Below are 56,104 nucleotides of genomic sequence, written 5' to 3'. Positions count from 1 at the left end.
GTCGTAGCGGGTCTCGTACGAGACGATGGCGCCCTCGGCACCCGGCGCGGCGTAACGGGTCATCTCTGTGGCCTCCCGGATCCGGTGCCGCCCGCCATTGGACGGCCCTCGGCGCGAGCGTAGGAAGCGATACGTTGCAACCCCGTTGCACGGCCGCGCGGCTACCGCTGCTCGGCGTCCAGTGCCCGGACCCTGGCGAGCAGCGCGGGCCGCTGCCCGGCGGGAACGGCCCCGGCGAGCGCCTCCCAGACCGGGAGGTCGTCCTCGCCCCAGGAGCTGTACGCCCAGTCGGCCAGCAGCCCCGGATCGCCGCGGGCGATGAGTGCCGCCCGCAGCTGCTCGTCGAGCCGACGCCGCAGCCGGACGACGGAGGGTGCCCGCGAGCCCGGCAGCAGCGGGCCCGCGTAGGCAGCGAGCGCCGCGGCCACCGCCCCCGACGCCAGTCGGCGCGCCACCGTGTCGAAATCGGCGTCGACGGGAGCGGAGAGCCGGTAGGGGCGGGACAGGAGGAGCTCCGGGCCGAGCAGCCTGCGCAGCCTGGAGAGTTCGGCCCGCAGGGTCACCGGGGTCACCGACTCGTCCTCGTACAGCTCGACGAGGAGTTCGTCGCCGCCGAGGCCCTCGGGACGGCGGGCCAGCGTAGCCAGGATCTCGCTGTGCCGCCTGCTGAGCCGGATCCTGCGGCCTCCCGTCACCAGCAGCGCCTCGTCCCGGCCCAGTGCGCTGAACCGTACGGCCCCGGCGGCCGGTGACGGGCGGAGCAGCGCGAGGTGCGACTCGGCGGCGCGGGCCACCGCCTGCACGAACGCCAGGCTGTGCGGATGCGCGAGCCGGTCCCCGCCGGTGATGTCGACGGCACCCAGGACCCGTCCGCTGTGCGGGTCGTGCAGCGGCGCGGCCGCGCAGGTCCACTGCTGGACCGGCCGCAGGAAGTGCTCGGCGGCGAAGACCTGCACCGGGCGGTCAACGGCGATGGCCGTCCCCGGCGCGTTCGTCCCCGCCGCTGCCTCGGACCAGCGGGCACCCTCCACGAAGTTCATCCGGCCCGCGGCCCGGCGGGTCACCGCGGGGCCTTCGACCCACAGCAGTCTGCCGTGCGCGTCGCACACCGCGAGGAGATGCTCCCCGTCCGTCGCGTAGGCGCCCATCAGCTCACGGATCACCGGCATGGCGGGGGCCAGCGGATGCCCGTCCCGGTACGGGCCGAGTTCGTCCGGGCCCAGCTCGACCAGGGCGGCGCCGTCCGGGCTGACCCTGGCCCGCGCCGAGCGCCGCCACGACTCACCGACGACCGGACGCACCGGACGCTCCAGCCTGCCCGCCGTGGTGAACACCTCGTGTGCGCGGCGCAGTTGGCCGATCCGTGCACCGGGGTCCGTATCGGCTGCCAGCGCCACCCAGGAATCCGTCAACTCACCCTCCCGTCCAGGGGATACCGCACATCCCATCGTCGTCGCGGCAGGCCGCCGCGACAACCGGGGTGAGGAGAGTGACCGGCCCCGGTGGCGAAGGCGGGTCAGCCGGCCGAGTACAGATTGACGAGCCGGATGTACCGCACCCAGTCCCAGTTCGGGCCGGGGTCGGTGTGGTCGGTGCCGGGGACCTGCGCGTGGGCGAGGATGTGCGCACGGTCCTTGGGGATGCCGTAGCGGTCGCACACCGAAGCGGTCAGCAGCGCCGACTTCTCGTACATCGCGTCGGTGAAGTACGAAGGCTTGTCCACCCAGCCCTCGTGCTCGATACCGATGCTGCGCGTGTTGTAGTCCCAATTGCCCGCGTGCCAGGCGACGTTCTTCTCCCGGACGCACTGCGCGACATAGCCGTCGGCCGAGCGCACCAGATAGTGCGCGGAGACCTGCTTCGCCGGATTCTGGAAGATCCCGATCGTGTCCGGGTACGTCTCCTGAGTCACGTGGATGATCACGTACTGGACCGGATAGGCCGAAGGACGGCTCGAAGCCGTGTAGTTGGAGGTGGAGGCAGGCGTCCAGTGCGCGAGCGGGTAGTCCGTGTCGCCCGCGGTCGTGGCGGCCATGGCGCGGGTGGAGGCCGGGATCAGAGCGGCGGCCGCCGTCGCGGCGGCGCCCTGGAGAATCCTTCTGCGGTGCATGAACACTCCTGTGGGGGGAGGGGCGGGGATGGCAGGGGACAGGGGGAAGAAGCGGTCAGGGGCTGGACAGCAGGGTCGCGGGCTCCCGCGGATGGCGGTGGAGGCCGCGGCGCGGGGGCGAACACCGCGATCCCGGGCACCGGGAACAGGAGGAGAAGGAGATACGAGAGGCATCACCCGACAGCCCGCTGCCCGATTCCCCCGACATCCCGCGACTCCCTTTATGCCCGATGACCGGAAGATGCTGTCCGATGCGCGGCCGAGTGTCTCGCGCGCCCTACCGTACGGGCGCCGCGCGGGCGGCGGAAGACTGCAGGGGCGGAAATGGTGTCTGTGGAAAGGGGGAACGCCGCAATGTACGTCGATCTCGGTACGGGCGTGGGGACTTGGGTTCGACGGCTGTGCGGAACGCCGTGGTGTGTGCGGTGAAGTTCCTTACGGGTGATCCGGGTTGACGAAACCGGCCCTCCACAGCGATCGCTGCGGAGGGCCGGACACGATGGATACGCCCGTGTGCGGGCGCGCGGGTCAGTCGCGCAGCGGGCGGGCCAGCTTCAGCTCCGTCACCGACGTCTCGATGCCGCTGTCGACCAGGCGGCCGTTCGCGTCGAATGCCTCGGCGCCGTCGGTCATCCCGAAGTCGTTGTCGTTGATGAGGGCGAGCGTGTTCCGGCCCGTCACCGCGACGCCCTCGATCTTTCCGGGCACGCCCGCGACCTTGCCCAGGTCGACGACCAGGCTCTTGCGCAGCACCGGGACGCCCGACGCCGAGGGGTCGGTGAGTTCCTCGTACGAGGGGGACGCAGCCGGGTCGTCCCAGGCGGATCCCAGGATTCCGGAGCCGTGCGGGAGCGTCACCCGGTGCAGCCGGGCCGCCTTGTCCGTGCGCTCCTCGACCAGCAGCTCGTGCCGGCCGAGCGCGACGACCGAGGAGATCTTCAGCTCGGAGGTGTCGTCCTCGTTCGGGTCCACGACGTCCACCGCGTCGAACCGGTAGGCGTACTCTGCGGTGACCGCGCGCTTCTTCGTCGAGAAGCGCAGCAGCCGCACATTGCGCGAGGCCTCGCCCGCGTCCTGGTCCGGCTGCGAGAGAGGGCTCTGTACCGCGAGCACCAGATCGCCGCCCGGGAGGAGTGCCAGCCCCTCGAAGCCGCGGTTGATCTTGCGGTGCAGGAGTACGGCCGGCAGCGACTCCACCACCGGATAGTCGGCGCCCGTCAGCCCGAGCCCCTTCGGTACATGGCGGGCGAGAACCCGGCCGTGGGCGGAGACGTGCACCAGGGAGGGGCCGTACTCGTCGGCGAGCCAGAAACTGCCGTCGGCGGCGCGGACGATGCCCTCGGTGTCCAGACCGTTCGGGTTGTACGTGAGCGGGGTCTTCGCGTCGTAGGTGTACGGGGCCTCGTCGCGGCCCGGCTGGTTCGACAGACCGGTGACCGGGGCTCCGGACCGAGTGGTGATCGGTATGGCCCTGAGTACCTTGATGTGCTTCCCGCCGGCCCGCACCTTGACGATCGCCGGGTCGAAACCGGGGACCGGGAAGGTGCGTCGCTTCTTCCCGTCGATCTTGATCTGACCGTTGGGCCCCCGGTCGGTGACGGTCCAGAACTCGCCCCGGCGGCCCGCGGGAAAGATGTCGCTGCCGATGCCGCCGAGCTGCACCCCGCGGTCGTCCGTCACTGTCCCCGGCAGCAGCCCGTCACTGAAGCCGGCCAGCGGAATGTCGCCGAGCACTGCGGTGCCGGTGACCCGCGCCGTGCGCTCCGGCCGCTGGTGCCGGTCGGTCTGCGCGCCGGTTGCCGTCCCGGTCGCGACCACCGTACCGAGCAGGGCGAGCGGCAGACCGGCGGCAAGGGAACGACGGACAACGCGCGCGGACATGGGGCCTCCTGGGGCATGAACAGCTCTGACGGCCGCCAGGCTCTGCCCTTGTCGTCAACGCGTGGTGACATCCGATTGAACACACGGGCAGAACGCGGCGACGGGCGGGGGTGGACGGCTCGGCCGCCCCGCCCGTCGTGGTCGGCCCTGCCTGCCGTACGGGCGGGGCCTCAGTCCTCCGGCACGCCCGAGGCGCCCAGCGCGGCCGCCGGATCATCGTCCGCCGGACCCGCCGGAACCCAGCGACCACTCTCCTTGCGGTAGGGCCACCAACGCCCGTCCCGTCCGTACCGCAGCTGTACGCCGCTGTCCACCGCGGTCCAGCGGTTGCCCGCCGCCCGCAGCCGGGGCCGCTCGGCCTCCTCCCACGCCTCGGTGAGCTGTGCCCGTGCCCTGGCCAGGTGCTCCGGACCGGGAGTCCACTCCTCTTCGAGCACGGCCAGCGCGGCCACGCCGCCGTACCGCCAGGCCCGTACCGCCGTGTCGAACTCAGCCCCCCGCCGCCCCGAACCGGCGGCCAGCCGCTTCGTGATCCAGTGCTCGGGCCGGGCCTCCGCTGCCAGCCGCACGGCATCCTGCTGCGGGGTCAGCGCGGCCGGCGGAGGCTGTTTCTCATGGCCGGGCGAGAGCGCCTCGGCCAGCATCCGGTGGGCGCGCGCCGCACCGTCCGTCGCCAGCATCTCCAGCGCCGCCGGATCGACGCCGGCCTGCGGTTCGGTCTCCGTGTCCAGGGACGGCGCCGGGCCGGGCTCGGCGGGCAGTGGCGGAGGATCGGGCAGCGGGGGCAGGATGTCCCGGGCCGCGAACGCCTCGTCCGCCCGTATACCCCGATCGTCGGCCCTCGCCGCCACGGCCTCGGAACCGTCGGCCGGACCGGACGGCGCGTGCCCCTCAGCGCGGGCCGCGATCCGGACCTGGAGCTCGTCCAGCAGCCGCCGCTCGCCACGTCCCCGCATCAGCAGCAGTACGAACGGGTCCTGGTCCAGCAGCCGCGCCACCTGGTAGCACAGGGCGGCGGTGTGCGGGCAGTGGTCCCATGCCTCACAGGTGCACTCCGGATCCAGATCGCCGATCCCGGGCAGCAACTCCACTCCGGCGGCCACAGCGTCCTCCACCAGGTGCGGGGGCATCTCCCGGTCCAGCAGCGCCGCGATGTGCCCGGCCCGCTCGACGGCCATGCCGAGGAATCGCTCCCAGTCCCCTTCGCTCAGCTCCTGGAGCAGCACATCGCTGCGGTACGTGGACGAGTCCCCGTCCCGGACCACCGCGGTGATCCGTCCGGGCCGCACCGAGACCGCACCGACCCGGCCCTCGCGGGCGAACCTGCGCCCCTTCTTGAGCTGCCGGCCGTCCAGCGCGGTGTCCTCCAGGGCCTTCAGCCACGCCTGGCCCCACCAGGACCGGGCGAAGCCGTGGCCGTGCGCGGGCGGCAGCGCGGCGAAGGTCCGCTCCTGTCCCGGAGCGGCGTCGTTCCGGTCATCGCTCCCGTGCTCGCCGCCGTCGTAACCGTCGTAGCGGTCGCCGTCGTGTCCGTCGCTCATCGCGTGCCCCCTCGCAGCTCCACCAGATCGGCCAGTTCCGCATCGGTCAGTTCGGTCAGCGCCGCCTCGCCGGAGCCGAGCACCGCGTCCGCGAGCCCCTGCTTGCGGGCCAGCATGTCGGCGATCCGGTCCTCGATGGTGCCCTCGGCGATCAGCCGGTGCACCTGCACCGGCTGGGTCTGGCCGATCCGGTACGCGCGGTCGGTGGCCTGTGCCTCGACCGCCGGATTCCACCAGCGGTCGAAGTGCACGACATGACCGGCCCGGGTGAGGTTGAGGCCCGTACCGGCCGCCTTCAACGACAGCAGGAAGACCGGGGCCTCGCCCGCCTGGAAGCGGTTGACCATCGCTTCGCGCTCCGCGACAGGCGTGCCGCCGTGCAGGAACTGCGTACGCACCCCGCGCGCCGCCAGATGCTCTTCGAGCAGCCGGGCCATCTGCACGTACTGGGTGAAGACGAGCACGCTCGCCTCCTCCGCCAGAATCGTGTCGAGCAACTCGTCCAGCAGCTCCACCTTCCCCGAACGGTCCGCGATCCGGGGCTCGTTCTCCTTGAGGTACTGCGCCGGGTGGTTGCAGATCTGTTTCAGCGCCGTCAGCAGCTTGACGACGAGACCGCGACGGGCGAAGCCGTCGGCGCCGGAGATCGCGTCCAGCGTCTCGCGCACCACCGCCTCGTACAGCCCCGTCTGTTCCGCCGTGAGCGACACCGTGCGGTCCGTCTCGGTCTTCGGCGGCAGCTCCGGCGCGATACCCGGATCGGATTTGCGCCGTCGCAGCAGGAACGGCCGGACCAGCGCCGCGAGCCGCTCGGCAGCCGCCGGGTCACCGCCCTCCGCGGTCCGCGCGTAACGGGTACGGAAGGTGCCGAGCCGGCCCAGCAGACCGGGCGTCGTCCAGTCGAGGATCGCCCACAGCTCGGAGAGGTTGTTCTCCACCGGAGTGCCGGTGAGTGCCACCCGGGCCTGCGCGCCGATCGTCCGCAGCTGCTTGGCCGTCGCCGAGTACGGGTTCTTCACGTGCTGCGCCTCGTCGGCGACCACCATGCCCCACCTGACCTCCGCGAGCTTCGCCGCGTCGAGCCGCATGGTGCCGTACGTGGTGAGGACGAACTCGCCGTCCGCCAGGTCGGCGAGGCTGCGCGATCCGCCGTGGAAGCGGCGTACCGGCGTACCCGGCGCGAACTTCTCGATCTCCCGCTGCCAGTTGCCCATCAGCGAGGTCGGGCAGACCACCAGCGTCGGACCGGTGGCCGATTCGATGCTCTGGCGGTGCAGATGCAGCGCGATCAGAGTGATGGTCTTGCCGAGCCCCATGTCGTCGGCGAGACAGCCTCCGAGACCGAGCGAGGTCATGGTGTGCAGCCAGTTCAGACCGCGCAGCTGATAGTCGCGCAAGGTGGCGGCGAGGGCCTCGGGCGGGCCGACCGGCTGCGGATCGCCCTGCCGCCCGGCCGTCTCCGGATCGGCCAGCCTGCGGCGCAACCGCTCCAGCCAGCCGGTGGCCCGGACCTCGACCCGCTGCCCGTCGACCTCGGTGGAACCGGTGAGGACCGCGCCCAGTGCATCGATCGGTGTGACCTTGCGGTCCCGGGTCTCGCGGGCCCTCCGGGCCTCCTCGGGGTCGATCAGCACCCACTGGTCCCGCAGCCGTACCACCGGCCGGTTGGCCTCGGCCAGGCGGCTCAGTTCGGCGCGGCTCAGCTTCTGATCACCCAGCGCGAACCGCCAGTCGAACGCCAGCAGCGCGTCGGCCGACAGGAGCGGCGGAGCCTCGGAGCCGCTGCGTGCGACCCCCTCGCGCTCCTCGTCCTCCTCGTCGTAGGGCGGCCCGATCACGGCGCGGGCGGTGAGCTTGCGGGCCAGTTCCTTGGGCCAGTGCACCTGGACCCCGGTGGCTGCCAGGGCGCGTCCGGCGGGGCCGAGGAGTTCGGCGAGCTCGTCGTCGTCCGGCTCCACGGAGTCGGGCACCGCGGCGGACAGCAGCGGGGACAGCGGCGGCCAGGCACGGGCTGCCCGGCGCAGCGCAGGCAGGACGTCCATCCGGGTACGCGGTCCGAAGGCCGCTGCGGTGTTCGTACCGCCCGCCCAGACCTCGGCCGCATCGGTGACCAGCGTCGGATCGCTGACGCTGTGGATCTGCAGAACCACCCGGAAGGAGGGCCCGGCGGACCGCTCGCCGTCCTCGTCGGGCGCAGTGAGCCCCGACACCTCCACCCGGAGCGAGAGCCGGACGCCCGCGTCGTGCCCGGCCGCCACATCGGTGGCCCAGGCCCGATGGCCGGGCAGATGCTGCGGTTCATCGACGGTGAAGGCCCGGCCACCGCCGGCCGACGAGGCGGCGGGGGTGCGGGGGAGACCGTCCGCCACCGCGTCGAGGAACGCGCGCAGCAGCCGCTCGGGCTCGGGCAGCAGAACGGGCTCCGCGGACCCGTCGAGCGGAACCGCGTGGGCCAGGGGCGGCATCGAGGCGGAGAGCGTCCGGATCCGCGACTGGTCGTCCGCGGTCAGCGGACCGGCCCGCCAGGCGTCATGGTCCGTGGCGGTGAGCCCCGGTAGCAGCAGGCCCCGGGCGGCGAGTTGGAGAGCGAGGAGAGCGGCCGCACCCCAGAAAGCGGCCGCGTCGGAGGCACGCTGCGAGACCCGGGCACGCGTCAGCACGGGCAGCGCGTCGCGGACCGGAAGCAGTCGTGCCGGTACGGCGTACACCAGTGCGTCGGTGCCGACGACGGCCAGCTCCTCCACGCATCCGGGACCGTCGGGCGGGCCGCTGCCGTCCGGATGCCAGAAGGCGATGCGGCCGGTGCGGGCGGGATCCCCGGGCAGGAAGACCACGGAGCAGGCGGAGAGTGCGGAGATCTCGGGGAGCGTTGCCGCAGGGAGTCTTTGCACAGTGATGCCGAATTCCTCAAATTTGACTAGTGGGGTCGGGTCGCCGAGGGTACCCCACCGAAATCCTCCACCGTGAGTCGAATTGCCGTGATCCGGACCACATTCCGATCCGCAGGGATGCCGGACCGCGCGTCGGACAGGGGGCAAGGCGCACCCCCGGGTGTGGCCAGCACCCCCATCGTGGGCGGGGGTATACCCCCGGAGATCCCGGGTGGTGGCGCCATGGTTCCCGCGTGCCCGGTTCCCCTACGTTTCTACAGGTCAGCGCAGCTTTCCAGAGACCGGAGACGTCATGCCCCAGGCCATAGCCACCGCAGCGGAAGGAACCCGTGACGGTGCGGGAAGTGCCGGAGCGATCGGTGGCGGAGAGACGAGCGCGGCAGGTGCCGCCTGCGCCGACGCCGGAACCGCTTCGGCACAGGGCAGCGACTTCGCACCGCTGCTGCGGGCCGTGAAGGGGCAGGGCCTCCTGGAACGGCGAACCGGGTGGTACGCCGCGGGCATCGCCGTCAATCTGATCGCCCTGGGCGCCGTGATCACCGGCATGGTCCTGCTCGGCAACACCTGGTGGACCCTGCTTCTCGCGCTGCCGCTGGCGATCTTCTGGTCGCGCACCGCGTTCGTCGGACACGACGCCGGGCACGCCCAGATCGCCGGCGGTCGAAGGGCGGGACGCGCGATCGGCCTTGTGCACGCCAACCTGCTGCTCGGGATGAACGAGGCATGGTGGAACGACAAACACGTACGCCACCACGCCAATCCCAACCACATCGACAAGGACCCGGACGTCGGCGTCGGCGCCCTCGTGTGGACACAGAAACAGGCGGCCCAACGTGAGGGCTTCGCCCGCTGGCTCACCCGCAACCAGGCCCGGCTCTTCTTCCCGATGCTGCTCCTGGAAGGCATCGCGCTGAAGATCTCCGGTTTCCAGTACCTGCGCCGGCAGCCCGCCCGGGAACGAGCTCTCTCGGCACTGCTCCTGGTCGCCCACCTGGGCCTTTACGCGACACTGCTGCTCACCGTGCTGTCCCCGGGGAAGGCCGTCGTCTTCGCCCTTGTGCACCATGCGCTGTTCGGCCTCCACCTGGGCATGGCCTTCGCGCCGAACCACAAGGGCATGGAAATGCCGGACCCCGACGGCGAACGCTGGGGCCACCTCCAGCGCCAGGTCCTCACCTCGCGCAACGTACGCGGCGGCATCCTCACCGACTGGTTCCTCGGCGGGCTCAATTACCAGATCGAGCACCACCTCTTCCCGAGCATGCCCCGACCGCACCTGCGCCTGGCGCAGCCCATGGTGCGCGCCCACTGCAAGTCGCTGGGCATGCCGTACGCGGAGACCGGACTGATCGAGTCCTACCGGCAGGCGCTGCAGCACATGCACGAGGTCGGCGAACCGCTGAGGTGAGTCATCGGGCGGCTGGAACCGATGGGCAGGCACATGCGTTCTCACAGCAGGAGCGGCTCCGGGCCGCGAAGGAGGCGTGGACGATGTCGAACAGCGCGAAGATCGCCATCGGGGGAGTGGTCGTAGCGGTCATCCTGATGCCGTTCATCGGTTTCTGGCTGTCGTTGCTTGTCCTGATCGGAGTTCCGGCCGTTGCGTATCTGCTGCTGGACCCGAGCCAGCGGCGCAGGCTCCGCAGGATCACCCGCAAGGAGATAGGCCGCTGACGGGGCTCAGGCCGGCCGTACCGCGAGTGCGTCCAGAGCCTTCAGGAGCCGCGGCAGTTCGCTTCCGCGCCCGACCGGCAGTACCTCGCCGGGCTCCTCGTCCAGCAGGATGAACGCGATGTCGTCGGTCCGGGCGACCAGTGACCAGCCGGGGCCGTCGGCACGCAGCATCCTGGCGTCGCCCGAGGCGAAGGAGGACCGGACGCGGCCGGGTGGCGGCGGGGCATCGACGTAGCCGCGTGCCTGGGCCAGCGCCCGCCGTACACCGGGGTGTACTCCGGTGGGCGCGTCCGTGGCGGGGTTCGCGGGGGCGATGTCGTCCGGCGGGTCGTCCCTGGATCCGGTCTCGGCGTCGCCCTCACCCTGAACCTCTACTTCAGGGTGAGGGTCACGCTCAGGCACAGGTCCAGACCCGGGCTCGGATCCGGACGCAGGCCCGGGTGCTGATCCAGGCGCAGATTCAGAATCGGATCCGGCTTCGGCTTCGGCTTCGGAGGCCGCTCCGGCGACGGCCTCGGCTCCGGGCCCGTCCTCCGAATCCGCTCCGGGCCCGTTCTCCGGCTCGGCTCCGGGCCCGTCCTCGGCCTCGGTGCTGTCCGCGCCCGGCGGGTTGGCGAAGGCTGTCTCGTCATCGATCTGCTCGCGCCACGCGGCCCACTGGTGCGCTATCTCGTCCGCGCCCATGCGCCGCTGGGCCGGTCCCCATGACTCCGTGTCGGGCGGTGTCAGCGGCGCCGGTTCGGTGCCCTCGGCCTCCGGGTCCGGCAGCGGATCGTGCGGCGCGGCAACGCCCGGGGCGGCGACCGCCACCGGGAGCGGCCAGCCGGGCAGCGCGCAGACCACCGACCGGTCGTCGGGAGAGAGGTCGTAGTCCATGCCGCAGTCCCAGGCCGCGATCGCGACGGCGACCAGCGACACGTCATCGACGATGACGGTCCACCGTGCGCCGCTCCCGTCCTGGCCGAGGACCAGCCCGTACCCCTCGGCGTACGGTTCGAGCGCGAGCGCCGCACACGCGGCCGGGTAGTCGTCACCGAGGACGCTCGGGAACTGCGCCGGTGTCAGCAGCACCGCGGTCAGCACATACAGCGCGTCGTCGTCGGTGACCGTGTCGTTCGGCGCAGCCACGGCACTCTCCTCGTCCGTCGTCGTTTCCGTCGGCGCACCTTAACGAGTGAGTAACCCACTCGTCGAGGCCCTGACAAGGCAGGATGTCGGTTACGCGCGAGGCAGGACGGCGTCCGTCATTCGGCGGGGAGCCCGAGCAGGGTGCGTGCCACTGTCTGCGGGGATTCGCCGCGCTCGCGGGCCAGCGCGATGACGGCCCGGCAGGCCAGCTCGCTGACGCCGAAGGAGAGGGCCTCGGGCGACACCCAGCCGCTCGCCTCGTCGATCCGCGCCTGATCCTCCTCCACGGATGCCGAGACGAAGGTGGCAGCCGCCTCGAAGAGGTTGTGCTGCTTGCGCCGGTCCTCCTTGGCAGGCGCTGGGGGGCGATCCGACTTCCGGTCGGAGGCGACGACCTTCCGCAGGCTGCCGATTATGTCGATCATGGGGACCGCCTTCCCGAAGAGCTGTGAGTGCGTGACGCGCCGTTCCTGCTTGCGGTGTTCCCCACCGAAGTACAGTTGGACCTCCGGCCGGAACGAGGGGGTCAGTGCGGTGAAGCGGTACGACTGGCTGAAGGAGATTCAGCGTCTCCATCCGGAGCGGGACTTCCTTCGAATCTACCGGATCATGGCAAGCCACGAGTTTCCCTGGGACATCGCCCGAGCGCTCGAACTGGCCCTCTACCGGACCTATGCCGTACCCAGCATCGGTCAACTCCTGGCGCAGACCGCAGAACTGACGGATCGCTCGCAGAAGCGCTATGACGACACCGCGCTGCTTCTGGACACTGTCGTGGAGCACGGCTTCGACAGTGATCCGGGGCGTACGGCACTCCGCCGGATCAACGGGATGCACCGCAGCTACGACATCAGCAACGACGACATGCGCTATGTCCTGTGCACCTTCGTCGTCACCCCGAAACGCTGGCTCGACTCCTACGGCTGGCGCCGGCTCTCCGACCACGAACTGCGGGCGTCCGCCGCCTACTACCGGGTCCTGGGCGCGCACATGGGCATCAAGGAGCTGCCGCGGACGTACGAGGACTTCGAGCGCGTCCTCGACACCTATGAGGCAGAGCACTTCGGCTGGCACGAAGGGGGACGCCGTGTCGCCGACGCCACCCTGGACCTGATGAGCTCCTGGTACCCGCGCCCGTTGGCTCCTGCCGCGCGGAAGTTCGCCCTCGCTCTGCTCGACGATTCCCTGCTGCGCGCATTCCGGTACGAACGCCCCGGCGCCGCGGCCCGTAACCTCACGCATGGCGCACTGCGGCTGCGGGCGCGCGCGGTGCGACTCCTGCCACCGCGCTCCACCCCGCACTACGCCCGGCAGAACCCGGAGATCAAGGGCTACCCGGACGGCTATGAGGTCTCCGGGCTGGGGACGTTCCCGGTACCGGGGGTCGGCGGCTGTCCGATCCCGCACAACCTGCGCTCCGAAACACCTGCGGAGTGAGCCCGACGGGCACGGGGCGGTCGGGTCAGGACGTCCGTACGGCGAGGGCGAGGAAGCGGTCGTCCTCATCGGTGTACGCATCCAGTCGCCATCCCGAACGTGCCAGCAGCGGCCGGAGATTGGGCTCGGCGCGCAGATCGTCGTCCGTGATCCGGCGGCCGTGGCGTGCCGCAAGTGCCGCCCGCCCAATGGGGTGGAAGAGTGCCAGCCGCCCGCCCGGCCGCACCACCCGTGCCAGCTCCGCCAGGTCCGGACCGGGGCGCGACAGGTGGGAGATCAGTCCCGCCGCGAACACCGCGTCCAGCGACGACGACCTCAGCGGCAATCGGGCGACATCGGCGAGCAGCAGCGTCCCGTCCCGATCCCGCCCGGCCCGTACCGCCGCCTCCAGCATCGCCGCTGTCAGGTCCACGCCCACGACCGTGCCTTGTGGCCCGACCGCCGTCCGCAGCGCGGGAAGCGCCCGACCCGTGCCGCAGCCGGCGTCGAGCACCGCGTCCCCCGGACCCAGCGAGAGTGAGCCGGCAGCCGTCTCGTAGGCGGGCCCGTCGTCCGGGAAGCGGGTGTCCCAGTCCGCCGCGCGCGCCGTGAAGAACTCCTGGACATGTGCGTGGTCATCGGTCATACGGACATGATCGCTTAGTTGCCGACGGAGTGACACGAAGCGAAACGTCGGGAAATGAGGCGAGCGTTCGAGCGCTGGACGATCGCTGCCGCCCCGACCCATGGGACACCTGCACCACGCGCCACCTTCGGCGGCTGACATCCGCGCGGTCGTATCCGTGGGCCTGCATCGGCGCTGCCGCGCCGAGTGCCGCAGGCCAATCCCGTCCCGCAGCTCCGCCGGGAGCCGCGCCCCGACGAACCACCGCCCGCCGACGGACCGGACGGCATCGGCAACCCACCACAACTCACCCCCGGGCGGGCCGGCGACCGGATGACCGCCCCACCGCAACGGCCGGCTGCGCGGCGGTGAACCGACGCCGGGCACGCCCGGTCCCCGGCCCGGAACGCGGTCGTGCGTTCAAACGGCGGCCTGGCCGTGGGCTCCTCCGGCGGACTCGGCCACGAGCACGCGTCGGAGAGCAGTTCCCTGTCCCCGCCCCGGTTCGCTCTGTGGAGGCGCGCCGATCCGATGGGCCGCACGGGCCCCGCTCCCCGCTCCGGCGGAAGGGGGATCGGGGAGCGGGGCCCGTGATACGCGGGATCCGTCCCGGTCAGACGTTCACACCGTAGTCGGACGCGATTCCGGCCAGGCCGGAGGCATAACCCTGGCCGACCGCGCGGAACTTCCACTCCGCGCCGTGCCGGTACAGCTCGCCGAAGACCATGGCGGTCTCCGTCGACGCGTCCTCGCTGAGGTCGTAACGGGCCAGCTCGACGCCGTTCGCCCGGTTCACCACACGGATGAACGCGTTGCGGACCTGGCCGAAGCTCTGCCCGCGGCTCTGCGCGTCGTGAATGGAGACCGGAAAGACGATCTTGGCCACATCCGGCGGGACGGTCGACAGCTCCACATTGATGGACTCGTCGTCGCCCTCGCCCTCACCGGTCAGGTTGTCGCCGGTGTGCTGGACCGAACCGTCCGGGCTCGTGAGGTTGTTGTAGAAGACGAAGTGCAGATCGGAGAGGACCTTGCCCGCGTCCGAGCACAGCAGCGCGCTCGCGTCCAGGTCGTGGTCCGCGCCCGTCGTCGTCCGTACGTCCCAGCCCAGGCCGACCGTCACTGCGGTCAGGCCGGGTGCCTCCTTCGACAAGGAGACGTTGCCGCCCTTGGCCAGGGTCACACCCATGAACATCCTCCATTGATCCAGTGGTCCAGCGATTCGGTGAACGGCGCCGCTTCGGCCGTCACCCGGTCAACGACGGTGTCGTGACCATGGTTCCCTCGCTTGCGCAAGCCTTGAAGTGAACGTCCGTGAGACGTGCCGTACGTTGGTGGGCCGGCGTCCTAGGCGGGTGGGTCGGCACGGGGCGCCTGCACATCGGTCTCCTTCATGGCCTTCGCCTCACTCTTCAGGATCCGCATGGATTTGCCCAGGGCTCGGGCCGTGTCCGGCAGCTTCTTCGAGCCGAACAGCACGATCACCACGATCGCCAGGATCAACAGGTGCCAGGGTGCGAGGCCGTTGCGCAACATGTGCGTCCCGCCCTTCCTTTCGGTGCTTTGGCCGGAGTTTCCGTTCGGCAGTCGCGGACAGTGCTTCAAGCTGTCTGTAGGCAGGTCCGATGATCGGTTCGAACATCAATACTTGCTACATTGCGCAACTGTACAACCATGGGGCGGTGGAGCACGTCTTCCCCCATGGGAACCGGACGGACGGGGTGGCCGATGACGGGAAGTCGCAAAGCGGGAGCGGGCAGTGGAAGGGCCGGCCGCCTGCGCCGGACAGCCATGTTCGGGCTGTCGTTCCTCGTGCTGCTGGTCGCCGGAGTCGGCTGGGGCTACCTCAAACTCGGCGGCAGCATCGACACCTTCAGCGCGGACGGCATCTCGGGCGACCGGCCGCCCGGCTCCTCGGAGGGGCAGAACGTCCTCGTCATCGGATCGGACTCGCGCTCGGGCGACAACAGCAGGCTCGGCGGCGGCACGGGAGCGGTGGGACGCTCCGACACCGCGTTCCTCCTCCATGTCTACGGCGATCACAAGCACGCGGTCGCCGTGTCCATTCCGCGTGACGCGCTGGTCGACATCCCGGCCTGCAAGGGGCCCGACGGCAAGTGGACCGCCCCGCAGCACAACGTCATGTTCAACGGGGCGTTCTCCGTGGGGGAGACGGCAGAGGGGAACCCGGCCTGCACCCAGAACACCGTCGAACACCTCACCGGCCTGCGCGTGGACCACACCGTCGTCATCGACTTCGCCGGATTCTCCTCACTGACCTCGGCCGTCGGCGGCGTCCCGGTGTGCCTGCCCCAGGACATCTACCAGCGCGACCTCAGCCCGAAGCGGACGACCCGAGGGGCCAAGATCTTCACGAAGGGCCCCCAGACCGTTTCGGGTCAGCAGGCGCTCGACTACGTCCGGCTGCGGCACGGCATCGGCGACGGCTCGGACATAGGGCGTATCAAGCGGCAGCAGGCCTTCGTCGCCTCCCTCATCAAGAAGGTCAAGTCCCAGGGACTGGACCCCACCACCCTGCTGCCGCTGGCCAACGCGGCAACCGACGCGATGACCGTGGACCCCGGACTGGGATCGGCCGACCGGCTGCTGTCCTTCGCCATGTCGATGAAGAAGATCGACCTGCACAACACCAAGTTCGTGACCGTCCCCTGGCGTTACGAGGGGGCCCGCGTCGCCATCGTCGAACCGGACGCCGACGCGCTCTGGGCCGCACTGAAGGCCGACCGTACGGTCGACGGCAAGGACGCCAGCGGCAAGGAATCGGGCAAGTCGTCGGACAAGGGCGATGGAAAGGGTGGACACCCGACGTCCTCCACGGCGGACACCCCGGTCTCCGGCAAGGGAATCAGCGTCGCCGTCTACAACGGAACCACGGTCAGGGGGCTCGCCGCCCAGGCGGCCGAGCTCCTGCGCTCCCGGGACTTCACCATCACCACCACGGCCACGGCGAGCAGCCAGGACCGGACCTCGACCGTCATCGAGTACGGGCCGGGCCTGAAGGACCAGGCGGAAACCACCGCGCGGCTCTTCTCGGGTGCACGGACGTCGGAGTCCGGCACCTCCGGAATCCAGGTGATTCTGGGCAGCGACTACGCACAGAACCCGACAGCCTCCCCCGGAGCACCGACCCCCTCCACCGTGCCGTCCACCGTCGCCGACGAGGCCCGGTCGGCCGACGACGACCCGTGCGCGGACCTCAGCTACGGCTGATCGGCCATCAGGAGCGCGACGACTGCGCGCGGCGCGGCGTCCCTGCCGTCCGGAACCGCAACACCGGGTGACAGGGAGCCGCGTAGCCGCATGACACGTACAGCGCGGCCCCGTCCTCGCTGCGAGTCTCCGGGCGTTCGGGCGGTGACGGATCATGACCGGATCAAGGCCGGCTCCACTTCCGCTCGTAGCGGGTCCGGGCCGTCCGCAGGCCGTATGCGTACAGGGCCAGCACCGTTGCCAGCAACAGGTAGTAGAGCGGCGGCAGCGCGCTCATGCCCAGCAGCCCACCGAGCGGGGTGATCGGCAGTAGCAGGCCGACCACGGCGAGGCCGCAGGCGGCCACCCGCAGCGGCCCGCCCCCGCGACCGCCGGCGACTCGTCCGCCCGTACGGAGCAGCAGCATCACCAGGGCCTGAGTCAGCAGATTCTCGGTGAACCAACCGGAGTGGAAGGCATCCTGCCCGCCCGACGTGGCCGAACCGTGCAGGGCGACGGCCAGCACGGCGAACGTCGCCAGGTCGGCGGTGGCGTTCAGCAGTCCGAAGCCCGTGATGAAGTGCAGGAAGTCGCGCGGACGCAGCACGGTGGGCCACCGCAGCACCTCGGACGCGGGCCGGTCGAAGGCGAAGGCGAGCTGCGCCACGTCGAAGCACAGGTTCTGCACCAGGACCTGCGCCGGGAGCATCGGCAGGAACGGCAGCATCAGGCCCGCGGCGAGCATCGCGATGACATTGCCGAGGTTCGACGAGAGCGTGATGCGCAGATACGTGGCGATGTTCCCGCTGGAGTACCGGCCCGCGGTGATCGCGTGATCGATGGCCGCGAGGTCCTTCTCGGCAAGAACCACGTCCGCGGTCTCCCGCGCCACGTCGACCGCGTTGCGCGGACAGATGCCGACGTCCGCCGCGTGCATCGCGGGCAGATCATTGACCCCGTCACCGAGGAACCCGGTGGTCCGCCCGGCCGTGCGCAGCGCGGACACGATCCGTGCCTTGTGCTCAGGCGTACAGCGGGCGAAGACCGTGACCCGGTCGGTGGCCTCGGCCAGCGCCTCGTCCGACAGCGCGTCGATCCGGTCCGCGGACATGACCTGGCCCGGGTCGAGGCCGAGATCACGGCAGGTACGTGCGACGGTGCCGGGATCGTCGCCGGTGAGGACCTTGACGGCGATACCCCGGTCCTTCAGTGCGTCCAGGGCGTCCGCCGCGCTCGGCGTGAGCGCGTCCCGCAGAGTGACGAAGCCGAGGAAGGTCAGCCCTCTCTCGTCGGCCGTCGTGTACGGGCGCGGCCGGGCCGGGCGCTCGGCGCGGGCCACGGCGAGCAGCCGCAGACCGTTCGCGGTCTCGCGGGCGGCGAGTTCGCCCAGCCGGGTTCGTTCGGCCTCGTCCAGTGCGCACCGTTCGAGCACCGCCTCGACGGCTCCCTTGGTCACGAGCGTGTGCACACCGAGCCTCCCGGGGCTGCGGACCACCGCGGTGGCGAGGCGGCGCACCGGATCGAACGGCAACGCGGCGACGCCGTCGTACGCGTACAGTGGCTCCTCCCGCTCCTCGGCTGCGTCCAGCACCGCCTCGTCGAGTGCGTCCGGGGCGGGTAGATCGGCCAGTTGCAGCGTCCACAGCGCGTTGACCGCCGCCCAGTGGAGCGCCTCGGGATCAGGCAGGCCCGACGCGCTCAAGGAACTCTCGACGACGGGCCGGTCCTGGGTGAGGGTTCCGGTCTTGTCCACGCACAGCACGTCGATCGCACCGAGGTCGTGCAGCGCGGGCAGCCGCTTGACGATCACCCCGTGGTTCCCGGCGAGCAGCGAAGCGCCCCTGGCCAGGGCCGTCGTCACGATCACCGGCAGCATTTCCGGAGTGAGCCCGACAGCCACCGCGACGGCGAACGGCAGCGTCTCCAGGCCCCGGCCCCGCAGCGCCGCATTGGCCATCAGCACCAGGGGCGGGGTGAGCAGCATGAAGCGGATCAGCGTCCAGGAGATACCGTGCACCGAACGGTCGAACGCACTGGTGCCGCGGCGACGCGCCGAACCGTCGTACGCGGCCGCGAACCTGGTCTCCGCCCCCGTCGCCATCACCACCGCCGTACCGCTGCCGGACGCCACACTGCTGCCCTGGAAACACAGCTCCGGGCGGGCGAACGGCCCTTCCCCGTCGCCGGCGGCGTGGAGCCCCGCCGGCGGCGTGTCCATGGGATGCTTCGCGACCGGCACCGATTCGCCGGTGAGCGCCGACTGGTGAACGGTCAGTCCACCGGCACGCAACAGCCGCACATCGGCGGGCACGAGATCACCCGGGCCGAGCCGGATCACATCACCGGGCACCAGCTCCCCGACCGGCAGTTCACGGGCGTGCGGCGCGGCATCCGGCCCCGCGCGGCGCAGTACGGTCGCGGTGGTCGCCACCAGCTCCCGCAGCGCGGCCGTGGACCGGTCGGCCCGGTGCTCCTCCCCGGAACGCAGCAGACAGCTGACGACCACGAGCACCAGCGTCACGCACGCCGTGCCCCAAGAGGCCACCGCCGCCGAGACCAGGCCCAGACACAGCAGGACCGAGGTGAACGGATCGCGCAGACTACGAAGGAAACGGCGGGGCCAGGAGACCGGAAGCCAGGCCGGCAGCGTGTTCTCGCCGTACCGCGCCAGCCGCTCGCCGGCCTGTTCCTCCAGCAGTCCTCTCGGTCCGCTGTCCAGCGAGCGCAGTACCTGGAGGGAGGTCGGTGCGGCAGCTGCGGAAGCGGCGGCCGGGGCGTCGTGGGCGGCGCCCCGCCTGGCTGCCGTGCCCGCCATCGGCACGATGACGGCGGACGGGCCGTCGGGGTCGTCGGTGCTGCCGGGACCTGCGGCGGCACTGCTCTCAGGCACCGAGCCCACGGAGGCGTGAGGACTGTGCGGGTGCGTGTCCGGCACGCTCCGTGAGCTGGCCGACCATCAGCCGGACGACGGTCACCACATCGGGATCGTCGACCAGGTACACCTGGCGGCGGCCCTCGCGTCGGGAACGTACGAGCCCCGCCAGTTTGAGCTTCGTCAGGTGCTGGCTCACCGAAGGAAGAGTGCCACCCACCCGGTCCGCGAGTCCGGTCACATCGCTCTCGCCCTGGGACAGGGCCCATACGATGTGCAGCCGCGCGGGCGTCGCGAGCAGGCCGAAGGCTGCTGCGGCCTCTGCCAGTACCTCCGCGGGCGGATCCTCGAAACCGCCGTCGGCAGCTCTCGACACTCTTGCTCTCCCTGTCCGCGTGGCCCGAATCCTCGCACCCGAAGTCTTCAGTGTAGGCGCCGGAAAGAGGCGGTCCCTTGTGCGGACGAGCGGAGCGCAGACCGATCCGGGCCGCGAATGAGCTGAACCTGTCACGTCACCAAGGAATTGGACTCGTCCTGCGGCGCGGTCCTTCTTTGCCGTGCCGTCGGCCTGCGCAGGCGGGAAGCCGGTCGACACAAATGGGTCGACGGCAAGGGAGGCCGCGGAGAGTGAGGCTCTCGCGCTGAAGGTATTGGTCGCCGGAGGCTTCGGCGTCGGAAAGGCGACGCTCGTCGGCGCCTTGATCCCGACTTCGGCACTCCGTCGTCACGTGCGATGCGCGCGACCGGGAATCCGGCAGGGAAGCCCCGATCCGCATGGTCGAGTACATCGGCCGGATGCACACCGCCAGGCTTCTCGATTCGGTGAGTCGACCCTCCAGGATGCTCCTCCACCACTCGATATGGGGCCCGGACCAAGCCACATGACGAAGGAGTGCTTGCCCCCGAGTGACCAGTGCGCAAGGCTTACGGCAACGGGGCACGGGGAACGCATGAGCGGGGAGGAGCGGGGAATGGCGCTGGACAGGGGACTCGACTGGCTCCTTGACGACCTCACGAACAGGGTCGAGTACATACGGCACGCATTGGTGCTTTCGAACGACGGACTGGTGACGGGCGCGAGTACGGGACTGGCCCGCGAGGACGCCGAGCATCTCGCCGCGGTCTCGTCCGGGCTGCACAGCCTGGCTCGCGGTTCCGGACGCCACTTCCGGGCCGGAAAAGCCCGGCAGACCATGGTGGAGTTCGACGAGGCGCTGCTTTTCGTGACGGCGGCGGGGGACGGCAGCTGTCTGTGCGTGCTGAGCGAGGCCGAGGCCGACGTCGGCCAGGTCGCCTACGAGATGACGTTGTTGGTCAACAGGGTCGGTGAGCATCTGGGCGTCGCCGCGCGGCAGTCGGCGGATGACGAAACCGATCGCCTCTGACTCGGCGATCCGGTCGCGGAGTTATCCACAGGCCGGGCGGGCGCATTCTCTTCCGGGTTACGGTACTCACAGAGAGTGACTGAATCTCACGGGGGAGAGTGTCATGACTGTTGCTGAAGGCGTGTGCGCGGAGAGCACCGGTGCGATGGCGTTGGGCGCGCCCGCCGCAAGCGCGATGGCGGTGGGCGCGGCGGCCCAGGCACTCCGGCTGAAGCGCGGTGAGTTCGCGATCGCCGTGCATCTGGGGCTGATTCGCCTGATGGTGCCGCACGACGGCGGACGGCCGAGGGTCGGCTGCGAGGAAGTCGAGCGGATCCGGTCGCAGGACGGATTCCCGGAGGTGCTGAGGGAGAGAGTGCGCACGGTCGGGACGGCGGAGGGCGCTCGGCAGCTCGGGATCAGCCCGGACCGCTTCACCAAGCTCGCCCGCGCGGGATGTCTCACGCCGATCACCTTCTACCTCAACCGGTACCGGGCGATCGTCTGGCTCTATCTCGCCGACGAACTCACGGGGTTCGCCGCCCGGGAATCGCAGCTTCTGACCGGCAGGAGTCCGGGCTGGCTGCGCGACCGGTTGGAGGGAGGTGCCGACTGCCGGGCGAACAACTGGCGCTCGCGCCGGGTCGAACGGCTGCTGAGTCTCACGGAGGACCCTTGGGCCCGAGTGGCCGTGCTCGCGGACACGCTGGACCCGGTGCAGTTGGCGGAGGTAGTCGACGATCCGTACGAACGCGCGTACCTCGCCAGGCTCCGACCCGAGCCCGCCTTCGGGCCGACCGGTCCGGTGTGGGCACGGGAGACCATGGCACACCTGATGCGGGCCGATGAACCGGACGAGCTGTTGTGGCGGAGGGTCAACCTGATCATGGAGCTGGACAACGCCCGAGAGGTACGGTCGGCGCCGCGTCCTGGTGGCGATCGGCGTGCCTTCGCGTCTCCGGCAAGCGAGCGCGCGCCCGCGCCTGACTTTCGCGCCGATGCCGATGCCGATGCCGGGGCCGGTCCGGTACCTGCCCTCGCTCCCGCGTCCCCTCCTGCTGTCCCACCGAGCCCCTGCCCGGAGACGGGCCCCGTCCAGGCGCCGCCGGGTTCGGCGGAACCAGCGATTGGCCTGCTTGCCCGCATTGGTCTGCGCAGGCGTACGGACAGGGACGCGGACCGTCGGCAATCCCCGCGGGGGCGCGTGCCGTTCGGCGGACGACGAGGAAAGTGCCCCTGAACGCAACTGATGGGAAGTCACCCGAGGGAGGAAAAGAGCTCGCGGAGGCGGAACGCCACCGGCATTCTGTCTCCCATGCTGATCAGGGAAGCAACCACCGAGGACTGGCCCGCCATCTGGCCGTTCTTCCACGAAATCGTTGCCGCGGGCGAGACCTACACCTACCCACTCGATCTCGGCGAGGGAGAGGCCCGCTCCTGGTGGCTCCTCAAGTCCCCCAACCGCACGGTTGTCGCGGTCGACGACGACGGGACGATCCTCGGCACGGCCAAGATGAACACCAACCACATGGGCAATGGCTCACACATCGCCAGTGCCAGCTACATGGTCGACCCCGAGCATTCGGGGCAGGGCGTCGGCCGGGCCCTGTGCGAGTACACCCTGGACTGGGCTCGCACGTCGGGTTTCAGGGCCATGCAGTTCAACGCGGTGGTGGAGACGAACGTCCACGCCGTCAGGCTCTACCGCTCGCTCGGATTCGAGATTCTCGGAACGCTTCCGGAGGGCTTCAACCACCCGGAACAGGGTTTCGTCGGGCTGCACATCATGCACTGCCGCCTCTGACATCGGCATCGCCCCTCACCCTTTACTCCGCCCTGTGTCCGTCATGTCCGAAGCCGTGGTGATGTGTGGGCAGTTGATGCCGCAGGTGCTTCGTGGGGCGGGTGTGGCGGATGCCGGCGGGGGCAGTACTCTGCGCCCCACCGCCATTCGGGCGATGAAACACATGCGGAGGAAGAATCCATGACCATACCCAGGAGATCGTTGCGCGCTGCGGGAACGCTGGCAGCCGCCGCGGTCGTCGGCCTGACCGGCGCGGTGCTCACCGCCGGCCCGGCCGCAGCTCACACCCCCACCTGGGCCGTGACCTGTTCCGAGGTGAGCCTTGACCTGACCGCCTACAACGGCAAGGTCACCAACCAGGTGACCGTCACTGTCGACGGCAAGGACCTCCTGCCCACCGAGACCTTCGGCAGGGAGTTCCACAAGAAGCTGGAGCTGCCCAAGCACGACAAGGAGCTCACGGTCCACCTCGTCGTCAAGGCCGGCGACGGTGACAACTTCTCGCGCGACGAGACCAAGTCGGCACCCGTGTGCGAGGACGCCACCACCCCGCCGCCCGCGCCGTCCGAGGGCACGCCGTCCCCGGTACCCTCCACCGAGGCGCCGACCGAGAGTGCCAAGCCCAGCAAGGCGCCCTCGACGTCCGCGCCCGCCGTGGCCACCCCGAGCCCGAGTTCGCCGGACCTGGCCGAGACGGGTTCCTCGTCCGCCACCCCGGTCATCGCCGGAGCGGCCGTGGCCGTACTCCTGGCGGGTGGCGGCATCATGTGGTCCGTGCGCAAGCGTCGTACCGCACAGCACTGACGAATGAGCCGGTGGTCCTGACACGGACTGTGCCGGGACCACCGGTCGAAGCCGCGCCACCGCGCGCCCCGGCGCGTTGGGCGGCGCGGCCTTCGAGACATCGTCAGACTTGCTGCGCGGGTGGCCGGGCGGTGGCGACGGGCGACGCCGAGGGCCCGATCTCGCACCAGACCGCCTTGCCCTCACCACGAGGCTCGATGCCCCAGCGGTTGGCGACGGCGTCCAGGAGCAGCAGACCCCGGCCCGATGTCGCGGTTTCCCCCGGACTGCGCCTCCTCGGCCAGGCGCTGGAGCGGTCCTGGACGGACAGGCGGACCCGCCGGACCGGTTCCGGCAGCACCTCCAGAGTGAGGACCGCGCCGCCCTCCGTGTGCAGCAGGACGTTCACCAGCAGTTCGCCGGTCACCAGCTCGGCATCGTCGGCGAGTTCGGCCATGTCCCAGTCCGTCAGGGCCTGACGCACGATGTTCCGGGCGTCGGACAGTCCCTCCGGGTCCGCCTGGTGGATGTACTGGTGCAGGCGCGGGGCCCTCGGCGACCCGGGGTCCGGGCTGCGCCGCAGGACCAGCAGAGCGACATCGTCCCCCGAACCCCATCGCTCCCAGAGCCGGTCGGAGAGATGGTCGGCCAGCGCCTGGGCGCTCGCCGGCCCCGCGCTCACCTCATTGATCAGCGCCTGCAACCCCGTGTCGATGTCCGCGCCCGGCTCTTCCACCAACCCGTCGGTGTACAGGACCAGCGTTTCGCCCGGCACCAGGTCGAGCCGGGTCTCCGGGAACTCCTCGTCCTCGAAGTGGGTCGAGATGCCCAGCGGCAGACCGCCCCGTACCTGAGGGCTGCCTACCCGGCCGTCCATGTGCCGGATCAGCGGACCCAAATGTCCGGCCCGAACCACGCGCACGGTCCCCGACGCGAGATCGACCTGGGCATACGTACAGGTCGCGAAGCGGTCCGTGTCCAGCTCGGCGAGGAAGCGCGAGGCCCGGGCCAGCACCGTCGAAGGAGGGTGTCCCTCGCCGGCGTACGCGCGCAGGGCGATGCGCAACTGGCCCATGATGGCAGCGGCGTGCGTGTCATGCCCCTGCACATCACCGACCACGATCCCGAACCGGCCCTTGGGCAACGCGATCACGTCGTACCAGTCACCGCCGACCTGGCGCCCGCTCCATGCGGCGTGGTAGCGCACGGCGATCTCGCCGCCCTCGATCTCCTGGATCCGCCGCGGCAGCATCGCCGCCTGGAGCCCGGTGGCGAATTCGCGCTCCTCGTCGAAGAGCTTCGCACGCTGGAGGGACTGCGCCACGATCGCGGCCAGCCCCAGACACAGATTGCGCTCGTCCGCGTTGAAGGACGTGTTCTCGCGGTAGAAGAGGGCCAGTGTGCCGAGGGAACGGGCCTGGGCCACGAGGGGCAGATAGGCGGCGGCCCGGAATTTCAGCCCGTCGGCGATGGGGGCCAGCACCGGGTAGCGATGGGTGAGGGCCGAGACCGAGGTCAGGAACCGGGGCCGGCCACTGAGCACGGTGTCCGCCAGAGGGAACCGCCGGTCCAGCCCGGCGTCCCCGAGCCCGTCGATCGCCTCCACCGAGTCGCCGCTCAGGGCGATGACGCTGAGAGTGGTGTTCTCGACCAGGCCCAGCGAGAGACCGTCCGCCCCGAGCCGGGCGAGCCCGCCTGGTCCGGTGAGCGCCGCGGTGACGTCGTCGACGGTCACCGCACGCGACAGCGCGCTCGTTGTGCGTTCAACGATGCTGGTCTGTCGCTGCCGCCGCTTTTCCAGATCGAGCACGAAGGCCGAATGGGTGACTTCCGCGGTGGCGTCCTGCACCACCCCGACGATCCGGTGCGCCCGGCCGTCGTCGCTGCGCAATATTCGTGCCTGGATGCGGGTCCACTGCTCCCTGCCGTCGTCCATCGGCACTCGGAAATGAACACTGTACGAACTGTGTCCGCTCTTGATCGCCCCGTCGATCGCCACATCGAGACGGGTCCGTTCCGACTGTTCGAGGCGGTCCAGCACGGTCTCGGGCCGTGAATCGAAGGTCTGCGGATCCAGACCGAACACCAGCAGCCCGGCATCGTCCATGTCCAGCGTTCCAGCCTCCACGTCCCACTCGAAGCTGCCCATCCGATTCATGGCAAGGCGCTGAGCCGTCGCGATCTCGCCGTTGTGCGTCTTCTCGATCAGCGGGCGAGGCGGGACGGTAGTGCTCGGTTGCTGGTCGTGATCGGTCATTCCTGCTCCGGAGGTCGCCGGGCGGGGCTGCCGGGCGGCGCGGCCCGTACTGGGTGACTCAATTGTCGAACCGCTTCCGGCAGGTTGCCACAGCGGAAACCCGGCGAAATTTGGCCGGAAGACAGGGCTGGGCGGACCCTGGACCCCTGCTGTTCCGGCACTGACCCCGCCCCGCAGAATGGCAGCGGAAGATCGTCCGTGATCGGCGGTCGATACCGTACAGGGGCTGACCGGAGCGCATTCATGAACCACGAAGATCCAGTTCTGCTGCACACCGAAGGACGCGTCCGGCACATCACGCTCAACCGCCCACGTGCCCTCAACGCGCTGAATCACGCCATGGTGGCCCGCGTCACCGAAGCACTCGCCGAGGTCGAGCACGACGACTCCGTCACCGCGGTCCTCATCACCGGGGCCGGCGAGCGGGGCCTCTGCGCGGGCGGCGACATCCGTTCCATCTACGAGGACGCCCGGGCCGGCGGCAACGAGTCGATGGACTTCTGGCGCGACGAGTACCGGCTCAACGCCCGCATCGCCCGATTCCCCAAGCCGTACGTCGCGATCATGGACGGCATCGTGATGGGCGGCGGTGTCGGAGTCTCGGCCCACGGCGACGTCCGTATCGTCACCGAGCGCTCGCGCATCGCCATGCCGGAGACCGGCATCGGGTTCGTCCCCGATGTCGGCGGCACCCATCTGCTCAGTACGGCGCCCGGTGAGCTGGGCACCCACCTGGCGCTCACCGCGGAAGCGGTCGGTGCGGGCGATGCGCTGCTGTGCGGCCTCGCCGACCACTTCGTACCGTCGCAGCGGCTCGCCGAGCTCACCGCCGACCTCGCCGGCTGCGGCACGGCCGCCGAGATCGAGGAGACGGTGCGGCGGTACGCCACACCCGCTCCGGACGGCGAACTGGCCACGCACCGTGAGTGGATCGACTCCTGCTACGGCGCGGCCTCGGTGGGGGAGATCGTCGACCGGCTCGACAACAGTGGCGTCCCCGCCGCCAAGGAGGCAGCCGAAACCATCCTGACCAAGTCGCCCACCTCGCTCAAGGTGACCCTCTCCGCACTTCGCAGGGCTCGCCGGCTCGGCAGCCTGGAGGCGGTGCTCGACCAGGAGTACCGGACTTCGTGCACCGCCTTCGCCAGGCCCGACTTCGTGGAGGGCGTGCGCGCCCAGATCATCGACAAGGACCGCGACCCGCAGTGGCGCCCGGCGGCTCTCGCCGAGGTCACCGACGCCGATGTCGAACTCTTCTTCGCCCCGCTCGGCGACCGCGAACTCGGCCTGGCCGCCACTTCCGGAACGACGAACTGAGACGTACCGGGGCGGAGGGCCGCATCCGGGAAGTCAGAGGTCGTTCGGCCCGTCGACCGTACGGAACGGGACGCCGAGCAGATCGGCCGCGGCCTTGAGGTCCTTGGCACGATGACCGGTGCACAGCGTCCAGTGATGACCGATGCCGGTCGCGGACCAGGCATCGGTCCACTCGCCCGGGTCGAAGCCGAAGTCGACCCGGGAGGTGGTGTTGCCGATCTCCAGCAGCGGCCCGGGTACCACCTCGCCCTCGGACGCGATGAAGGTGAAGGTCCCGTCGGCCTCCTGCCCGACGCCGAACGTGGTGACCGGCCCGTGCCTGACGTCGAATTCCACGCTCACCCCCCAGCCACGCTTGCCGTGGTAGAGACCCAGCCCGCGCAACAGCGGGTCCTTGGCGCTGATGGCGAGGTGGGCCGGTCCGTCGTGGCCCATCTCCACCACCCGGTCCCGGAAATTCAGGGCCTGGAGTTCGGTGAAGGAGCCTCCGGCACCGAGCGTGTCGGCGATCAGCATGGCGAGGCTGGTGCGCAGCTCGTACTCACCTGCCATCGGGATGCCGCGCGCGGTCAGCAGCGACGCGCCGAGGATCATGCCGGCGCCGAGCCGCTCGTGGATCTCGCCCTCCAGACCGCGGTGGTAGTAGGCGAGACTGTCGAGTGCGAAGTCCTCCACGAGCCGGTCCAGTCCGACCGAGACGCGCGCGGCCCACGCGAGATCGTTCTCGTCCACGGAGTCGTCGAGGGTGAAGACCTTACGCGCGAGCGCGACCCGTTCGACGGCCTCCTCGTCCGTCACGCCGGCGACCCGGACCCGCAGATCGTCGAATTCGAGGACTTCGACATGCCCGCCGAACTGGGTGGAGACCAGCGTCATGTCGGTGGAGACATCGAGCATGCCGGGGTAGAGATGGCCCATCAGACCATGCCGGCCGTGGCGCAGCGCGGCGCGGACCTGAGCGGCACGGATCCAGCGGCGGATCCGGTTCCACGCGTTCTCGTCGTGCAGATGTCCCGAGACCGAGCGGAAGGGGATGCCGCCGCGCCGGAACACATTGGCGACCTCCGGCAGCGGGCACTGCCCGCAGTACGCCAGCCACTTGCCCGTATCGGTGTCCGGGTGATCCATCGCCTCGGTCGGCTGGAGATCGATGACCAGCACCGGAGCGTGCACGCGCTGGGCGATCGGCAGCACCATCGAGGCGGTCAGATACGTCGTCAGAAACGTCACGACGATGTCGCAGTCTGCCGAGCGGAGCCGCTCCGCGGCCTTCGCCGCCTCCTGCGGATCAGAGATGAATCCGGCGTCGACGACCTCGCAGCCCATCTCCTCGAACTGCCCGGTCACGAAGCGGGCCGACTCCCGCAGCCGGTCGAGGAGGCCGGGAAACTGCGGCCAGTACGCACCGAGTCCGCCGGACACCAGACCGATCCGGGTACGACGGCGCGCGGTACGGGCGAGTACACCGTCGAGCGCGGCGGGCGGGACATCAGTCATGAGTTTCCTTCCTTCGGTCACGTCGAAGGCCCGGGCTTCCCGAAGGGGCGCCCGGGTTTCCGTCGAGGGCAGGGGCCGCACCGGATCGGCTCGGTACCAGCCTCGCGGCCGCCCGGTCCCAGGCCCGCCGGTCGCCCTGCGGGGTGTAGTGGCGCAACTCCTGGGTCCTTGCCACCAGTTGTCGCATGGACACCAGGTCGCCCGCCAGCCCATGGGCACGCGCCTGCAGCAGGATGTTGCCCAGCGCTGTCGCCTCGGCCGGGCCGGCCGTGACGGGCAGCCCCGTGGCATCAGCGGTCCACTGGCAAAGGAGCTCGTTGCGTGAACCCCCGCCGACGAGATGGATCCGGCTCAGCTCCCGCCCGGCCAGGGCAGCGGCCTGCCGCAGCGTCCTGCGATGAGCCAGCGCCAGGCTCTCCAGGACACACCGGACATAGCCGCCGGGGCTGTCGGGCGGCACCTGCCCGGTCCGTACGAGATGGGCGTCGATCCGCGCTGGCATGTTACCCGGTGCGAGGAACACCTCGTCGTCGGGATCGACCACCGCGGCGAACGGCCGGGCACGGGCCGCCGCCGCGAGCAGCTCGGCCAGCCCCGGTGCGTCGCCCCGCATCCCCCAGGCCCGCCGGCACTCCTCCAGCAGCCACATCCCCATGATGTTGCGGAGATAGCGGACGGTGCCGTCGACCCCGCGCTCGTTGGTGAAGTTGGCCGCACGGGACTCCTGCGTCAGTACCGGAGCCGTCAACTCCAGTCCGGCCAGCGACCACGTACCGCAGGAGACATAGGCGAACCCCGGCTCGCCGGCGGGCACGGCGGCGACCGCCGACGCCGTGTCGTGCGAGGCGACAGCCGTCACCGGTGTCCCGGCCGGCAGCCCGGTGTACTCGGCGACGTGCGGCAGCAGCGTCCCCGCCGGGTCACCCGGCTCACGCAGCGGCGGGAACCAGGAACGCTCCAGACCCAGCCTCCCGATCAGCGCATCGGACCAGGCACCGGCCGACGCGTCGAACAGACCGGTCGTCGACGCATTGGTGATCTCCGCGCCCACCGTGCCGGTCAGCCAGTTAGTCAGCAGATCGGGGATGAGGAGCATCGTCCGTGCCGAACCCCACTGGGCACTCGCACGGTGAGCGGCCAGCTGGAACACGGTGTTGAACGGCAGATGTTGCAGGCCGCCGACGGCATAGAGCTCCTGCGCCCCGCACACCGCCAGCACCTGCTCGGCCGCCTGCCCGTTCCGGCTGTCGCGGTAGTGGAACGGCAGTCCGAGCAAGGCCCCGTCCGCATCGAGAAGGCCGTAGTCGACCGCCCACGTATCGATGCCGATCGAGGCGATCGGTCCGCCGCGCGCAGCCGTACGCAGACCGTCCAGCATTCCCTGGTACAGCGCGAGCACGTCCCACCGCAGCCCGTCCGGCAACTGGACCGGCGTATTGGCGAACCGGTGGACCTCGGTCAGTGTGAGCTTCCCCGGCCCCGCCAGGCCGGTGATCACCCGCCCGCTGGTGGCACCGAGATCCACGGCGGCGAAGGTCGCGTCGCTTCGTGATGTCACGGACATGGCCATCTCACCCGGGTGATCGCGCGAGACCGTGGCATCCCGGGAACTCGTCCCGGCACGTGAATCCGGTGCATCGCTGCGACAGGAGTCATCGGAGGAAGGCCGCGGCCACGCCCGCATCGACGGGAACATGGAGTCCGGTCGTGTGCGTGAGGTCGCCACCAGTCAGCGCGAAGACGGCGTTGGCCACATGCTCCGGAAGCACCTCGCGTTTCAGGAGGGTCCGCTGCGCGTAGAACTCGCCGAGCTTCTCCTCCTCGATGCCGTACGTCGCCGCACGCTGGGCACCCCAGCCGGCCGCGAAGATACCCGAACCACGCACCACACCGTCGGGGTTGATGCCGTTGACACGGATGCCGTGCTCGCCCAGCTCGGCGGCCAGCAACCGCACCTGATGGGCCTGATCGGCCTTGGTGGCCGAGTAGGCGATGTTGTTCGGACCCGCGAACACCGCGTTCTTCGACGCGATGTAGATGATGTCGCCACCGATGTTCTGCGCCGTCATCATCCGTGCGGCCTCGCGCGACACCAGGAACGAGCCGCGCGCCATGATGCCGTGCTGGAGGTCCCAGTCCCGGGCCGTCGTTTCGAGCAGCGGCTTCGAGATGGAGATCCCGGCGTTGTTCACCACGAGATCCACCCCGCCGAACGCGAGGGCGGCGGCCCGGAACGCGTCGGTGATCTGCTCCTCACTGGTCACATCGACCGTCACGGCGACAGCCTTGTCCGCCCCGCCGAGATCCTCCGCCACCGAGGAGGCGCTGGCCGCGTCGATGTCCGCGACGACGACACATGCTCCCTCCGCGACCAGCCGGTGCGCGACGGCCTTGCCGATGCCGGATCCCGCGCCCGTGACCAGCGCGACCCGGGTGGCCAGCGGCTTGGCCTTCGGCATCCGGCGCAGCTTGGCCTCCTCCAGCTCCCAGTACTCGATCCGGAACTTCTCGGACTCCTCGATCGGCGCGTACGAGGAGACGGCCTCGGCGCCACGCATCACATTGATGGCATTGAGGTAGAACTCCCCGGCGACCCTCGCCGTCTGCTTGTCCTTGCCGAAGGAGAACATGCCGACCCCCGGCACCAGCACGATCGCCGGGTCCGCACCGCGCATCGCGGGGGAGTCCGGCGAGGCATGGCGCTCGTAGTATGCGCGATACGCCTCCCGGTACTCCCCGTGCAGCTTCTTCAGCCGTGCCGCCGCCTCGTCCAGCGGGGCATCCGAGGGCAGGTCGAGGACCAGCGGCCTGACCTTCGTACGGAGGAAGTGGTCCGGGCAGGAGGTGCCCAGGGCGGCGAGCCTGGGGTGTTCGGTACGGGCGAGGAAGTCGAGCACCGGCCCGGTGTCCGTGAAGTGGCCCACCTGCGGACGGTCGGTGGAGGCCAGACCTCGGATCAGCGGGGCGAGCGCGGCCGCGCGCTCCCGGCGCCGCTCCTCGGGAAGCGGCTCCCGGCCCGCCCATTCGGGGCCGAAGGGTTCAGCCCTGCCCCGTTCCTGGAGGAAGGTCTCGGCGGTGCGGATCATCCACAGGGCGTTGTGCTCGCACTCCTCGGACGTATCGCCCCAGGCCGTGATGCCATGCCCGCCGAGGATCACCCCGACGGCCCGGGGGTTGGCCTCCTTGACCGCGGCGATGTCCAGACCGAGCTGGAATCCCGGCCTGCGCCACCCCACCCAGGCCACCTTGTCGCCGAAACATTCCGCGGTCAGCTTCTCGCCGTCGGCGGCGCACGCCAGCGCGATCCCCGAGTCCGGATGCAGATGGTCGACGTGCGCTGCCTCGACCAGCGCATGCATCGCCGTGTCGATGGAAGGGGCCGCACCCCCCTTGCCGTGCAGGCAGTAGTCGAACGCGGAAATCATCTCGTCCTCACGCTCCACCCCCGGGTACACGCCCTTGAGGGCGCGCACCCGGTCCAGACGCAGCACCGCGAGCCCGGCCTCGGTGAGCGTGCCGAGATCACCGCCGGAGCCCTTGACCCACAGCAGTTCGGTTTCGCCACCCGTGACCGGGTCGGTGCCGTTGGCCTTGACCGAGGTGTTGCCCCCGGCGTAGTTGGTGTTCCGGGCGTCGGAGCCGATCCGGTGGGCGCGTTCCAGGAGCGCGGCGACTTCGGGATGCGTCGCGGAGGTCATGAGTTTCCTTCTTGGTCGGGGTCCGTCTGAACCGGTCGATGGTCGTACGGGGGAGTGGGGAGGGCAGGGCTCAGGCGCCCCAGCCGGCCTGCTCGCCACCGACCCGGGCGGCGGCGATCCGCTCCTGATTGCCCGAGGCCAGATACGCGGCGAACGGATCCCTCGCCAGGCCGAGCTCCTCACGTACGTCGGCCAGCAGCGGACGTACATCGGTGTTGTACGCGTCCATCAGCGCGCCGTTCGCGGCCAGTACATCGCCGGACCGTTGCGCGGCGTCGAGCGCCGCCATGTCCACCAGCAACGCCTTGGCGGTCGCTTCCTGCACATTGGCGACCGACCGGATCACCGCGGGGATCTTCGCCTCGATGTTGTGGCACTGGTCGAGCATGAAGTTGACGTTCGTCTCGGCCTTCAGACCGTCGTTCCTGACCACCTCGTGCATGATCCGGAACAACTGGAACGGGTCGGCGGCCCCCGCCATCAGATCGTCGTCCGCGTAGAACCGGGAGTTGAAGTCGAACGCGCCGAGCTTCCCCGCGCGGAGCAGGGAGGCCACGATGAACTCGATGTTGGTGCCCGGCGCGTGATGTCCGGTGTCCACGACCACCTGGGCCTTCGGACCGAGCCTCAGACAGTGCGCGTACGCCGTGCCCCAGTCGGGAACATCGGTCGCGTAGAACGCGGGCTCGAAGAGCTTGTACTCCAGGAGCATCCGCTGGTCGTCGCCCAGCCGCTCGTACACCTCGGCCAGGGCCTCGGCGAGCCGGTCCTGGCGAGCGGTGATGTCGTCCTGTCCGGGGTAGTTGGTGCCGTCGGAGAACCAGAGCTTGAGATCGGGAGACCCGGTCCGGTCCATGATGCCGACGCACTCCAGCAGATGGTCGGTGGCCTTCCGGCGCACCTTCGGATCGGGATGGGTGACCGAACCGAGCTTGTAGTCGTCGTCCTGGAAGACGTTGGAGTTGATCGCCCCGATGCGCAGCCCGAGCCCCTCGGCGTGCCGGGTCAGCGCGGCGTAGTCCTCGACCTTGTCCCACGGAATGTGCAACGAGACCTTCGGCGCCACGCCCGTGAACGCGTGCACCTGCGCAGCGTCCTCCATCTTCTCGAACGGGTCGCGCGGCACCCCCGGTTGAGCGAACACCTTGAAACGCGTCCCGGAGTTCCCGTAGCCCCACGAGGGCGTCTCGATGACCTGGGACTTCAGAGCTGCCTTGACGGCCGACACATCAGACATGAACACCTCGTAAGCAGAGTCATCCAGCGACCGGAGACCGTTCGGACGTATGAATCGTTTCATCTGGGCCGTACGCTAGGTTTGCCGCGAGCTTCCAGTCAAGCAGCTGGTCGGGTTCTCTTGGTGGGCTGAATCAATTCATCACAGGCGTGCCCGGCCTGACGAGCCGTTCAGTGCATGGTGGCGCATCGGGGCGGCGAGGTGAAGAGAGCCCCGTCGAGGCCGGCCGGTCTGCTTCCCGGCCGGCCCCGTCCGGCTGCCGGGCACCGTGCGCTCGCGGTGGCGCCCGGCTGGTCCGCTCGGCTCAGCGACCGCCGACGGACACGCTCGGTTGCAGGGAGCTCACCAGGTCGAAGAACCGGGACTCGTTGCCGCAGAGACCGGCCCGCTGAAGCGCACCGTCGGCCTCCGCGATCGGCGAGGCGAGCAACGGCACGTACAAGGGTCCGTCTTCGGGATCCGCGAGCGCGGCGCGAGTGGCCTCCAGCAGTCGGACGTACGCCTGGGCCGCGGCGAGTTCGTCATTGCGCATCTCAGCATCTCCCGGTCAGAGGTGTCGGACCCACCAGCATCCCCCATGGGTCTGACAATGCGGGTCGACGGCGGCGCGGGGCGGCCCGTTATCCGCCGTCCGGTCTTCGTGCACCGGCCGGCGGTTCGACCTCCAGGAATCTTCGGCGCCGCGCTCCTCGGTAGAGCAGGACCGTCCAGCCCAACTCCCGCAACACCGCCGAGCACCGGGCCAGCTCGGCCTCCTCCGCATGGGACGCCCCGCTGCCGGGCGGACCGAGCCACTCGACACGTACACCGCCCGGTGCCTCGCCCGGCCGCAAGCGGTAACCGGCCGTCGTCCGCAGCCCCGATCCGTCTACGGCCGAGGGGGCCAGGCCCGATGCCTCCAGGGCGATGGCGACCGCCCGTACCGGCCGGAGCATTTCCCACTGCGCGGGTACGCCCTGCGGGTCGGCGTCTCCGGTGTTCGTCAGCCGGCGGATCTGGAGCATTCCCTCGAACGCCGTCCGTACGGAAGCGGAGCGTTTCGCATCCGGCTCCGGAGCCATCGGACCGTCCCCGGTGGCCGGTTCGAAACCGGCCTCGTCCTCGGTGTCCATCAGTGTCCCCCTTCGACCGTGCCGTACTGCTGCCAGTGTGCGTCGCACCACTGACAGCGGCTCGGGAGCGGGGCACGGGCGGCCCCTTCAGCAGCCGAGCACCTTGCCGGGGTTGAGGATGCCGTACGGGTCGAGCGCCACCTTCACCACGTGATGCATGCCGAGCACCGCGGGGCCCAGCTCCTTGCTCATGCCACGCATCTTCAGCAGCCCCACCCCGTGCTCGCCCGTCACCGTGCCGCCGAGGGCGATCGCGTCGTCGAGGATGTCCTCGAAGGCCAACTGGGCCCGGGCGCGTGCGGCTTCGTCGCCGGGTGCCGTGATGATCAGCGGGTGCAGGTTCCCGTCCCCGGCATGGGCGATGTTGGCCACCAGGATGTCGTGCCGGGCCGCTGTCCTCTCGATCCGGGCCAGCATCTCGGGCACCGCGGTGCGCGGCACGCACACGTCCTCGGTCAGGACCGGACCGAGTCGTTCCAGCGCCGGATAGGCCAGTCGGCGTGCCTGGAACAGCGCATCGGCTTCCTGCTGGTCCGTGGAGACGGCGGCCCAGGTGGCCCCCGCCCGCTCGAAGCACTCCCGTACCAGCTCGGCCTCGGCGTCACCCTCGGCTCCCGGCGTGTCGACCCGTCCCAGCAGCACCACGTCCGCGTCGGCGGAGAGGCCCATCCTCTTCCAGGCGTCGACGGCGGCCAGACAGTGGCGGTCGACCAGTTCGAGCGCCGAGGGGATCACGCCCGACGCGGTCACGGCGGTCACCGCCTCACCGGCGGCCACCACCGAGGAGAAGTATCCGGCCACGGTCCGCTCCTGCGGCCGTGCCGGACGCAGCCGCACCGTGATCTCCGTGATCACGCCGAGGGTTCCCTCGGAACCGACCATCAGCCCGGCCAGGTCGTACCCCGCCACACCTTTCGCGGTGCGTCGGCCGAGCGGGACGACCTCGCCGAGTCCATTGACCACTTCGAGGCCGAGCACATAGTCACGCGTCACTCCGTACTTGACGCAGCACATGCCCCCGGCGTTGGTCGCGACGTTCCCGCCGATCGTCGACCAGGGCGAGCTGGCCGGATCCGGCGGATACCAGAGCCCGTGCTCCGCGACCGCCGCACGCAGATCGTCGTTGACCACTCCCGGCTGGACGACGGCCAGCCGCTCCGCCGGGTCGATGCGGACGATGCGGTTCATGTCCTCGAAGGACAGGACGATCGCCCCGTCCACGGCGTTCGCACCTCCTGAAAGGCCGGTGCCCGCGCCGCGTGGCACCAGCGGAATGCGGTGGGCCAGACAGTGCCGGACCACATCCCGGACCTCTTCGCTGCTCTGCGGACGCACCACGGCCAGGGGTGTTCCGTACGGGGCCCACTCGGCCTCGTCGTGCTGATACCGGGCGAGGCCGGCCGGATCGGTGAGTACCCGCCGGGCAGGGATGTCGTCGATTGCTGGGTTCGCCACGTCCGTGGCCACCTCCCACTACGAAGATGTACTCCCGTCATCATTGCGCGCGGAGTCCGGGACCGGGCCGGAGCCCCCCACTCCGGCGTGCGGGACGGGTGGCCGAAGGGTGCCCCGTCACGAGTGGTCCAAGACCGACCGGCAGAGTGATGATCATCAAATTGAGGCGAACGGGTGACGGATCCCGATAGGGTCGGCCGTCCGACAATTCCGTACCCAGAGGATCCACGCACCGTGCCCGACAACGTCCAAGGCCCCGGCATCGACCGTGCCGCGCTGCGCGCCGACTGCGCGAACTGCTTCGGGCTGTGCTGCGTAGCACTGACCCTGACACGGTCCGCGGACTTCGCGATCGACAAGGACGCCGGTCAGCCCTGCCGGAACCTCCAGGAGGACTTCCGCTGCGGCATCCACACCGAGCTGCGCACCCGGGGCTTTCCCGGTTGCACCGTGTACGACTGCTTCGGGGCGGGTCAGAAGGTCTCCGGCGAGACCTTCCACGGACAGGACTGGCGCAGCGCCCCGCGGACCGCCCAGCAGATGTTCCAGGTGTTCCCGGTCATGCGGCGGCTCCACGAACTGCTCTGGTACCTCACGGAAGCGCTGTCCCTGGAACCGGCGCGGTCCCTCCACGATGAGATCCGGCGCACCCTCGACGAGACGCAACGCCTCACTCACCTCCCGGCGGACGCGTTCCGCGAACTGGACGTGGCAGGGCACCGCGATGTCGTTGCCGAGCTGCTGCGCCGTGCCGGCGCGCTGGTACGAGCGACCACGCCGCGCAAGAAGACACGCGACCACCGGGGCGCCGACCTCATCGGAGCCCGGCTCAGGGGCGCGGATCTGCGGGGCGCCGATCTGCGCGGCGCGTATCTGATCGCTGCGGACCTCACCGGTGCCGATCTGCGCCTGGCCGATCTGATCGGCGCCGACTTCCGGGACGCGGACCTGTCCGGAGCCGACCTCACATCGAGCCTCTTCCTCACCCAGTCCCAGCTCAACGCGGCCGGGGGAGACGCGTCGACGAAACTCCCGCCGTCCCTCGGCCGCCCCACGCACTGGCACCGGTGAACTCCGGACCGGAGGCGGCCACCGGCCAACGACCCGGACTCGCCCGGCCCCGACGCACCGTGACGAATCGGCCGGTGCGTCGGGGCACTGCGGACGTGTCCGGTTCGTTGCACAGTGTGGCGTACCCGGAACGCCGCAGACGACCGGACCGAGGAGTCCCGCACATGCCCAGCAGTACCGACCGCAGCCGCACCGAACCGAATCGCACGGACGGGAACCGCACCCGCCTGGTCGAGCGCCTCATGGAGCAGTTCCCGCACGTGCCCCGGGAAGCCGTCATCAAGGAAGACCTGCTGCGGGGCGGACTGGCCTTCGACGAGTCCGCCCTCAGCGACAACGAGGGCGGTGACGTCAAGCCGAAGTCCTACTTCATCTTCTCCTTCGACCACGGCACCCTCCCCGAGCTCGGTGCCGCCGCACTGCGCCGCCCACCGGAGGAGATCGTCCTCACCGGAGGCCCGTACGACCTGCGCAGGACCGTCGTGTCGGTCCGGGTCAACCCGGCGTCCCCGTACCGTGTCGCGGCCGACGACGACGGCGTGCTCGGGCTGTATCTCGACGGCCGGCGGATCTCCGATGTGGGCCTGCCGCCCATGCCGGACTACTACCGGCACACGCTGGAGAACGGCAAGTCCGTGATGGAGGTCGCGCCCACCATCCAGTGGGGATACCTCGTCTATCTGACGGTCTTCCGGGTCTGCCAGTACTTCGGTGCGAAGGAGGAGTGCCAGTACTGCGACATCAACCACAACTGGCGCCAGCACAAGGCGGCGGGACGTCCGTACACCGGAGTGAAGCCCGTCGAGGAGGTCCTGGAGGCGCTCGCCATCATCGACAAGTACGACACGGCGAAGACCTCCACCGCCTACACCCTCACCGGTGGGGCCATCACCTCCCACATCGGCGGCCGCGACGAGGCCGATTTCTACGGCCAGTACGCCAAGGCGATCGAGGAGCGCTTCCCCGGCCGCTGGATCGGCAAGGTCGTCGCCCAGGCCCTGCCCAAGGCGGACGTGCAGCGGTTCCACGACTACGGAGTGCAGATCTACCACCCCAACTACGAGGTGTGGGACCGCCGGCTGTTCGAGCTCTACTGCCCCGGCAAGGAACGCTACGTCGGCCGTGACGAGTGGCACCGCCGTATCCTGGACTCCGCCGAGGTCTTCGGCCCCCGCAACGTCATCCCCAACTTCGTGGCGGGCGTGGAGATGGCCGAGCCCTTCGGCTTCACCACGGTGGACGAAGCCATCGCCTCGACCACCGAGGGCCTGCGCTTCTTCATGTCGCACGGCATCACACCGCGGTTCACCACCTGGTGCCCGGAGCCCACCACTCCGCTGGGGAAGACCAACCCGGACGGGGCGCCGCTGGAGTACCACATCCGCCTGCTGGACGCCTACCGGGCGACCATGGAGGAGTACGGTCTCAGCTCGCCCCCCGGCTACGGCCCGCCCGGCCCCGGACGCGCCGTCTTCTCCGTCAGCTCCTTCATGGACAGCCTACCGGCCCGTCCGGATGGTGCCCTCTAGAGCTAGGTGTATTGCCCTGTGAGGTTGGGGACGCGACCGGCGGGTGGATTGCCTGCGAGCGCGATGTGTCCGCGGTGGTGATTGTAGGTGTGCAGCCGTTGTGGGAACGCGTCGCGTCGTTCCTGTTCTGAGCGGTAGGGGCGGGCGTAGGCCCACTCGTCGAGCAGGGTGCGGTTGAAGCGTTCGACCTTTCCGTTGGTCTGGGGGCGGTAGGGCCGGGTTCGCTTGTGGGCGATCCCGGCCGCTGCGGGGGTGTCGCGCCAGGCGTGTGATTTGTAGCAGGCTCCGTTGTCGGTCAGGACCCGTTCGACGGTGATGCCGCAGGAGGTGAGGAACTGCTGGGCCCGGGTCCGGAAGGCGGTGGCGGTCTCCATCCGTTCGTCACCTCGTCACCGTGGATCTCGCTGCGGGCGAGGCGGAAGTGGTCGTCGACGGCGGTGTGGATGTAGCTGTAGCCGGCGTTCGAGCGGGTCTTGCGTTCTGCTTGCCGGCCGAGGGCTCTGTGTCCGCCGCCGTCGGGGATGTTGCCGGGTTTCTTGATGTCGACGTGGACGAGTTCGCCGGGCCGGTCGCCTTCGTAGCGGCGTATGACGCGGCCGGTGGCCCCGGTCGAGATGGGTGAGGCGGGCCAGGCGGTAGCGGGCCAGGACGCGGTGCACGGTCGAGGGCACCAGCCCGAGCAGGTGCGTGATGCGGGCCGGTCCCCACCGGCTCAGGACGCGGACCTTGATGATCCGGCGTTCGGTGCGGGTCGGGGTGCACCAGCTCGGAGCGGAGGCCGGTCAGATCGTTTGGCGACCAGACGAAAGCCATGTCGACCAGCCCTTCGCGCAGAGCGGAGGCCTCCTGTTCCCAGTCATATCGCCCGGGCACCACTCGCACTCCAGGATGGCGCCGTGCGAACTCGGCCCGTGCCCGGGTGGTGAGTTCACCCGCGCCGCTCGCCTCGAACCCCACCCGCAGCACGTCTGTCTCACCGCGCCGGTGCCGCTCGGCGGCGGCGGACAACCGCTCCGACTGACGGACCGTGAGCAGAGTCTCGGCGATGATCTCCCGGCCTGCGTCGGTCGCGGAAACACTACCGGCGTGCCGGTCGAAGAGCCGAACGCCCAATTCCGACTCAAGGTTCTTCAACGCGTAGGACAGGGCCGGCTGGCTGACGTACAGCCGCTGTGCGGCCCGTCCGAGGTTCTCCTCGTCGGCGATCACGGTGAGGTAGTGCGGCTGACGCAGCTCCATTCGGCGATCATAAATCGTCTTTATGGAACGAGAGGAGCTCTGTCTTGGACCGTACCGGGCACCGGCTGCGATAAATGATTCAGCTCAACAACCCCTTTGGGCAAGTGGAGTTACTGATGAACACAGAGACCGGATCCGCCGACCTCGACGGGACGACGGGCCGCGTCTGGCTGATCACGGGAGCGTCCTCCGGTTTCGGACGTTCGATCGCCGCCGCCGCACTGGCCGCCGGGGACACGGTCGTAGCCACGGCCCGCAGGCCCGAGACGCTCGACGACCTGGTCGCCGCGTACCCCGACCGGACCGTCGCCGCACAGCTGGATGTCACCGATACCGCTCGCGTCGCCGCAGCCGTCGCCGACACGGTGCTCTGGCACTGACGCATCGATGTTGTTGTCAACAACGCGGGTCTCGGCATGGTCGGGGCGGTCGAGGAGACCACCGACCAGGAACTGCGGGACCTGACGGACCTGCACTTCTTCGGCCCCGCGGCATTGGTCCGCGCGATGCTGCCGCACATGCGCCGGCAGCAGTCCGGCGCGATTGTTCAGATGAGCAGCATGGGCGGCCGGTTCGCATTCCCCGGAGTCGGCGCCTACTCGGCGACCAAATTCGCCCTGGAGGGCCTGCCCGAGGCACTGGCGGCCGAGGTGGCCCCGCACGGGATCAAGGTACTCATCGTCGAACCCGGATCGTTCCGGACCGGGTTCGCCGGGGGAGGAGCGCTCCGGCAGACAACCGCGCCGGCCGCGTACGAGGGGACGGTCGGCCCTGTCCGGAGGGACCTCCCGGGCTCGGACGGCAAGCAGGAGGGTGACCCCGACAAGGCCGCGGCAGCCATTCTCACTGCCCTCGCCGCTGAGAAGACGCCACTGCGACTGCCGCTCGGCAACGACGCGACCGATGCGATCCAGGCACACCTCGAAGCGACCCGTGCCGAGACACTCGCGTGGGAGAAGGTCAGCCGCAGCACCGCCTTCGACGACTGAGGAGCGCGGCGCCGCGCTCCATCGCCGCCGACGCGGCCGACGGCGACGGAGCGCCGGGGACGACGAGGGCGACCCGTCGTGCCCGGCGCCGGGAAATGTCAGGCGCGCCACTCGGCCGTGCGCTCGGGGGACGCCTCGGCGAGCGCCTTGCGGACGGTCTCCACGTCGCCCTGGTGACCGTAGACAGGTGTGCCGGGCTGCTGACGCCAGGACTCGTCGAGACCCCCGGCGTCCACCGTGTCGAAACCGAGTTCGTCGATGAGATCGCGGACGACCCGCTTGGCCGCCGCGTCGTCGCCGGCCACCGGCAGCGCCTGGCGGCCGGGAGTGCCCTTGGGGAGCCCGTTGGAGAGGATGTCCTGTGCGTACGTCCCGTTGAACGCCTTGATTACCGGGTGGCCGATCTGCTCCTCGGTCCACCGGCTCTCGGGCTTGCCGTCCTCGATCGCGGCGATGCGGCCGTCGCGCTGCTGCGGGTAGTAATTGCCCGTGTCGATGACCGCGACCCCGTCCGCGGCACCGTCGATCAATCCGGCGGGCAGATCGGGGACGGCCTTGAGCGGGACGGTGACGACGACGACCTGGGCTCCCCGAGCCGCTTCCGACGCGTTGACCGCAGTGGCCCCGGTCTCCTCGGTGAGCGCGGAGAGCGTCTGCGGGCCGCGCGAATTGGCAATGGACACCTCGTGACCCAGTGCGGTGAGGCGCCGGGCGAGGTTTCCGCCGATGTTGCCCGCTCCGATGATGCCGATCTTCATGGATCCGACCTTCCGATGGCGACGCGGTATGTGATGTGGTCTCGCCGGTTCATCAACTACCCGTTTCCGATCCATATTCCTGGCAATGGCAAAACGATTCGCCCGTTCATCCGAAGGATGGGAACGACCGGCTGCGGGCACGTTCAGGAAGAGAACGGAAACGCTCATCCCACTTGAAGGCGGTGCCCATGCTCCATGGCGTCGATGTCAGCTCCCATCAGTCGTCCTTCGACACGGACGGACTGGACTTCGTCTTCATCAAGGCCACCGAGGGCCGTTCGTACATCAATCCGCACCTCTCGGCACAGGTGAAAAGGGCCAGGGACGCGGAGTGCGTGCTCGGCTTCTACCATTTCCTCTGGCCGGGGAACATCACGGCCCAGGCCGAGTACTTCGTGAGCAAGGCCCCGGAGAAGGCGGGCGATCTGCTCGCCGTCGACTGGGAGGAGAACGGCGAGGGCACGCGGGCCAGCAACGCCGAGAAGGACCGCTTCATCCGTGAGGTCAAGCGCCTGCGGCCGCACCACAAGGTTCTGCTGTACTGCAACCGCTATTTCTGGCTGAACCACGACACCACGTCGTACGCGGGGGACGGCCTGTGGATCGCCGACTACGTGACTGCGGGGAAGCCCAGGATCAAGGCCTCCTGGCGTATCCATCAGTACACCGACCATCCACTCGACAAGGACGTCGCTGCCTTCTCCTCGCGGACGGCCATGCGTGACTGGGCCGAGGGGTAGGCACCGCGAGACCGTGCACATGGGCGGCGCGGCCCTCGACTGTGCCGGGCGGTACGCACTCGCATTGATGGGTGAAAACTTATGATTGGTGCGTGCCTAAGATGGTGTCGATGAGCGAGACCCCGCCCAGCCTCCTGGGATTCACGACCTATCTGCTGTCCAAGACCGGCAAAACGGCGCGGAGCCGGCTGGCGGCGCGACTGGCCGAGCGTGACCTCCGGCTCTGGCACATGGCCGTACTGTCGGCGCTCATCGACTTCGGCCCCCATGTGCAACGGGAACTGGCGTCGAGGCTCGGGATCGACCGGAGCGACATCGTCAAGATCGTGGACGATCTCGCGCTGGCCGGTCTCGCCGACCGGGCCCGGGACACCGCCGACCGCCGCCGGGTGACCGTCACGCCCACCCCGGCCGGCCGCGCCGTGCTCGCGGAGCTCCAGGACGATGCGCAGAGCGTGCAGGAGACACTGCTCGCCCCCCTGACGAAGCGCGAACAAGCCCAGTTGAAAGCACTGTTGGGGCGCGTCCACGCCCATGTCCACGACAGCCCCGCAGTGTCGAATGCCCACGACAGCCCCGAAGCGGTGAGGCCAGGTCGCTGACCGATTCCCCGGTGCAGGTGCGGCACACTTCTCGGGTGACCACAGCCGCGGCTCAGCCGCCTCGCGACCGCGCGCTCGGGCGCGGAATCACCACCCTCATCCCGCAGGCCGCCACGGCGACCCCGGCCGAACAGGCGGCGGCCGTACTGACGGCGATGCAGAGCGTCCCCGTACGCGTGGGCGTCCTCCAGGCGGCTGTGGTGCTCCTGGAGGAACGAGTGCGTGCGACGCAGGACGACGCGGAGCGTGCGGCCGCCGCGACGACGGTCGCCATGCTGCGCAGTGCGATCGGCCGGGCCGGCTGACCGGCCGGCACGGCCGATCGGAGCGCCCGGCCCGGTCGGCCGGTCGGGCCCGCAGACCGGCTGCGGACCCGTGGAGCGTGGATCAGCGCAGCTCGTCCAGGGCCAGCTCGCACGCCTCGGGATAATTCCGCCAGTGCCGCCAGTTTCCCTCATGTGACAGGACGCCGGCGAGCGCGTCCGCCAGTCCGAGATGCCCGGGCCCCGCGATCTCCCGTAGGACCACGACGGCGGCGGTCAGCCCGTCCCGGCCGCCGTCGGCCAGAAACCCGAGAGCGGCGGCAGGATCTTCCGGGGCTGCCCTGCGTGTGGACTCCACCAGCGGCTGCAGCCACCGGGCCCACTGCCGATACCGGCCCGAAGCCTCGGAGTCCGCCTCGTGGCCCCCGCACGCCCCATCGGCCCTGTTCGCCTCGCCCGCCCCGTTTGTCCCGCCTGGAACGTGCGCCTCGCTTGCCTCGTCCAGGCGTTCCGCAGCCTCCAGCAGCGGTGCCAGTGCCTGCGCGAGGCGCCCGCAGTAACTCGTCGCACTCTCCGTGACCCAAGGGTGTTCGGCGGTGAAGTGCTCCCAGCCGGTCTGTACCCCGAACTCGTTCAGCCACCACGCGCCCGGGGGCCGTAGGCCCTCGGCGCCACCGAGAACGAAGGCTTCCCGCACCAGTTCGTAGGCAGGAGGAGTGCGTTCCGCGAGCAGCACGGCATCGTACAGATCCTTGCCCTGCGGATACGCGTCGGTCACCAGCCACAGCAACTTCCAGGCCAGTGACAGCTCCGGCGACACCGCCTGCACCCGGCAACCCGGCCCGTCCCCCAGCGGTTGAAGTTCGGTGAGCACGGCGGGGGAGGGCAGAGCCTCGTTGAAGACCACGTCGAGCTGCACGGTGCCGCCGGGCACCCCGTCCGCTGTCCACGGCAGCAGCATGCGCCGGCCCGGAACCCGGTCGTACGTCCAGATGTCTTCCGTCACCAGGCCTGCCGCGTCGATCCGGACCGAACCACGGGCGGCGGCCGCTGTCTCCGCCGCGTCCCGGGCGATCGTGTCGAAGAGACCCGCGCACCGGGGGTCGTCCATGGACCGGTCCCGGGGCACGAAGAGGAAGTCCAGATCCCCCGGATCGCGGGCGGCCTCCCCGAACCACGTGGCCATCAACATGCTGCCGCGCAGCACCAGATGGCCGCCCCACGGGCCGTCCGCGATGGACGCGAGCACCGTGTCCAGTGCGGTACGTCGTGCCCGGTGCCAGGCCCGTCCCACCTCGTCCCGGCCATCGCCGAAGAGCGGTTCTCCGGCCCGGTAGGCATTGGCGAACTGTTTCAGCGCGGGCTCGAAGATCAGTGGATGATTCATCCCTTCCGGCGCGGGCAGCAAGGTTCTTGGAAGCTCGGAAGCGCGCCGGGTCTCCTCGTCGAGGGGCACATGCGGAACTCGCCGGTCCCCCGTCCACAATCTGCTCCAGGAAGCGGACCCGTCGGCGGAAGATGTCATGGTGAGGCTCCTGTTGGGGCAGTGCGCTGCTGTTCGCAGTGCAGGTCGTGGAGGCCGACGCATCGAGCAAGCGTGATCATCCGACGCGAGCATAGGTGTCCGCACCGAGCGGCGGGTGGCGGGCCCGGCGGTCGGGAGAGTCAGGCGCGACCGGGGCGGGACGAACCTGTCGTCCAACGGCCGGGATACGTCCATCCATTGGCATGGACCTGATGGTCGTGCTGCGTTACAGTCCGCTTGCGGCACACTCTGAGAGCGCTCTCAGATCAGCGCTCCCGGACGCCTGCTGTTCCTCCCCCACGAATCCGGAACAACAGAAGGGCCATTGCCTTGAGATGTATGAACGCGCTGCGTACGAGCCTGGCTGCCGCACTTGTCGTCGGAGCCTGGGCGACCGTGGGTCTCACCTCCGGCCCGGCATCCGCCGCCGCCGTGGACTCGCCGCTCGGTACACCCCGTTCCACGACCGATGAAGCGCCGGCGTCCGAAGGAATGCTCTCCGCGATGCGGAAGGACTTCGGTCTGACAGAAGGCCAGGCCAGGGCGCGGCTGGCTGCGGAGAAGACGGCAATCGCCGTACAGGGCAAGGCGCGACGGGTCGCCGGATCGTCCTATGCCGGCGCCTGGTTCGATCCGGCCACGAACCGGCTCACCGTGGCAGTCACCGACAGCCGCAAGTCGGCCGCCGTTCGCGACTCCGGCGCGGCCGTGCGGTTGGTGAGCCACAGTGCGCGGCAGCTCGACGCGACCAAGGCGCGGATCGACCGGCTGACCGCACCGGCAGGTGTCAGCAGCTGGCACGTGGACCCGCAGGCCAACCGGGTCGTCATCGACGTTGTCGCTTCGGCAGCAGAAGACAACGATGTCGAGACCTTCGTCGAACGAGCTCGCAAGGCCGGCCCCGTACTGGTGAAGCAGACTCCCGAGCAGCCCAGGACCTTCGCTGCCGGAACCGTGGGCGGCGACCCCTACTACACGGGCAACGTGCGGTGCTCCATCGGCTTCTCCGTGTACGGCGGCTTCGTCACGGCGGGCCACTGCGGACAGGCCGGCGCGGCGGTCAGCGGCTGGGACGGTTCGGCGATCGGCAACTTCCAGGGTTCGTCCTTCCCCGGTGACGACTACGCCTGGGTGAGTGTCGGCAACGGCTGGTGGACGGTCCCCGTCGTACTCGGCTGGGGCACCATCTCGGACCAGCTGGTGCGGGGCTCCGCAGAGGCACCCATCGGCGCCTCGATATGCCGCTCCGGCTCCACGAGCCACTGGCACTGCGGCAATGTACTGGCCACGAACGAAACCGTGAACTACAGCCAGGGCGCGGTCCATCAGATGACCAAGACGAGTGTCTGCGCCGAGCCGGGAGACTCCGGCGGCTCGTTCATCAGCGGGGACCAGGCCCAGGGAGTCACGTCCGGCGGCTGGGGCGACTGCACCAGCGGCGGGGAGACCTGGCACCAGCCCATCAACGAGATTCTGAACCGATACGGGCTGACACTGCACACGGCCTGACGGTACGCGGCACCGGTTGAACCCGGTCCGCCCGAATCCCACTGCGAGGGCCTGCCGCGACACGTGCGTGACAGCTCGGATGCGGCAGGCCCTTCATGCGGCACAACCGGTCGACCGGAATCCACGAGGCTGTACGGTCCTCGTTGTCGAGCCCCGTGCCACCGATGAGAGTGTCGGGCGACGAGCCCGGAACCGAGGAAAACGGGCTCAGGTTTCCCTGCGAGCACGCCACTCGTCGAACTGCTCAAGCGTGCGGACACGGTCGTCCAGGACCGACCGGTAGATGTCTGCCGGAGAAATCGCCTTCACCCACGAGGCGGGCCGATGAGCCGTGGGTGACGTCAGCAACCACTCAACCGGGTACTGCCCTGATGCCGGCTCATGGTCGGCGGTGGCGCCGGCTCTGGATCGGGCGGGACTGCGGCGTCCGTCCGGCTTCACCCATGAGGTGGTGTTCCGGCGCTGTCCTGGTTGCCAGGAGCACAGCATCGTGCGTGAGGACGACTTCGTGTGCGTCTTCTGAGGTAGCGACCTGCCTGATGTGTGGAACGTGGATCCCGACCTGTGACGGCGGTGGGTGGCCGGTGACCCGTACTCCACCGCGTGCCGCGGTCAACCCATCTCGGGCACGCCCGAGCCGGTGCTCGCCACACTCGACGACCATGCCGCCGGGCAGCTCCTCGGCACAGGACCCCGGTCCGCTGTAGGTTCTCTGTGATGACCTTGATGGAGACGCACGGCCTCGCGTCGATGACTGACGAGGCACAGTTACGTTGGAGGGCGCTGGGAGACACGTCCCGGCGGCCGGCCGTGGTCATGCTGCACGGCGGTCCGGGCCTGCCGGACTATCTGGACGGCATCGCCCCCATGGTCGCGGACCTTGCGCCCGTGTACCGGTACGACCAGCGTGGCACGGGCCGATCCCCTTGGCGTGGCCGCCACTCCCTCGCCCGGCACATCGACGATCTTGCCGAGCTGCTCGACGCATGGGACGTGCCCGAGGCCGTGTTGATCGGGCACTCCTACGGCGCCACCCTGGCGAGCCGGTTCTGCCTGAGGCACTCCGACCGGGTCGCCGCGCTGCTGCTGATGTGCGGGCCGTTCGTGGGTGATTGGCGCAGCGGGGACCGAGCGGAGCGCGTTCGCCGAATGTCCGCGGTGCAGCAGGAGCGGCTCCGCGAACTGGAGGAGTTGCCACACCGTACGGAGGAGCAGGAAGCCGAGCTGCTCACGCTGTCCTGGTTCACCGACCACGCCGATCCCGAGCGTGGGTGGCACTGGGCCGCGCAGGGTGCCCGGCAGCGTCGTCCCGTCAACTGGGAGATGAACGGTGAACTCGGCAAGGAAGGGCGCGTGGACCCGCTCGATGAGCATATTGCCGAGCTGCGCGCATGCCTGCCCGCGAGAGCGGAGCTCCTCGGCGGAGCCAATGATCCCCGCCCGTTCGCCGCGCTTGAGTCGCTCGGCCGCCGGCTCGATCTACCGCTGACCCGGATCGAGGACGCAGGGCACGAGCCTTGGTTGGAGCAGCCCGACGTCGTGCGCGCGCACCTTCGGCGATTCGTGCGAGGTGCGGTGAGCGCGTAAGCCCTGGACCGGATCGCCGGCCCGTCACATCCTGGCTCTCGGCACTGTTGTGGCTCCGGAGCCGAACAGGGCCTCAACCCAAGCTGGCCGCCTGTTCCATCGCACCGCCCCCGCTCGGCGCGAGTCGGGCGGGCCGTGGCCCCGGACGTGTGCCGGCCCTCATACGGCTTCGGGTTGCGGGAAGCTGGGCCTCCTGGGCCTTCAGATGCGCTAGGTGACCGGGCTCGGCTCGGGAACCGCGGCTTTCTCGAAGACTGTTCGGCGTTCGACCAATCCGAGGGCCACACCGGCGATGATGACCATGCCGCCAAGGGCCTGGGTGAGCTGGACCGTCTCCTCGTTGATCACCACAGCACCGAGCACACCGAACACGGGTACCAGGTTGAGGATGTTGACCGCGACGCTCGAAGTCGTCCTCCGCAGGCCGTAGTTGTAGAAAAGGAAACCGCCGACGGAACAAGCCACGGCCAGATAGGTGAGCATCAGCGAGACCGAGGCGTCCGGCACCCGCCAGTCCCCGATCTCCAGGAGTGAGGCGAGCAGGAAGCCGGCGGCGCCTGCCACAGTCTGGTGGTAGGTGAGGTTCACCGCATCCTGTCCCCGGCCCGCGTATTTGCCCAGCACGTTGTATCCGGCCCACATCAGCCCGCCGAGCAGGAGCAGCACGTCACCGAACCAGCGGGCGGCGCCTCCGACTTCTGCCCCGTTGCGTACAACAAGGAAGGCTCCCAGAGCGGCGAGCAGCACGCCGCTGACCCGGAGCAGCGGCATCCTGGTCCGGAGGAGAGCCAGCTCCAGAAGCATGGTCATCAGCGGATAGGTGGCCACGATCAGGGAGGCGTCCGAGGCGGTCGACAGCTCGACGCCGATGTTCTCCGGCACGAAGTAGGCCGTGATGCCGAGCAGGCCGCTCAGGTAGGTCATCCGCCGTTGGCGGGCATCCGGCGGGGCGGCCGGGTTGCGACGCATGCGCGCCATGATCGCGAGCAGCACGGCGGCGATGGTGAAGCGGATGGCCCCGATGGTCAGCGGCCCGACGTCCGCCAGTACCTCCTTGGTCACCGCGTACGAGCTGCTCCACAACAGCGCGGCCGCCACGACTGAGCAGATCGCCACTTCTGCAGCAGGACGGTCGGCGCACCAACCGGGATCTGGCACAGGAGTTGGGTATCGCGCTCTCCACCTGCCTGGAGCGAGTGCGCGCCCTCCGCGAGCGCGGTGTGCTGCTCGGATTCCACGCTGAGGTAGACCTCCCCTCGCTCGACCGAGGGCTGCAAGCGATGATCGCCGTGCGGGTACGGCCGCCGACGCGTGCGGTCATTGAGCAGTTCAAAGCCTTCGTGGCGCGCATGCCCGAGGTGATCGCCGTCTTCGTGCTGACGGGCACCGACGACTTCCTCCTCCATGTCGCGGTTCGCGACACCGACCAGCTGCATTCCGTGGTCCTGGACAAGCTGACCGAGCGGCAGGAACTCGCAGACGTACGCACCTCGGTGATCTACGGACACCTGCGCAAGAACACCATCGAGCCGTTGTGATGGGTCGTCAGATCCCTGCGGCCGGCCGGCAACCGGAGACCCAGGGACCTGTGATCTGCGGGAGGTTGTGAATGCGATCCTTTCTTCCGGGAGTCACCTCGCACTGTTCGGCAAGATGATGCGACTGAGCCGCCCGGGAGAGGGGACGTACGCGTTCGTCACCAGCGAAGGTCCACATGGATCACGGCGGCATGTGCCAGGGTGCCGTCATGACTACGACACCGGATGGACGTCCTGTCCCACCCGCGCATGCCGGCGAGCGAGCCATGCTGGAAGCATGGCTCGACTTTCACCGTGCGACTCTCGCCCTGAAGTGTTCGGGCCTCAAAGACGATCAATTGCGGTTGGCCTCGGCTGCGCCGTCGTCGATGACACTACTGGGCCTCGTCCAGCACATGGCCGACGTGGAACGCAACTGGTTCCAGCGTGTGTTCGCAGGCAAGGACACGCACGCAGTCTTCGGAGAGAGCAACGTCGACGGCTTCGGTCTTGACGACGACCGGGGACTCGATGAGGTCATGGCGGTGTGGCAGAAGGAGATCGCTCGTGGGCGTGAGCTCGTCGCCGACGCCTCACTGGACGAGTCCGGTCGGCTGTCCGATCAGGAAGCCGGCCAGGTGGGTGACGGAGCTGTTTCGCTGCGCTGGATCATGGTCCACATGATCGAGGAGTACGCACGTCACAACGGCCATGCCGACCTGATCCGAGAACGCATCGACGGACTCGCCGGGGCGTGAGATGTGCTGGGTGACAACTGCTTCGTCCGGCCTTGTCCACCAGTAGTGTCGTGGTACCGCCACCGGATGTCACGGCAACAGAATTCGTTTTCCGAGGAGTTGAAATCGGATCCGGCCGAATGTCTGGCGCTGGGAATTCTGATCTGATTGACGTGGCCCTCGGCCATCCCGGAGTTCCGGGGCAGGGTCGGACCGGCAAAGACGGAGGCGGATGCCGGGCGGATCGCCGTCGCGGACGGCATGGAGGCGCGCAGCCAGGCCACGTTTCCCTGGCTCCAGCGATTGCCCGAGTAGGGCTTGTGCTGATCGCGGACGTGGGCGACGCACCGTTCGGCCGCCTCGCGGAGGTTGTGCCACAGGTGCCAGTGGTGAGGGACCTGTACCGTCTGGGGAGCTCCGGTAGAGGCGCGTCGGCGAAGAACGCAACTCCGATTCCCGAACCGGCAGCCAGTTGAGATCGCCAACCGACGATCTTCGGACGCCCCACCGGCGGCCAGCACGACCGCAGCTCGGGCCTCCGACAAGTTCATCGGGACTTGCGTCAGTGGTCACGCGCGTATTCGAGGGGGTGGACGTGACAGGTGAGCGGCTTGACGCGGACTGGGTCCGATTCTGGTGGAAGCAGGCCGATGCGTCGCTGAACAGGCTGAAGGAGCTGTTCCTTCAGACACACGGCTTCCTACCCGGCCACAACTGCGTGATGCTCGCAACCGACGACAGCCACCGGGCGACCGGAGCACTTGTGGACCTGACGCCGATCCCCTCCGACCTGACCACGCTCTACTGGGTGATCAGCGAGGCTGCCCTGCCCGATGCCGACAGCGGGTACTTCATTCACTCACCCGCGACGGTGGCGGGACACTTCCGTGAGTACGGCCCCGCGCCGATCGACGGTGAATCGATCGCCCTGGTATTCGCCGGCGATGGCGGTGGCTGTCTGTTTGCGATCGGGGACAGCGGATACATCTGGAAGTCCGCCACGGCTTCCTGGTCTGACCATTTCGACATCGTCGCTGCCGGCTTGCAGGAGTTTCTCGAACAGCTCGGCCGCCGGATCGCGAACCAGCTCTGATCATTGGCCGAGTCAGATGGAAACCTCGTCGGTCAGCGCAGGTACGGTGCACGAACGAAGGACCATGAGCGAGTCTTCCGACGCCGCCACCATGGCAAAGGGAAACCGGTCGAGTTCAAGGCAGAGTGCGACGTCATCGGGATGGACTCCCTGACGCACACCCTCCGCCAGTTCTGCCGCGGCGCGCGACTCGGCGGCGCGGCGGAGGAACTCAGCTGCTTCCGTCCCTGCCTCGGTGGCCCTCAGCGCGATGTACTGAGCGCACGCCAGATCTTCATCGGCGCGCCCATCCTCGCCAGTGACCACGAACGTGACATCGTCACACTCGCGTATCCGCAGCAGCCGGGCCGTTGCCTCCGCCACCACGAAGCTGGCGCACAGCACCAGCGACGCCTCCTTGACCGCAAGGGCGCCGACCGTCCCTGCCGTGGTCTTCTGGACAACGGTCCGTCCGTCGAGGTCAATGGACCGCAGCAGGCCCGGCGAGTTGACGGTGTCGAATCCGGGCGCGGACGGACCGTCCTTGAGCGCCACCCAATCCGGGTGGTGAGCCTTGAGCGCCAGGGCTTCGTCCAGCGACCCAGCAAGAACGACCTTCTCCGCGCCCTGGGCAAAGGCCCAGGCGGCCACGGTGAAAGCACGCATGACATCGACCACCACCGCCACTCGCGGGGTTCCGACCAGCTCAGCGATGCCAAGGAAACGAGCGTCCACCCGATCATGATCGCGCATGCCCGACCCCGAGCACCCGGACAGTGATGCGCATCACGTCGACATTGCCGGTGCCCGGTCGGAGAAGGGGATGGAATTCGCTCCCGCGCGGATGCTGTCCGGTCCTGTCCCGGTCGGCGTGCGGTGAGCGGGCGGTGTCGGACAATGAACGTATGACCCGCCCCAGAATCCGTGTCGCTGCTTACGTGATCCGGCATCGTGCCGTACCCGAGTTGCTGGTGTTCGACCATGTCGGGATTCCAGCCGCCGGTACTCAGGTGCCTGCGGGCGGCGTCGGACCGGACGAGGAACTGGAACCGGCTGTCCTACGAGAAGTCGCTGAAGAAACCGGGCTGTCGGGGGACGTTGCCGTGGTTCGGCAGGTCGCAGTGGAGGACAAGCCGCACCCCGAAACGGGGCAGCCACGCAGGACCTCCTTCTTCTTCCTCCGAGTACCGGCCGACACCCCTGATGCGTGGGAGCACAGAGTCAGTGGAGATGGCGACGACGCCGCCCTCACCTTCGCCTGCCGTTTCCTCGCCCTTCCCCTGAAACAAGCGTTGGCGGATGAACAAGACGCTTGGCTGGGCCAGATCGATCCTGATTGGGTTACGGCCATGCCGTCCGAAAGCAGTGATGTGCCCCTTCCTGATGGTCGGCCGAGGGCTCTCCGACCGACTCGGGGGTCCGGCGAATGACGGATGGCGGAGGCACAAGTGGGCTGTGGCACAGCCACCGTCCGTACTGCACCCGCATCCGCACCCGCGCTCGTTCTCGACCGTTCCGTCCTCCCAGTGCCGCGGAGCCACCTTTGCTGGATCAGACTGCGATTGGCTTGCGGTAGCGGACGTGTTCGCTCCGGCGTCGGAACCCTACGCTCTCGTAGAGGTCGTAGGAACGGTGCGGGTTTGCGGTCCCGGTGTACAGCCGGGCGGACTTCGCGCCGTGCTCGCGAAGACATCGCAACCCGTCCAGCAGCAGAGCCCGCCCAAGGCCACGACGTCTCGACTCTGCCCGGACGCTCAGTTCTTCGACTTCGCCCAGAGTGGAGTCGTGCCGACGGATGGAACACAGGGCGACACCGGTGACCCGATCTCTCTCCCAAGCGGCCCGCCAGCAGGTTGGCTCGGCCGTGGCGAGGAAGCTCTCGAACGTCCACCTCTCGGTGAAGGCGGCATCCGCATACGAATCGACCACCGCCTTCCAGACCGCACGGTAGCTGCTCGGATCGACCGCACCGACCCGGATGTCGGCCGGCAACGGCTTGCCGTCGGGCAGATGCCTGAGATCGGTCAGCTCCAGCTCCACCAGGCTGAAGACAGGCCGGTATCCATTTTCGAGCAGTAGTGCCGTTGCGTCCTGCTCAGTGGCCACGGCGTTCGCGCCGAACACGGCCGTCGGTGTGGTTCCGTGCTGCTGTACGAGTCGGCGGATACGGGTTTCCGCCCAGTTGAGCATCGCCGAGCCGATGCCCAGGCCGCGGTGCTCGGGCAGCAGGTATCCGCGGTGCAAGTACAACCACGTCCCGTCCCGCTCCTGCCACCACCTGATCGTCGAGTAGCCGACGACGCCACCGTCGTACTCCACCAAGACCTGGTTCTCGGAGGGGGTGTCGAGCTTGGCGGAGCGTTCGGCGAGTTCGGCCGCTGTCGGGACTCCCTCCACGATCGAGCGTGCGTCGATCCGATCGCGCTGCGCACAGCCGTGCCGCACTGCGGCCATCGCATCATGGTCATCGTGGCCGTGGTAGAGCCGGAAGGCGTAGCCAGGCACCCGTTCCAGCGATGCATGGTCACTTCCGCTGTTCACGTCCATATCTCCATATCGGGACTCCCTGTCACGCTGGATACGCGGTTCCACCGGTTACGGAAGCTTAGGCCGTGGCGATCAGACGGCAGCATCATCTGCACGCCCAGTGCACGTATCGCAGGTGTTCGCCGCCATCCGGAGATTCGGGGCCGTTGTGCGGGAGGAATCAGGGGGTGCTCGGGGAACGCTCCGGGAAGTACCTGATGTCCGTGCCCGCTGCCGCCTGACAGCATGCGGGGCATGACCTCAACAGGCTTGAAACGAAGGACCGTTGTGGGTGCGGCGCTATCGGGGACGGCAGCTCTGCTCGCCTCCGCGGCGCTGCCCGCGCCCCGCGCCACCGCCTCGTCCGTATCGCTCCCGCCGCTGGACCCCACCGCCCTGCAGGCGGCGATCGACGACCTGGAGCACCCACCGTCAACCGCGGCCCAGTTACGAGTCGGCGGTACGGCCGGCCACTGGTACGGCACTTCGGGTGTGGCCGATGTTGTGACGCGGCGGCCGGTGAGGGCACGGGACAAGGTCCGGATCGGCAGCATCACCAAGGTTTTCGTCGCCACGGTGCTGCTCCAACTGGTGGGAGAGGGCCGGGTCGAGCTGGACGCGCCCGTTGCGCATGCCCTGCCCGGGTGGTTGCCGGCCGGGTTCTCCTCCATCACCGTGGCCCACCTGCTGAACCACACCAGCGGGCTGCCCGACCACGTCGGCATCCAGGAGCCGGAGACCGCGGAGGAAGTGTTCCGCCACCGCTTCGACCACTGGACGCCGCGGGAGTGGGTGGAGACGGCGACGCACGGGCCGCTGAAGTTCACCCCGGGCACCCGACAGGAGTACCGCGGCATCAACTACGCACTGGCTGCACTGATCATCGAAGAGGTGACGGGCCGTCCGTACGGGGAGGGCGTGGAGGCCCGCATCCTGCGTCCGCTCGGCCTGGAGCACACCGTTGTGCCCGGTACCGATCCGCGTATCCACGGTCCCCATGTGCACGGCTACCTGACCATGGCCGACGGCCGACTGCGGGACATCACGACGTACGACCAGTCGTCCACCCGGGGCGAGGGCGACATGATCTCCACCACGGGCGACGTCGACCGAATGCTCGTCGCGCTGTTCTCCGGCGAACTGCTCCAGCCGGAGCTGCTCGGGCTGATGTTCACCCTGCCGCCGGCCGAAGTACGGATGCTCGACGGCTCGCCCGCCCGTTACAGCTCTGGGCTGCAGCAGGCCACGGTCAACGGCACCACACTCTGGGGCAAGACCGGGGAGACGTACGGCTACAAGAACGCCGCGTTCTCCACCCGTGACCAGCGGCGCCGCTTCGTGCTCGCTCACCATCCGACGACCCCGCGCAACGGCGAGGAGACCCAGATGGTCGCCCGGGTCGCCGATCTGCTCACCCGTAACCCGTAACCCGTAACCCGCTCCCCGAGTCCCGTAGCACATGTCCGGATCACGATGGGGCGCGTGCTTCCTGGGGGACTTGGGGGACCTGGACCAGCAAGTGGTATTGCTGCGGGGCGATATGGCGAAGTGTCGAGAGAGAATCGGCCCGCACTCCGTGTCACTCCCGTCTGTAAGGTCAGTTGCTCAGGGGACGGCAGCGCGCGGCATCGGCCCCGCGAGGCTGTCGGTCCGGCGTGCCGGTCTGATCCGCCGGTGCACATGAGGAGCTGTGATGATGAGTGTGGATTCCGTACTTCGCCAGGCTGATGCCGCGCGCATGAGGAGCATTCCTGCCGGGGAGATCATCCTGCGCGACGAGGGCACGCGATCGGACTGGAATGTGGAGGTCGGTGCCTTCAGGCTGGCACCGTATCCCGTGACCCGCGAGCTGTATTACGCGGTTCGAGGCGAGGCGCCCGCGAGTGAGGCCGGACCGCGTACACCGGTGACCGAGATCTCGTGGATCGGGGCCGTCCGGTTCTGCAACCTGCTCTCGCAAGGGGCAGGGCTCCAGTCCTGCTACTCGACGGGCGACGACCCCGACGGTCTGGACGTGGTCTGCGACTGGCGGGCCGACGGCTATCGCCTCCCGTCCGAGGCGGAGTGGGAGTACGCATGCAGGGCCGGGACCTCCGCGGTTCGTTACGGGGACCTGGACGAGATCGCCTGGTACCGCGGGAACTCCGGCGGCGAACTGCACGACGTCGCGACCAAGGCACCCAACGCGTGGGGTCTCCACGACATGATCGGCAACGTGTGGGAGTGGTGCTGGGATCTGTACGACCCGGAGGTCTACGGCCCGTACCGCGTATTCCGCGGCGGGGGCGGTTTCGACCGGCCTCGGAGTTGCCGGGCGTCGTGCCGCCGCAAGAGCCACCCGACCTTCCGCATCGATGACCTGGGGTTCCGGCTCGCCCGAACACTGTGAGCGGGTGGGGCAGCGCTGGGTTGGGGACGGTACGCCGGCGGGCCGTCAGCTGCCGGGCAGTCGAAGGACAGCTGAAGTCACGGCATTGCGTCGAGGCCGCGGTCGAGGAGGGGGGGCAGCTCCAAGACCCCCGCCACCGCCCCCGCGGCCACGGCCGAAAGTAACACAAAATAGCCCTG

At 69.4% G+C, this 56,104-nt stretch carries 50 protein-coding genes and 5 pseudogenes (1 of these 55 running past the window's edge); 27 read left to right on the top strand and 28 right to left on the bottom strand.

Annotation, left to right across the window (positions count from 1 at the left end):
• The 6 genes from ACFVH0_RS01450 to ACFVH0_RS01425 form a co-directional block, all read right to left on the bottom strand.
• Positions 1 to 63 carry the 5' portion of an aldehyde dehydrogenase family protein gene (locus ACFVH0_RS01450; RefSeq protein WP_385817386.1) on the bottom strand. It extends 1,461 nt beyond the left edge of the window, so the window shows 63 of its 1,524 coding nt (coding positions 1-63); it begins with the start codon at positions 61 to 63; its stop codon lies beyond the left edge, outside the window.
• Positions 64 to 161: 98 nt separating this feature from the next.
• Positions 162 to 1,412 (bottom strand): GAF domain-containing protein, encoded by a 1,251-nt coding sequence (locus tag ACFVH0_RS01445; protein ID WP_385817385.1) that lies wholly within the window; start codon positions 1,410 to 1,412, stop codon positions 162 to 164.
• A gap of 104 nt (positions 1,413 to 1,516) precedes the next feature.
• Positions 1,517 to 2,110: an N-acetylmuramoyl-L-alanine amidase gene (locus ACFVH0_RS01440; RefSeq protein WP_385817384.1), complete on the bottom strand. Its 594-nt coding sequence runs from the start codon at positions 2,108 to 2,110 to the stop codon at positions 1,517 to 1,519.
• Positions 2,111 to 2,638: 528 nt separating this feature from the next.
• Positions 2,639 to 3,991 (bottom strand): esterase-like activity of phytase family protein, encoded by a 1,353-nt coding sequence (locus ACFVH0_RS01435; protein ID WP_385817383.1) that lies wholly within the window; start codon positions 3,989 to 3,991, stop codon positions 2,639 to 2,641.
• 170 nt (positions 3,992 to 4,161) lie between these two features.
• On the bottom strand, positions 4,162 to 5,532 hold the full coding sequence (locus ACFVH0_RS01430; protein ID WP_385817382.1) for an SWF or SNF family helicase: 1,371 nt from the start codon (positions 5,530 to 5,532) through the stop codon (positions 4,162 to 4,164).
• Complete coding sequence (locus tag ACFVH0_RS01425; protein ID WP_385817381.1) at positions 5,529 to 8,423, bottom strand: DEAD/DEAH box helicase; 2,895 nt, start codon at positions 8,421 to 8,423, stop codon at positions 5,529 to 5,531. Before ACFVH0_RS01425 ends, ACFVH0_RS01430 begins: the two co-directional genes overlap by 4 nt.
• A gap of 292 nt (positions 8,424 to 8,715) precedes the next feature.
• Between ACFVH0_RS01425 and ACFVH0_RS01420 the strand changes: the two genes are divergently transcribed.
• Together ACFVH0_RS01420 and ACFVH0_RS01415 are read left to right on the top strand one after the other, a co-directional pair.
• Complete coding sequence (locus ACFVH0_RS01420; protein ID WP_385817380.1) at positions 8,716 to 9,831, top strand: fatty acid desaturase family protein; 1,116 nt, start codon at positions 8,716 to 8,718, stop codon at positions 9,829 to 9,831.
• Between the two features lie 83 nt (positions 9,832 to 9,914).
• A complete protein-coding gene (locus ACFVH0_RS01415; protein ID WP_148832927.1) occupies positions 9,915 to 10,097 on the top strand; it encodes a hypothetical protein in 183 nt (60 codons plus the stop codon).
• Positions 10,098 to 10,103: 6 nt separating this feature from the next.
• On the opposite strand, the gene ACFVH0_RS01410 is transcribed toward ACFVH0_RS01415, so the two are convergent.
• Positions 10,104 to 11,225, bottom strand: coding sequence for a hypothetical protein (locus ACFVH0_RS01410; protein ID WP_385817379.1), 1,122 nt, complete (start codon positions 11,223 to 11,225; stop codon positions 10,104 to 10,106).
• A gap of 116 nt (positions 11,226 to 11,341) precedes the next feature.
• A complete protein-coding gene (locus ACFVH0_RS01405) occupies positions 11,342 to 11,650 on the bottom strand; it encodes a hypothetical protein (protein ID WP_385817378.1) in 309 nt (102 codons plus the stop codon).
• A gap of 109 nt (positions 11,651 to 11,759) precedes the next feature.
• Between ACFVH0_RS01405 and ACFVH0_RS01400 the strand changes: the two genes are divergently transcribed.
• Complete coding sequence (locus tag ACFVH0_RS01400; RefSeq protein ID WP_385817377.1) at positions 11,760 to 12,662, top strand: oxygenase MpaB family protein; 903 nt, start codon at positions 11,760 to 11,762, stop codon at positions 12,660 to 12,662.
• A 25-nt stretch (positions 12,663 to 12,687) separates the two neighbouring features.
• Here ACFVH0_RS01400 and ACFVH0_RS01395 read toward each other — a convergent pair whose 3' ends face one another.
• The 3 genes from ACFVH0_RS01395 to tatA form a co-directional block, all read right to left on the bottom strand.
• Positions 12,688 to 13,287, bottom strand: coding sequence for a class I SAM-dependent methyltransferase (locus ACFVH0_RS01395; RefSeq protein WP_385817376.1), 600 nt, complete (start codon positions 13,285 to 13,287; stop codon positions 12,688 to 12,690).
• A gap of 592 nt (positions 13,288 to 13,879) precedes the next feature.
• Positions 13,880 to 14,455: a TerD family protein gene (locus ACFVH0_RS01390; protein WP_259934172.1), complete on the bottom strand. Its 576-nt coding sequence runs from the start codon at positions 14,453 to 14,455 to the stop codon at positions 13,880 to 13,882.
• A gap of 158 nt (positions 14,456 to 14,613) precedes the next feature.
• Positions 14,614 to 14,802: a Sec-independent protein translocase subunit TatA gene (tatA, locus tag ACFVH0_RS01385; protein ID WP_385817374.1), complete on the bottom strand. Its 189-nt coding sequence runs from the start codon at positions 14,800 to 14,802 to the stop codon at positions 14,614 to 14,616.
• Positions 14,803 to 15,057: 255 nt separating this feature from the next.
• Between tatA and ACFVH0_RS01380 the strand changes: the two genes are divergently transcribed.
• Positions 15,058 to 16,497 carry an LCP family protein gene (locus ACFVH0_RS01380; protein WP_385817507.1) on the top strand — a complete coding sequence of 480 codons (1,440 nt, stop codon included), beginning with the start codon at positions 15,058 to 15,060 and terminating at the stop codon, positions 16,495 to 16,497.
• Between the two features lie 163 nt (positions 16,498 to 16,660).
• Here the strand turns inward: ACFVH0_RS01380 and mgtA are convergent, their stop codons facing one another.
• Together mgtA and ACFVH0_RS01370 are read right to left on the bottom strand one after the other, a co-directional pair.
• Complete coding sequence (mgtA, locus tag ACFVH0_RS01375) at positions 16,661 to 19,366, bottom strand: magnesium-translocating P-type ATPase (RefSeq protein WP_385817373.1); 2,706 nt, start codon at positions 19,364 to 19,366, stop codon at positions 16,661 to 16,663.
• Complete coding sequence (locus ACFVH0_RS01370) at positions 19,359 to 19,724, bottom strand: metalloregulator ArsR/SmtB family transcription factor (protein ID WP_124722271.1); 366 nt, start codon at positions 19,722 to 19,724, stop codon at positions 19,359 to 19,361. The genes mgtA and ACFVH0_RS01370 overlap by 8 nt, the downstream gene beginning before the upstream one ends.
• A 306-nt stretch (positions 19,725 to 20,030) precedes the next feature.
• Between ACFVH0_RS01370 and ACFVH0_RS01365 the strand changes: the two are divergent.
• The 5 genes and pseudogenes from ACFVH0_RS01365 to ACFVH0_RS01345 all read left to right on the top strand — a co-directional run.
• Positions 20,031 to 20,233 (top strand): annotated as a pseudogene (locus ACFVH0_RS01365) (hypothetical protein); the annotation flags it as partial.
• A gap of 86 nt (positions 20,234 to 20,319) precedes the next feature.
• Positions 20,320 to 20,733 (top strand): roadblock/LC7 domain-containing protein, encoded by a 414-nt coding sequence (locus ACFVH0_RS01360; RefSeq protein WP_385817372.1) that lies wholly within the window; start codon positions 20,320 to 20,322, stop codon positions 20,731 to 20,733.
• A 103-nt stretch (positions 20,734 to 20,836) separates the two neighbouring features.
• On the top strand, positions 20,837 to 21,952 hold the full coding sequence (locus ACFVH0_RS01355; protein ID WP_385817371.1) for a DUF6397 family protein: 1,116 nt from the start codon (positions 20,837 to 20,839) through the stop codon (positions 21,950 to 21,952).
• A 75-nt stretch (positions 21,953 to 22,027) separates the two neighbouring features.
• A complete protein-coding gene (locus tag ACFVH0_RS01350) occupies positions 22,028 to 22,516 on the top strand; it encodes a GNAT family N-acetyltransferase (protein ID WP_385817370.1) in 489 nt (162 codons plus the stop codon).
• A 180-nt stretch (positions 22,517 to 22,696) separates the two neighbouring features.
• Complete coding sequence (locus tag ACFVH0_RS01345; RefSeq protein WP_385817369.1) at positions 22,697 to 23,320, top strand: LAETG motif-containing sortase-dependent surface protein; 624 nt, start codon at positions 22,697 to 22,699, stop codon at positions 23,318 to 23,320.
• Positions 23,321 to 23,423: 103 nt separating this feature from the next.
• On the opposite strand, the gene ACFVH0_RS01340 is transcribed toward ACFVH0_RS01345, so the two are convergent.
• On the bottom strand, positions 23,424 to 25,556 hold the full coding sequence (locus tag ACFVH0_RS01340; RefSeq protein ID WP_385817368.1) for a SpoIIE family protein phosphatase: 2,133 nt from the start codon (positions 25,554 to 25,556) through the stop codon (positions 23,424 to 23,426).
• 243 nt (positions 25,557 to 25,799) lie between these two features.
• Here ACFVH0_RS01340 and ACFVH0_RS01335 point away from each other — a divergent pair, with 243 nt between their 5' ends.
• Positions 25,800 to 26,873: an enoyl-CoA hydratase/isomerase family protein gene (locus ACFVH0_RS01335; RefSeq protein WP_385817367.1), complete on the top strand. Its 1,074-nt coding sequence runs from the start codon at positions 25,800 to 25,802 to the stop codon at positions 26,871 to 26,873.
• Positions 26,874 to 26,906: 33 nt separating this feature from the next.
• On the opposite strand, the gene ACFVH0_RS01330 is transcribed toward ACFVH0_RS01335, so the two are convergent.
• The 7 genes from ACFVH0_RS01330 to ACFVH0_RS01300 all read right to left on the bottom strand — a co-directional run bounded on the left by ACFVH0_RS01330 (position 26,907) and on the right by ACFVH0_RS01300 (position 35,872).
• A complete protein-coding gene (locus ACFVH0_RS01330) occupies positions 26,907 to 28,370 on the bottom strand; it encodes an arabinose isomerase (protein ID WP_385817366.1) in 1,464 nt (487 codons plus the stop codon).
• Positions 28,363 to 29,934: a rhamnulokinase family protein gene (locus ACFVH0_RS01325; protein ID WP_385817365.1), complete on the bottom strand. Its 1,572-nt coding sequence runs from the start codon at positions 29,932 to 29,934 to the stop codon at positions 28,363 to 28,365. Before ACFVH0_RS01325 ends, ACFVH0_RS01330 begins: the two co-directional genes overlap by 8 nt.
• An 88-nt stretch (positions 29,935 to 30,022) precedes the next feature.
• Positions 30,023 to 32,068 (bottom strand): bifunctional aldolase/short-chain dehydrogenase, encoded by a 2,046-nt coding sequence (locus ACFVH0_RS01320; protein ID WP_385817364.1) that lies wholly within the window; start codon positions 32,066 to 32,068, stop codon positions 30,023 to 30,025.
• A gap of 70 nt (positions 32,069 to 32,138) precedes the next feature.
• Positions 32,139 to 33,305, bottom strand: coding sequence for an L-rhamnose isomerase (rhaI, locus tag ACFVH0_RS01315; RefSeq protein ID WP_385817363.1), 1,167 nt, complete (start codon positions 33,303 to 33,305; stop codon positions 32,139 to 32,141).
• A gap of 304 nt (positions 33,306 to 33,609) precedes the next feature.
• A complete protein-coding gene (locus ACFVH0_RS01310; RefSeq protein WP_385817362.1) occupies positions 33,610 to 33,837 on the bottom strand; it encodes a hypothetical protein in 228 nt (75 codons plus the stop codon).
• An 88-nt stretch (positions 33,838 to 33,925) separates the two neighbouring features.
• On the bottom strand, positions 33,926 to 34,417 hold the full coding sequence (locus tag ACFVH0_RS01305) for a hypothetical protein (RefSeq protein ID WP_385817361.1): 492 nt from the start codon (positions 34,415 to 34,417) through the stop codon (positions 33,926 to 33,928).
• Positions 34,418 to 34,504: 87 nt separating this feature from the next.
• Positions 34,505 to 35,872 carry an FAD-binding oxidoreductase gene (locus ACFVH0_RS01300; protein ID WP_385817360.1) on the bottom strand — a complete coding sequence of 456 codons (1,368 nt, stop codon included), beginning with the start codon at positions 35,870 to 35,872 and terminating at the stop codon, positions 34,505 to 34,507.
• Positions 35,873 to 36,106: 234 nt separating this feature from the next.
• On the opposite strand from ACFVH0_RS01300, the gene ACFVH0_RS01295 reads away from it, so the two are divergent.
• Both ACFVH0_RS01295 and ACFVH0_RS01290 read left to right on the top strand, forming a co-directional pair.
• Entirely contained in the window at positions 36,107 to 36,943 is an 837-nt protein-coding gene (locus ACFVH0_RS01295; protein WP_385817359.1) for a pentapeptide repeat-containing protein, read from the top strand.
• Between the two features lie 164 nt (positions 36,944 to 37,107).
• Complete coding sequence (locus ACFVH0_RS01290) at positions 37,108 to 38,472, top strand: radical SAM protein (RefSeq protein ID WP_385817358.1); 1,365 nt, start codon at positions 37,108 to 37,110, stop codon at positions 38,470 to 38,472.
• 2 nt (positions 38,473 to 38,474) lie between these two features.
• Here ACFVH0_RS01290 and ACFVH0_RS01285 read toward each other — a convergent pair.
• Positions 38,475 to 39,230, bottom strand: a pseudogene (locus ACFVH0_RS01285) (IS481 family transposase); the annotation flags it as partial.
• Between the two features lie 46 nt (positions 39,231 to 39,276).
• Positions 39,277 to 39,711, bottom strand: a pseudogene (locus tag ACFVH0_RS01280) (LysR family transcriptional regulator); the annotation flags it as partial.
• Positions 39,712 to 39,827: 116 nt separating this feature from the next.
• Between ACFVH0_RS01280 and ACFVH0_RS01275 the strand changes: the two are divergent.
• Positions 39,828 to 40,700 (top strand): annotated as a pseudogene (locus ACFVH0_RS01275) (oxidoreductase).
• Between the two features lie 98 nt (positions 40,701 to 40,798).
• Here the strand turns inward: ACFVH0_RS01275 and ACFVH0_RS01270 are convergent.
• Complete coding sequence (locus tag ACFVH0_RS01270; RefSeq protein ID WP_385817357.1) at positions 40,799 to 41,533, bottom strand: NADPH-dependent F420 reductase; 735 nt, start codon at positions 41,531 to 41,533, stop codon at positions 40,799 to 40,801.
• A 113-nt stretch (positions 41,534 to 41,646) separates the two neighbouring features.
• Here ACFVH0_RS01270 and ACFVH0_RS01265 point away from each other — a divergent pair, with 113 nt between their 5' ends.
• From ACFVH0_RS01265 to ACFVH0_RS01255, 3 genes are all read left to right on the top strand, one after another.
• Positions 41,647 to 42,198 carry a glycoside hydrolase family 25 protein gene (locus ACFVH0_RS01265; protein WP_385817356.1) on the top strand — a complete coding sequence of 184 codons (552 nt, stop codon included), beginning with the start codon at positions 41,647 to 41,649 and terminating at the stop codon, positions 42,196 to 42,198.
• A 110-nt stretch (positions 42,199 to 42,308) separates the two neighbouring features.
• Positions 42,309 to 42,800 (top strand): MarR family winged helix-turn-helix transcriptional regulator, encoded by a 492-nt coding sequence (locus ACFVH0_RS01260; RefSeq protein WP_385817506.1) that lies wholly within the window; start codon positions 42,309 to 42,311, stop codon positions 42,798 to 42,800.
• A 35-nt stretch (positions 42,801 to 42,835) separates the two neighbouring features.
• Entirely contained in the window at positions 42,836 to 43,105 is a 270-nt protein-coding gene (locus ACFVH0_RS01255; RefSeq protein WP_259934195.1) for a hypothetical protein, read from the top strand.
• Positions 43,106 to 43,187: 82 nt separating this feature from the next.
• On the opposite strand, the gene ACFVH0_RS01250 is transcribed toward ACFVH0_RS01255, so the two are convergent.
• Positions 43,188 to 44,450, bottom strand: coding sequence for a nucleotidyl transferase AbiEii/AbiGii toxin family protein (locus ACFVH0_RS01250; RefSeq protein ID WP_385817355.1), 1,263 nt, complete (start codon positions 44,448 to 44,450; stop codon positions 43,188 to 43,190).
• Between the two features lie 477 nt (positions 44,451 to 44,927).
• Here ACFVH0_RS01250 and ACFVH0_RS01245 point away from each other — a divergent pair, with 477 nt between their 5' ends.
• From ACFVH0_RS01245 to ACFVH0_RS01235, 3 genes and pseudogenes are all read left to right on the top strand, one after another.
• A complete protein-coding gene (locus tag ACFVH0_RS01245; RefSeq protein WP_385817354.1) occupies positions 44,928 to 46,097 on the top strand; it encodes a S1 family peptidase in 1,170 nt (389 codons plus the stop codon).
• Positions 46,098 to 46,380: 283 nt separating this feature from the next.
• Positions 46,381 to 46,620: pseudogene (locus tag ACFVH0_RS01240) on the top strand (hypothetical protein); the annotation flags it as partial.
• A 194-nt stretch (positions 46,621 to 46,814) separates the two neighbouring features.
• Positions 46,815 to 47,684: an alpha/beta fold hydrolase gene (locus ACFVH0_RS01235; protein WP_385817353.1), complete on the top strand. Its 870-nt coding sequence runs from the start codon at positions 46,815 to 46,817 to the stop codon at positions 47,682 to 47,684.
• 210 nt (positions 47,685 to 47,894) lie between these two features.
• Here the strand turns inward: ACFVH0_RS01235 and ACFVH0_RS01230 are convergent, their stop codons facing one another.
• The gene (locus tag ACFVH0_RS01230) at positions 47,895 to 48,800 is read right to left on the bottom strand and encodes a DMT family transporter (RefSeq protein ID WP_385817352.1); all 906 of its coding nucleotides are present in this window, start codon (positions 48,798 to 48,800) and stop codon (positions 47,895 to 47,897) included.
• Here ACFVH0_RS01230 and ACFVH0_RS01225 point away from each other — a divergent pair.
• The 4 genes from ACFVH0_RS01225 to ACFVH0_RS01210 all read left to right on the top strand — a co-directional run bounded on the left by ACFVH0_RS01225 (position 48,785) and on the right by ACFVH0_RS01210 (position 51,031).
• Positions 48,785 to 49,222 (top strand): Lrp/AsnC family transcriptional regulator, encoded by a 438-nt coding sequence (locus tag ACFVH0_RS01225; RefSeq protein ID WP_385817505.1) that lies wholly within the window; start codon positions 48,785 to 48,787, stop codon positions 49,220 to 49,222. The genes ACFVH0_RS01230 and ACFVH0_RS01225 overlap by 16 nt on opposite strands.
• A 209-nt stretch (positions 49,223 to 49,431) precedes the next feature.
• On the top strand, positions 49,432 to 49,959 hold the full coding sequence (locus ACFVH0_RS01220; protein WP_385817351.1) for a DinB family protein: 528 nt from the start codon (positions 49,432 to 49,434) through the stop codon (positions 49,957 to 49,959).
• A 147-nt stretch (positions 49,960 to 50,106) separates the two neighbouring features.
• On the top strand, positions 50,107 to 50,253 hold the full coding sequence (locus ACFVH0_RS01215; RefSeq protein ID WP_385817350.1) for a hypothetical protein: 147 nt from the start codon (positions 50,107 to 50,109) through the stop codon (positions 50,251 to 50,253).
• A gap of 280 nt (positions 50,254 to 50,533) precedes the next feature.
• Positions 50,534 to 51,031, top strand: a complete 498-nt coding sequence (locus tag ACFVH0_RS01210; RefSeq protein WP_385817349.1) for a hypothetical protein — start codon at positions 50,534 to 50,536, stop codon at positions 51,029 to 51,031.
• A 12-nt stretch (positions 51,032 to 51,043) separates the two neighbouring features.
• Here the strand turns inward: ACFVH0_RS01210 and ACFVH0_RS01205 are convergent, their stop codons facing one another.
• Complete coding sequence (locus tag ACFVH0_RS01205; RefSeq protein ID WP_385817504.1) at positions 51,044 to 51,745, bottom strand: 2-phosphosulfolactate phosphatase; 702 nt, start codon at positions 51,743 to 51,745, stop codon at positions 51,044 to 51,046.
• 16 nt (positions 51,746 to 51,761) lie between these two features.
• Between ACFVH0_RS01205 and ACFVH0_RS01200 the strand changes: the two genes are divergently transcribed.
• Both ACFVH0_RS01200 and ACFVH0_RS01195 read left to right on the top strand, forming a co-directional pair.
• Positions 51,762 to 51,890, top strand: coding sequence for a hypothetical protein (locus tag ACFVH0_RS01200; protein ID WP_385817348.1), 129 nt, complete (start codon positions 51,762 to 51,764; stop codon positions 51,888 to 51,890).
• A 25-nt stretch (positions 51,891 to 51,915) separates the two neighbouring features.
• Positions 51,916 to 52,440 carry an NUDIX domain-containing protein gene (locus ACFVH0_RS01195; RefSeq protein ID WP_385817347.1) on the top strand — a complete coding sequence of 175 codons (525 nt, stop codon included), beginning with the start codon at positions 51,916 to 51,918 and terminating at the stop codon, positions 52,438 to 52,440.
• A 121-nt stretch (positions 52,441 to 52,561) separates the two neighbouring features.
• On the opposite strand, the gene ACFVH0_RS01190 is transcribed toward ACFVH0_RS01195, so the two are convergent.
• On the bottom strand, positions 52,562 to 53,557 hold the full coding sequence (locus ACFVH0_RS01190; protein ID WP_385817346.1) for a GNAT family N-acetyltransferase: 996 nt from the start codon (positions 53,555 to 53,557) through the stop codon (positions 52,562 to 52,564).
• Positions 53,558 to 53,791: 234 nt separating this feature from the next.
• Here ACFVH0_RS01190 and ACFVH0_RS01185 point away from each other — a divergent pair, with 234 nt between their 5' ends.
• Positions 53,792 to 54,964: a serine hydrolase domain-containing protein gene (locus tag ACFVH0_RS01185; protein WP_385817345.1), complete on the top strand. Its 1,173-nt coding sequence runs from the start codon at positions 53,792 to 53,794 to the stop codon at positions 54,962 to 54,964.
• A 310-nt stretch (positions 54,965 to 55,274) separates the two neighbouring features.
• The gene (locus ACFVH0_RS01180) at positions 55,275 to 55,925 is read left to right on the top strand and encodes a formylglycine-generating enzyme family protein (protein WP_385817344.1); all 651 of its coding nucleotides are present in this window, start codon (positions 55,275 to 55,277) and stop codon (positions 55,923 to 55,925) included.
• Positions 55,926 to 56,104 lie beyond the last annotated feature (179 nt).

The organism is Streptomyces sp. NPDC127117 (assembly GCF_042677325.1).
GTDB lineage: Bacteria > Actinomycetota > Actinomycetes > Streptomycetales > Streptomycetaceae > Streptomyces.
Note: the sequence above shows the minus strand (reverse complement) of the source record. Positions and strands in the feature narration are given on the sequence as shown.

What these genes read in the sequence shown, in the direction of transcription:
- ACFVH0_RS01195 (WP_385817347.1), top strand. Translation starts at nt 51,916, where the DNA reads ATGACCCGCCCCAGAATCCGTGTCGCTGCTTACGTGATCCGGCATCGT.
- ACFVH0_RS01235 (WP_385817353.1), top strand. Translation starts at nt 46,815, where the DNA reads ATGACCTTGATGGAGACGCACGGCCTCGCGTCGATGACTGACGAGGCA.
- ACFVH0_RS01250 (WP_385817355.1), bottom strand. Translation starts at nt 44,450, where the DNA reads ATGAATCATCCACTGATCTTCGAGCCCGCGCTGAAACAGTTCGCCAAT.
- ACFVH0_RS01360 (WP_385817372.1), top strand. Translation starts at nt 20,320, where the DNA reads ATGGCGCTGGACAGGGGACTCGACTGGCTCCTTGACGACCTCACGAAC.
- ACFVH0_RS01245 (WP_385817354.1), top strand. Translation starts at nt 44,928, where the DNA reads ATGAACGCGCTGCGTACGAGCCTGGCTGCCGCACTTGTCGTCGGAGCC.
- ACFVH0_RS01320 (WP_385817364.1), bottom strand. Translation starts at nt 32,068, where the DNA reads ATGACCTCCGCGACGCATCCCGAAGTCGCCGCGCTCCTGGAACGCGCC.
- ACFVH0_RS01340 (WP_385817368.1), bottom strand. Translation starts at nt 25,556, where the DNA reads ATGACCGATCACGACCAGCAACCGAGCACTACCGTCCCGCCTCGCCCG.
- ACFVH0_RS01440 (WP_385817384.1), bottom strand. Translation starts at nt 2,110, where the DNA reads ATGCACCGCAGAAGGATTCTCCAGGGCGCCGCCGCGACGGCGGCCGCC.
- ACFVH0_RS01435 (WP_385817383.1), bottom strand. Translation starts at nt 3,991, where the DNA reads ATGTCCGCGCGCGTTGTCCGTCGTTCCCTTGCCGCCGGTCTGCCGCTC.
- ACFVH0_RS01415 (WP_148832927.1), top strand. Translation starts at nt 9,915, where the DNA reads ATGTCGAACAGCGCGAAGATCGCCATCGGGGGAGTGGTCGTAGCGGTC.
- ACFVH0_RS01420 (WP_385817380.1), top strand. Translation starts at nt 8,716, where the DNA reads ATGCCCCAGGCCATAGCCACCGCAGCGGAAGGAACCCGTGACGGTGCG.
- ACFVH0_RS01430 (WP_385817382.1), bottom strand. Translation starts at nt 5,532, where the DNA reads ATGAGCGACGGACACGACGGCGACCGCTACGACGGTTACGACGGCGGC.
- ACFVH0_RS01265 (WP_385817356.1), top strand. Translation starts at nt 41,647, where the DNA reads ATGCTCCATGGCGTCGATGTCAGCTCCCATCAGTCGTCCTTCGACACG.
- ACFVH0_RS01305 (WP_385817361.1), bottom strand. Translation starts at nt 34,417, where the DNA reads ATGGACACCGAGGACGAGGCCGGTTTCGAACCGGCCACCGGGGACGGT.
- ACFVH0_RS01190 (WP_385817346.1), bottom strand. Translation starts at nt 53,557, where the DNA reads ATGGACGTGAACAGCGGAAGTGACCATGCATCGCTGGAACGGGTGCCT.
- ACFVH0_RS01330 (WP_385817366.1), bottom strand. Translation starts at nt 28,370, where the DNA reads ATGACTGATGTCCCGCCCGCCGCGCTCGACGGTGTACTCGCCCGTACC.
- ACFVH0_RS01390 (WP_259934172.1), bottom strand. Translation starts at nt 14,455, where the DNA reads ATGGGTGTGACCCTGGCCAAGGGCGGCAACGTCTCCTTGTCGAAGGAG.
- ACFVH0_RS01200 (WP_385817348.1), top strand. Translation starts at nt 51,762, where the DNA reads ATGCCCGACCCCGAGCACCCGGACAGTGATGCGCATCACGTCGACATT.
- ACFVH0_RS01405 (WP_385817378.1), bottom strand. Translation starts at nt 11,650, where the DNA reads ATGATCGACATAATCGGCAGCCTGCGGAAGGTCGTCGCCTCCGACCGG.
- ACFVH0_RS01380 (WP_385817507.1), top strand. Translation starts at nt 15,058, where the DNA reads ATGTTCGGGCTGTCGTTCCTCGTGCTGCTGGTCGCCGGAGTCGGCTGG.
- ACFVH0_RS01180 (WP_385817344.1), top strand. Translation starts at nt 55,275, where the DNA reads ATGAGGAGCATTCCTGCCGGGGAGATCATCCTGCGCGACGAGGGCACG.
- ACFVH0_RS01270 (WP_385817357.1), bottom strand. Translation starts at nt 41,533, where the DNA reads ATGGATCGGAAACGGGTAGTTGATGAACCGGCGAGACCACATCACATA.
- ACFVH0_RS01220 (WP_385817351.1), top strand. Translation starts at nt 49,432, where the DNA reads ATGACTACGACACCGGATGGACGTCCTGTCCCACCCGCGCATGCCGGC.
- ACFVH0_RS01325 (WP_385817365.1), bottom strand. Translation starts at nt 29,934, where the DNA reads ATGTCCGTGACATCACGAAGCGACGCGACCTTCGCCGCCGTGGATCTC.
- ACFVH0_RS01335 (WP_385817367.1), top strand. Translation starts at nt 25,800, where the DNA reads ATGAACCACGAAGATCCAGTTCTGCTGCACACCGAAGGACGCGTCCGG.
- ACFVH0_RS01260 (WP_385817506.1), top strand. Translation starts at nt 42,309, where the DNA reads ATGAGCGAGACCCCGCCCAGCCTCCTGGGATTCACGACCTATCTGCTG.
- rhaI (WP_385817363.1), bottom strand. Translation starts at nt 33,305, where the DNA reads ATGTCTGATGTGTCGGCCGTCAAGGCAGCTCTGAAGTCCCAGGTCATC.
- ACFVH0_RS01395 (WP_385817376.1), bottom strand. Translation starts at nt 13,287, where the DNA reads ATGACCGATGACCACGCACATGTCCAGGAGTTCTTCACGGCGCGCGCG.
- ACFVH0_RS01310 (WP_385817362.1), bottom strand. Translation starts at nt 33,837, where the DNA reads ATGCGCAATGACGAACTCGCCGCGGCCCAGGCGTACGTCCGACTGCTG.
- ACFVH0_RS01355 (WP_385817371.1), top strand. Translation starts at nt 20,837, where the DNA reads ATGACTGTTGCTGAAGGCGTGTGCGCGGAGAGCACCGGTGCGATGGCG.
- ACFVH0_RS01185 (WP_385817345.1), top strand. Translation starts at nt 53,792, where the DNA reads ATGACCTCAACAGGCTTGAAACGAAGGACCGTTGTGGGTGCGGCGCTA.
- tatA (WP_385817374.1), bottom strand. Translation starts at nt 14,802, where the DNA reads ATGTTGCGCAACGGCCTCGCACCCTGGCACCTGTTGATCCTGGCGATC.
- ACFVH0_RS01345 (WP_385817369.1), top strand. Translation starts at nt 22,697, where the DNA reads ATGACCATACCCAGGAGATCGTTGCGCGCTGCGGGAACGCTGGCAGCC.
- ACFVH0_RS01290 (WP_385817358.1), top strand. Translation starts at nt 37,108, where the DNA reads ATGCCCAGCAGTACCGACCGCAGCCGCACCGAACCGAATCGCACGGAC.
- ACFVH0_RS01350 (WP_385817370.1), top strand. Translation starts at nt 22,028, where the DNA reads ATGCTGATCAGGGAAGCAACCACCGAGGACTGGCCCGCCATCTGGCCG.